The 55,802-nt window shown below is 64.6% G+C and carries 53 protein-coding genes (1 of these 53 running past the window's edge); 19 read left to right on the forward strand and 34 right to left on the reverse strand.

The window, feature by feature from the left end; translation table 11 throughout:
* A protein-coding gene (locus JCM7686_RS16690) for a DUF6280 family protein (RefSeq protein WP_020951971.1) crosses the window boundary here: on the reverse strand, window positions 1–260 show its 5' portion. Its footprint begins 61 nt before the window's first position; 260 of the gene's 321 nt are visible here — the first part of the coding sequence; it begins with the start codon at window positions 258–260; its stop codon lies off the left edge, out of view.
* A gap of 352 nt (window positions 261–612) precedes the next feature.
* Between JCM7686_RS16690 and efp the strand changes: the two genes are divergently transcribed.
* Both efp and JCM7686_RS16700 read left to right on the forward strand, forming a co-directional pair.
* Window positions 613–1,176: an elongation factor P gene (gene efp / locus JCM7686_RS16695; RefSeq protein WP_020951972.1), complete on the forward strand. Its 564-nt coding sequence runs from the start codon at window positions 613–615 to the stop codon at window positions 1,174–1,176.
* A gap of 101 nt (window positions 1,177–1,277) precedes the next feature.
* Complete coding sequence (locus JCM7686_RS16700; RefSeq protein ID WP_020951973.1) at window positions 1,278–1,595, forward strand: GNAT family N-acetyltransferase; 318 nt, start codon at window positions 1,278–1,280, stop codon at window positions 1,593–1,595.
* Window positions 1,596–1,599: 4 nt separating this feature from the next.
* Here the strand turns inward: JCM7686_RS16700 and JCM7686_RS16705 are convergent, their stop codons facing one another.
* Window positions 1,600–2,550: a LysR family transcriptional regulator gene (locus JCM7686_RS16705; RefSeq protein WP_020951974.1), complete on the reverse strand. Its 951-nt coding sequence runs from the start codon at window positions 2,548–2,550 to the stop codon at window positions 1,600–1,602.
* Window positions 2,551–2,787: 237 nt separating this feature from the next.
* On the opposite strand from JCM7686_RS16705, the gene chvE reads away from it, so the two are divergent.
* The 7 genes from chvE (at window position 2,788) to otnK (ending at window position 10,937) form a co-directional block, all read left to right on the forward strand.
* On the forward strand, window positions 2,788–3,852 hold the full coding sequence (chvE, locus tag JCM7686_RS16710; RefSeq protein WP_020951975.1) for a multiple monosaccharide ABC transporter substrate-binding protein: 1,065 nt from the start codon (window positions 2,788–2,790) through the stop codon (window positions 3,850–3,852).
* A gap of 63 nt (window positions 3,853–3,915) precedes the next feature.
* Window positions 3,916–5,490 (forward strand): multiple monosaccharide ABC transporter ATP-binding protein, encoded by a 1,575-nt coding sequence (mmsA, locus tag JCM7686_RS16715; protein WP_020951976.1) that lies wholly within the window; start codon window positions 3,916–3,918, stop codon window positions 5,488–5,490.
* Window positions 5,483–6,682 carry a multiple monosaccharide ABC transporter permease gene (mmsB, locus tag JCM7686_RS16720; protein ID WP_020951977.1) on the forward strand — a complete coding sequence of 400 codons (1,200 nt, stop codon included), beginning with the start codon at window positions 5,483–5,485 and terminating at the stop codon, window positions 6,680–6,682. Before mmsA ends, mmsB begins: the two co-directional genes overlap by 8 nt.
* A 6-nt stretch (window positions 6,683–6,688) precedes the next feature.
* Complete coding sequence (locus tag JCM7686_RS16725; RefSeq protein WP_020951978.1) at window positions 6,689–7,621, forward strand: Gfo/Idh/MocA family protein; 933 nt, start codon at window positions 6,689–6,691, stop codon at window positions 7,619–7,621.
* 125 nt (window positions 7,622–7,746) lie between these two features.
* A complete protein-coding gene (locus tag JCM7686_RS16730; RefSeq protein ID WP_041527430.1) occupies window positions 7,747–8,598 on the forward strand; it encodes an SMP-30/gluconolactonase/LRE family protein in 852 nt (283 codons plus the stop codon).
* Complete coding sequence (locus JCM7686_RS16735; RefSeq protein WP_020951980.1) at window positions 8,595–9,596, forward strand: aldose epimerase family protein; 1,002 nt, start codon at window positions 8,595–8,597, stop codon at window positions 9,594–9,596. The genes JCM7686_RS16730 and JCM7686_RS16735 overlap by 4 nt, the downstream gene beginning before the upstream one ends.
* Window positions 9,597–9,665: 69 nt before the next feature.
* Window positions 9,666–10,937 carry a 3-oxo-tetronate kinase gene (gene otnK / locus JCM7686_RS16740; protein ID WP_020951981.1) on the forward strand — a complete coding sequence of 424 codons (1,272 nt, stop codon included), beginning with the start codon at window positions 9,666–9,668 and terminating at the stop codon, window positions 10,935–10,937.
* A gap of 58 nt (window positions 10,938–10,995) precedes the next feature.
* Here otnK and JCM7686_RS16745 read toward each other — a convergent pair whose 3' ends face one another.
* The 5 genes from JCM7686_RS16745 to JCM7686_RS16765 all read right to left on the reverse strand — a co-directional run bounded on the left by JCM7686_RS16745 (window position 10,996) and on the right by JCM7686_RS16765 (window position 16,130).
* Complete coding sequence (locus JCM7686_RS16745; protein ID WP_020951982.1) at window positions 10,996–11,838, reverse strand: ureidoglycolate lyase; 843 nt, start codon at window positions 11,836–11,838, stop codon at window positions 10,996–10,998.
* Between the two features lie 103 nt (window positions 11,839–11,941).
* The gene (locus JCM7686_RS16750) at window positions 11,942–12,631 is read right to left on the reverse strand and encodes a GntR family transcriptional regulator (RefSeq protein ID WP_020951983.1); all 690 of its coding nucleotides are present in this window, start codon (window positions 12,629–12,631) and stop codon (window positions 11,942–11,944) included.
* A gap of 2 nt (window positions 12,632–12,633) precedes the next feature.
* Window positions 12,634–13,575, reverse strand: a complete 942-nt coding sequence (locus JCM7686_RS16755) for a 2-hydroxyacid dehydrogenase (protein ID WP_041527431.1) — start codon at window positions 13,573–13,575, stop codon at window positions 12,634–12,636.
* Between the two features lie 13 nt (window positions 13,576–13,588).
* Complete coding sequence (locus JCM7686_RS16760; RefSeq protein ID WP_020951985.1) at window positions 13,589–14,326, reverse strand: SDR family oxidoreductase; 738 nt, start codon at window positions 14,324–14,326, stop codon at window positions 13,589–13,591.
* 22 nt (window positions 14,327–14,348) lie between these two features.
* Entirely contained in the window at window positions 14,349–16,130 is a 1,782-nt protein-coding gene (locus tag JCM7686_RS16765; RefSeq protein ID WP_020951986.1) for an IlvD/Edd family dehydratase, read from the reverse strand.
* A 194-nt stretch (window positions 16,131–16,324) separates the two neighbouring features.
* On the opposite strand from JCM7686_RS16765, the gene JCM7686_RS16770 reads away from it, so the two are divergent.
* From JCM7686_RS16770 to JCM7686_RS16780, 3 genes are all read left to right on the forward strand, one after another.
* Window positions 16,325–17,236 (forward strand): dihydrodipicolinate synthase family protein, encoded by a 912-nt coding sequence (locus JCM7686_RS16770; protein ID WP_020951987.1) that lies wholly within the window; start codon window positions 16,325–16,327, stop codon window positions 17,234–17,236.
* Between the two features lie 61 nt (window positions 17,237–17,297).
* Window positions 17,298–18,260: a D-erythronate dehydrogenase gene (gene denD / locus JCM7686_RS16775; protein ID WP_020951988.1), complete on the forward strand. Its 963-nt coding sequence runs from the start codon at window positions 17,298–17,300 to the stop codon at window positions 18,258–18,260.
* 69 nt (window positions 18,261–18,329) lie between these two features.
* Window positions 18,330–18,992, forward strand: coding sequence for an HAD family hydrolase (locus tag JCM7686_RS16780; protein ID WP_020951989.1), 663 nt, complete (start codon window positions 18,330–18,332; stop codon window positions 18,990–18,992).
* 61 nt (window positions 18,993–19,053) lie between these two features.
* Here JCM7686_RS16780 and JCM7686_RS16785 read toward each other — a convergent pair whose 3' ends face one another.
* Window positions 19,054–20,505, reverse strand: a complete 1,452-nt coding sequence (locus JCM7686_RS16785) for an aldehyde dehydrogenase family protein (protein WP_020951990.1) — start codon at window positions 20,503–20,505, stop codon at window positions 19,054–19,056.
* 155 nt (window positions 20,506–20,660) lie between these two features.
* Here JCM7686_RS16785 and JCM7686_RS16790 point away from each other — a divergent pair, with 155 nt between their 5' ends.
* A complete protein-coding gene (locus JCM7686_RS16790; RefSeq protein WP_020951991.1) occupies window positions 20,661–21,326 on the forward strand; it encodes a peroxiredoxin in 666 nt (221 codons plus the stop codon).
* 60 nt (window positions 21,327–21,386) lie between these two features.
* Here JCM7686_RS16790 and JCM7686_RS16795 read toward each other — a convergent pair whose 3' ends face one another.
* From JCM7686_RS16795 to pnp, 3 genes are all read right to left on the reverse strand, one after another.
* A complete protein-coding gene (locus JCM7686_RS16795) occupies window positions 21,387–21,731 on the reverse strand; it encodes a DMT family transporter (protein ID WP_020951992.1) in 345 nt (114 codons plus the stop codon).
* Between the two features lie 7 nt (window positions 21,732–21,738).
* The gene (locus JCM7686_RS16800; RefSeq protein WP_041527432.1) at window positions 21,739–22,287 is read right to left on the reverse strand and encodes a TetR/AcrR family transcriptional regulator; all 549 of its coding nucleotides are present in this window, start codon (window positions 22,285–22,287) and stop codon (window positions 21,739–21,741) included.
* Between the two features lie 111 nt (window positions 22,288–22,398).
* Entirely contained in the window at window positions 22,399–24,552 is a 2,154-nt protein-coding gene (pnp, locus tag JCM7686_RS16805; protein WP_020951994.1) for a polyribonucleotide nucleotidyltransferase, read from the reverse strand.
* 260 nt (window positions 24,553–24,812) lie between these two features.
* Between pnp and JCM7686_RS16810 the strand changes: the two genes are divergently transcribed.
* Window positions 24,813–25,385 carry a YdeI/OmpD-associated family protein gene (locus JCM7686_RS16810; RefSeq protein ID WP_020951995.1) on the forward strand — a complete coding sequence of 191 codons (573 nt, stop codon included), beginning with the start codon at window positions 24,813–24,815 and terminating at the stop codon, window positions 25,383–25,385.
* Between the two features lie 66 nt (window positions 25,386–25,451).
* Here the strand turns inward: JCM7686_RS16810 and rpsO are convergent, their stop codons facing one another.
* Together rpsO and JCM7686_RS16820 are read right to left on the reverse strand one after the other, a co-directional pair.
* Entirely contained in the window at window positions 25,452–25,721 is a 270-nt protein-coding gene (rpsO, locus tag JCM7686_RS16815) for a 30S ribosomal protein S15 (RefSeq protein WP_020951996.1), read from the reverse strand.
* Between the two features lie 191 nt (window positions 25,722–25,912).
* Window positions 25,913–26,869: a calcium-binding protein gene (locus JCM7686_RS16820; RefSeq protein ID WP_020951997.1), complete on the reverse strand. Its 957-nt coding sequence runs from the start codon at window positions 26,867–26,869 to the stop codon at window positions 25,913–25,915.
* A 311-nt stretch (window positions 26,870–27,180) separates the two neighbouring features.
* Between JCM7686_RS16820 and JCM7686_RS16825 the strand changes: the two genes are divergently transcribed.
* A complete protein-coding gene (locus JCM7686_RS16825) occupies window positions 27,181–28,491 on the forward strand; it encodes an SAM-dependent methyltransferase (protein ID WP_020951998.1) in 1,311 nt (436 codons plus the stop codon).
* A 59-nt stretch (window positions 28,492–28,550) separates the two neighbouring features.
* Here JCM7686_RS16825 and JCM7686_RS16830 read toward each other — a convergent pair whose 3' ends face one another.
* Window positions 28,551–29,834 carry an alpha/beta fold hydrolase gene (locus tag JCM7686_RS16830; RefSeq protein WP_020951999.1) on the reverse strand — a complete coding sequence of 428 codons (1,284 nt, stop codon included), beginning with the start codon at window positions 29,832–29,834 and terminating at the stop codon, window positions 28,551–28,553.
* A 60-nt stretch (window positions 29,835–29,894) separates the two neighbouring features.
* Window positions 29,895–30,641 carry a glucose 1-dehydrogenase gene (locus tag JCM7686_RS16835; protein WP_020952000.1) on the reverse strand — a complete coding sequence of 249 codons (747 nt, stop codon included), beginning with the start codon at window positions 30,639–30,641 and terminating at the stop codon, window positions 29,895–29,897.
* Between the two features lie 108 nt (window positions 30,642–30,749).
* Between JCM7686_RS16835 and JCM7686_RS16840 the strand changes: the two genes are divergently transcribed.
* On the forward strand, window positions 30,750–32,237 hold the full coding sequence (locus JCM7686_RS16840) for an aldehyde dehydrogenase family protein (RefSeq protein ID WP_020952001.1): 1,488 nt from the start codon (window positions 30,750–30,752) through the stop codon (window positions 32,235–32,237).
* 7 nt (window positions 32,238–32,244) lie between these two features.
* On the opposite strand, the gene lpdA is transcribed toward JCM7686_RS16840, so the two are convergent.
* The 4 genes from lpdA to JCM7686_RS16860 are packed head-to-tail and all read right to left on the reverse strand — an operon-like array spanning window position 32,245 to window position 37,280.
* Entirely contained in the window at window positions 32,245–33,633 is a 1,389-nt protein-coding gene (lpdA, locus tag JCM7686_RS16845; RefSeq protein ID WP_020952002.1) for a dihydrolipoyl dehydrogenase, read from the reverse strand.
* Between the two features lies 1 nt (window position 33,634).
* Window positions 33,635–35,005 carry a dihydrolipoamide acetyltransferase family protein gene (locus tag JCM7686_RS16850; protein WP_020952003.1) on the reverse strand — a complete coding sequence of 457 codons (1,371 nt, stop codon included), beginning with the start codon at window positions 35,003–35,005 and terminating at the stop codon, window positions 33,635–33,637.
* A gap of 1 nt (window position 35,006) precedes the next feature.
* On the reverse strand, window positions 35,007–36,023 hold the full coding sequence (locus tag JCM7686_RS16855; RefSeq protein WP_020952004.1) for an alpha-ketoacid dehydrogenase subunit beta: 1,017 nt from the start codon (window positions 36,021–36,023) through the stop codon (window positions 35,007–35,009).
* Between the two features lie 3 nt (window positions 36,024–36,026).
* Window positions 36,027–37,280 carry a 3-methyl-2-oxobutanoate dehydrogenase (2-methylpropanoyl-transferring) subunit alpha gene (locus JCM7686_RS16860; RefSeq protein WP_020952005.1) on the reverse strand — a complete coding sequence of 418 codons (1,254 nt, stop codon included), beginning with the start codon at window positions 37,278–37,280 and terminating at the stop codon, window positions 36,027–36,029.
* 240 nt (window positions 37,281–37,520) lie between these two features.
* On the opposite strand from JCM7686_RS16860, the gene JCM7686_RS16865 reads away from it, so the two are divergent.
* Window positions 37,521–37,997: an Lrp/AsnC family transcriptional regulator gene (locus JCM7686_RS16865; protein WP_020952006.1), complete on the forward strand. Its 477-nt coding sequence runs from the start codon at window positions 37,521–37,523 to the stop codon at window positions 37,995–37,997.
* Window positions 37,998–38,022: 25 nt separating this feature from the next.
* Here the strand turns inward: JCM7686_RS16865 and pdxY are convergent, their stop codons facing one another.
* From pdxY to JCM7686_RS16920, 11 genes are all read right to left on the reverse strand, one after another.
* Entirely contained in the window at window positions 38,023–38,862 is an 840-nt protein-coding gene (gene pdxY, locus JCM7686_RS16870; RefSeq protein ID WP_020952007.1) for a pyridoxal kinase, read from the reverse strand.
* Between the two features lie 73 nt (window positions 38,863–38,935).
* Window positions 38,936–40,135 carry a BatD family protein gene (locus JCM7686_RS16875; RefSeq protein WP_020952008.1) on the reverse strand — a complete coding sequence of 400 codons (1,200 nt, stop codon included), beginning with the start codon at window positions 40,133–40,135 and terminating at the stop codon, window positions 38,936–38,938.
* Window positions 40,129–40,740, reverse strand: coding sequence for a hypothetical protein (locus JCM7686_RS16880; RefSeq protein WP_020952009.1), 612 nt, complete (start codon window positions 40,738–40,740; stop codon window positions 40,129–40,131). The genes JCM7686_RS16875 and JCM7686_RS16880 overlap by 7 nt, the downstream gene beginning before the upstream one ends.
* Window positions 40,737–41,606 carry a vWA domain-containing protein gene (locus JCM7686_RS16885; protein WP_020952010.1) on the reverse strand — a complete coding sequence of 290 codons (870 nt, stop codon included), beginning with the start codon at window positions 41,604–41,606 and terminating at the stop codon, window positions 40,737–40,739. Before JCM7686_RS16885 ends, JCM7686_RS16880 begins: the two co-directional genes overlap by 4 nt.
* Window positions 41,603–42,529 carry a VWA domain-containing protein gene (locus JCM7686_RS16890; protein WP_020952011.1) on the reverse strand — a complete coding sequence of 309 codons (927 nt, stop codon included), beginning with the start codon at window positions 42,527–42,529 and terminating at the stop codon, window positions 41,603–41,605. Before JCM7686_RS16890 ends, JCM7686_RS16885 begins: the two co-directional genes overlap by 4 nt.
* Window positions 42,526–42,855, reverse strand: coding sequence for a hypothetical protein (locus JCM7686_RS16895; RefSeq protein ID WP_020952012.1), 330 nt, complete (start codon window positions 42,853–42,855; stop codon window positions 42,526–42,528). Before JCM7686_RS16895 ends, JCM7686_RS16890 begins: the two co-directional genes overlap by 4 nt.
* Window positions 42,842–43,678, reverse strand: coding sequence for a DUF58 domain-containing protein (locus JCM7686_RS16900; protein WP_020952013.1), 837 nt, complete (start codon window positions 43,676–43,678; stop codon window positions 42,842–42,844). The genes JCM7686_RS16895 and JCM7686_RS16900 overlap by 14 nt, the downstream gene beginning before the upstream one ends.
* The gene (locus JCM7686_RS16905; protein ID WP_020952014.1) at window positions 43,672–44,634 is read right to left on the reverse strand and encodes an AAA family ATPase; all 963 of its coding nucleotides are present in this window, start codon (window positions 44,632–44,634) and stop codon (window positions 43,672–43,674) included. Before JCM7686_RS16905 ends, JCM7686_RS16900 begins: the two co-directional genes overlap by 7 nt.
* An 87-nt stretch (window positions 44,635–44,721) precedes the next feature.
* Entirely contained in the window at window positions 44,722–45,447 is a 726-nt protein-coding gene (eutC, locus tag JCM7686_RS16910; RefSeq protein WP_020952015.1) for an ethanolamine ammonia-lyase subunit EutC, read from the reverse strand.
* Entirely contained in the window at window positions 45,444–46,826 is a 1,383-nt protein-coding gene (locus JCM7686_RS16915) for an ethanolamine ammonia-lyase subunit EutB (RefSeq protein ID WP_020952016.1), read from the reverse strand. The genes eutC and JCM7686_RS16915 overlap by 4 nt, the downstream gene beginning before the upstream one ends.
* Window positions 46,827–46,932: 106 nt before the next feature.
* Window positions 46,933–47,817 carry a LysR family transcriptional regulator gene (locus JCM7686_RS16920; protein WP_020952017.1) on the reverse strand — a complete coding sequence of 295 codons (885 nt, stop codon included), beginning with the start codon at window positions 47,815–47,817 and terminating at the stop codon, window positions 46,933–46,935.
* A 123-nt stretch (window positions 47,818–47,940) separates the two neighbouring features.
* Between JCM7686_RS16920 and JCM7686_RS16925 the strand changes: the two genes are divergently transcribed.
* Window positions 47,941–48,234: a hypothetical protein gene (locus JCM7686_RS16925; protein ID WP_020952018.1), complete on the forward strand. Its 294-nt coding sequence runs from the start codon at window positions 47,941–47,943 to the stop codon at window positions 48,232–48,234.
* Window positions 48,235–48,346: 112 nt separating this feature from the next.
* On the opposite strand, the gene ilvD is transcribed toward JCM7686_RS16925, so the two are convergent.
* The 3 genes from ilvD to JCM7686_RS16940 all read right to left on the reverse strand — a co-directional run bounded on the left by ilvD (window position 48,347) and on the right by JCM7686_RS16940 (window position 53,891).
* On the reverse strand, window positions 48,347–50,185 hold the full coding sequence (ilvD, locus tag JCM7686_RS16930; protein ID WP_020952019.1) for a dihydroxy-acid dehydratase: 1,839 nt from the start codon (window positions 50,183–50,185) through the stop codon (window positions 48,347–48,349).
* A 187-nt stretch (window positions 50,186–50,372) separates the two neighbouring features.
* Entirely contained in the window at window positions 50,373–51,725 is a 1,353-nt protein-coding gene (locus JCM7686_RS16935) for an NtaA/DmoA family FMN-dependent monooxygenase (RefSeq protein WP_020952020.1), read from the reverse strand.
* A gap of 84 nt (window positions 51,726–51,809) precedes the next feature.
* A complete protein-coding gene (locus JCM7686_RS16940; RefSeq protein WP_020952021.1) occupies window positions 51,810–53,891 on the reverse strand; it encodes a TonB-dependent receptor in 2,082 nt (693 codons plus the stop codon).
* 219 nt (window positions 53,892–54,110) lie between these two features.
* On the opposite strand from JCM7686_RS16940, the gene JCM7686_RS16945 reads away from it, so the two are divergent.
* Window positions 54,111–54,911: an IclR family transcriptional regulator gene (locus tag JCM7686_RS16945; protein WP_020952022.1), complete on the forward strand. Its 801-nt coding sequence runs from the start codon at window positions 54,111–54,113 to the stop codon at window positions 54,909–54,911.
* A 9-nt stretch (window positions 54,912–54,920) separates the two neighbouring features.
* Here the strand turns inward: JCM7686_RS16945 and JCM7686_RS16950 are convergent, their stop codons facing one another.
* Window positions 54,921–55,745: an ABC transporter ATP-binding protein gene (locus tag JCM7686_RS16950; RefSeq protein ID WP_020952023.1), complete on the reverse strand. Its 825-nt coding sequence runs from the start codon at window positions 55,743–55,745 to the stop codon at window positions 54,921–54,923.
* Window positions 55,746–55,802: the final 57 nt, after the last annotated feature.

Consider the following 55,802-nt stretch of genomic DNA (forward strand, 5'->3'; position numbering starts at 1 on the left):
ACCGAGGTGCGCACGCCCTTGGCCACGAATTCCATCAGGCCCTTCACCACGCGCTCGTTCGGGTCGATGCCCGCGCAAGACAGCACTTCACGGCCGTCGCGCGACCGCGCCCAACGGGCGATCTGGTCGGGACCATTGCCATATTTCTTGTCATCGGCGATAGCGTCGTCGAGCGCGGCAAGAACCACTGCGGCAAAAAGCTTGCGGGCGCGCTGGCCCTGTTCGAAGTTGAAAGCCGAACCATCAACGAAGTCGCGCATCTCGATCATCCTTGTTCATTGCCGGCAAAGTAAGCCGGATGTGGGCAAATGAGTTTGCCCAGAATTTTTTCCTAGCCTTTGGGGCGGTACCGGGGGGAATATCCCTAACCGAAGTGATTCGGTATGTCCCTGCCCGCATGACCGCCATGCACCCCACGCAACCCCGGCCAATTTAGGGCATTAGCGCCCTATTACTACGGAATTGTGACGGAGTTTTTGCCGCGGCGACCCTTGACAACGCCTGAATTGCGATTCGGTTGCCTGCGGTCCAGACAAAAGTTATAGCTGCGGGCGATACGGCCGGATTCGCCTGTGCCGTCAAAAAATATCACATCTTTTCAAGGCTCTCCAAATGCCCAAGATCAATGGCAATGAAATCAAGCCTGGTGCGGTTCTGGAACATGACGGCGGCCTTTGGGCTGCGGTCAAGGTTAACCACGTCAAACCGGGTAAAGGCGGCGCCTTCGCTCAGGTCGAGCTGAAGAACCTGCGCGACGGCCGCAAGCTCAATGAGCGCTTCCGCTCGGAAGACAAAGTCGAGAACGTCACGCTGGAAACCAAAGACCAGCAGTTTCTTTATGAAACCGACGGCAAGCTCGTGTTCATGGACAATGAAACCTTCGAGCAGGTCGAGCTCGATTCCGAGCTGCTCGGCGACCGTCGTCCCTTCCTGCAAGACGGCATGACCGCGACCGTGCAATATTACGGCGATGAGGCCCTGATGGTCCGCATCCCGCAAAAGGTCATCTGCACCATCGTCGAGACCGAGCCGGTCCTGAACGGCCAGACCGCCGCGAAAAGCTTCAAACCGGCGATCCTCGACAATGGCGTGCGCATCATGATCCCGCCTTTCGTCGGCACCGATGAAAAGGTCGTCGTGAACACCGAGCTCTTCGAATATTCCGAGCGCGCCTGAGCCTCGGCCCTTCTGGAAAGGCCCGGCGCGCTGCCGGGCCTTTTCCTTTTGCCGCAAGCACCTATCTCATGCGGAATCCCGCATCGTTTCAGGAGCAGGCCATGACCGAATCTCCCACCCCGACCGATCTTCCGATCCACAAGGAAAAGCTGACCGGAGGCGGACGCTACGTTCTGCGCCTGCCCGATCTGGCCGATGAGGCCGAGCTGAGCTGGCATGATGCCGCGCCCGGTGTGATCGTGGCCGACCATACATTCGTGCCGACCTCGATGCGCGGCCGCAATATCGCCTCGGCTCTGGTCGCACGGCTGATCGCCGATGCCCGCGCCCATGGGCTCAAGATCGTCCCGCAATGCCCCTATGTGCGCGCGCAATTCGACCGCCATGCCGATTGGGCGGATCTGCGCGCCGTGTTGTAAGGCCTCAGCTGCGCGCCAAAGCGGCGCGCAATTGGTTCAGCATCACGGTGGCCGCCGGGGTCGGCGCGCGGTCCTTCAGCGTAATGATCCCATAGGACGAGACCGCAAGATCGGGCGCCACCGGCAACAGCCGGATCGGCGCCCGCACCCCCTCGGCCTCGGCAAAAAAGCCCGCCGCTGCCGTCGACATCGTGCCGACCGCATCCGAGCGCGTGACGAAGGCCAGCGTCAGCATCAGCGAGCTGGTCCCGATCACCCGCGCGGGCATTGGCAGGCCATGGGCCAGCAGGAACTGCTCGACCGTGGTGCGCAAAAGCCCGCCCGGCGGCTGCATGATCCAGTCATAGCCCAGACAATCGGCCAGCCCCTTGGGCGGCGTCAGTGCCAGCGGATGGCCCTCGCGCACGATCAGCGCCAAAGGCTCGGAGCCGATGGGCGTGACCTCGAAAAGCGCCGGATCGACGGTTTCGGGCACGCGACCGATGCAGAAATCCAGCCGCCCCGACAGCAACTCAGCCACCAGCCGGTCGCTTGAATCGACGGTGACATTGATGCCGAGATCGGGCTCGCTGCTGCGCAGGCTTTGCACGATCGGCAGCACCAGATCCAGCGACGGTCCCGAGACCGAACCGAGATGGACCGAGCCGATATGGCCGCGGTCGATGTCGCGCACCTCGCGCGCGGCAATATCGAGGTTGCGCATGAGGTGGCGCGCCCGCTCGGCCAGCCGCTCTCCGGCCGGGGTCAGGGTGATGCCGCGGGGATGACGCTGCGTCAGACGCGCCGCCACGATGCTTTCAAGATCCGCCATCATCCGCGACGCGCCGGGCTGAGTCATATTGAGAATCGCTGCCGCGCGGCTCATCTGGCCGGTGTCCTCGACCGCCAAAAGCAGAGAGAGCTGCTTCAATTTGATCCCGCGAGAGACCAGTTCCTCGCCGAGTTCACGCTTCATTTTTCAGCCTCCGCTGGGGTTCTGTTAGCGTATGACAGTCGATATACCAAAAACAGTATACCATCCCGCGAAAACTGCAATTGACGGTCATATCTCCTCCCCTCTAGCCTTTCTGCAAGCGGCTGGGACCGCTTGCGCGGCACGGCTGCGCAATCAGGGGGAGAGGCATCTGCACGTCAAAGACCGATCCGCGCTGCGGACGGCGCGTGCAGAGCCGCGCATCGACAGGGAGAGAACATGCAGAACCTCAAGACAGTGGCGGTAACGCTGGCCTCGGTGGCCACGCTTTCGTTCCCGGCTTTTGCCTGGGCCGAGGGCACGGTCGGGATTTCGATGCCGACCAAGACCTCGCAGCGCTGGATCGACGACGGCGGCAATATGGTCAAGCAGTTCGAGGCGGCGGGCTACAAGACCGATCTGCAATATGCCGATGACGACATTCCGAACCAGCTTTCGCAAATCGAGAACATGATCACCAAGGGCGTGGATGTTCTGGTGATCGCGGCGATCGACGGCACGACGCTGTCGAATGCGCTGGCCAATGCCAAGGCCGCCAATATCAAGGTCATCGCCTATGACCGCCTGATCCGCGACACGCCGGATATCGACTATTACGCGACCTTCGACAACTTCAAGGTCGGGGTGGAGCAAGCGACCACGCTGGTTGACGGGCTCAAGGCCAATTTCCCGGATGTGAAGCCGTGGAATGTCGAGCTGTTCGGCGGCTCGCCCGACGACAACAACGCCTTCTTCTTCTACGATGGCGCCATGTCGGTGATCCAGCCGCTGATCGACGATGGCTCGATTGCGGTGCCCTCGGGCCAGATGGGCATGGACAAGGTCGGCACCCTGCGTTGGGACCCGGCAGTGGCACAGTCGCGCATGGATAACCTGCTCTCGGCCAATTACACCGACAAGCATGTGAACGCGGTCCTGTCGCCCTATGACGGGCTGTCGATCGGGATTCTCTCGTCGCTCAAGGGCGTGGGCTATGGCTCGGGCGATCTCAAGATGCCGATCGTCACCGGACAAGACGCCGAGGTCCAGTCGGTGAAATCCATCGAGGCGGGCGAGCAATATTCGACGATCTTCAAGGACACCCGCGAGCTGGCGAAAGTCACGGTCAACATGGTTAACGCCATGCTGGAAGGCAAAGATCCGGAAGTGAACGACACCAAGACCTATAACAATGGCGTCAAGGTCGTGCCGTCCTACCTGCTGCAGCCGGTGCCGGTGACGAAGGAAAATATCCAGAAGGTTCTGATCGATTCGGGTTACTATTCGGCCGATAAGCTGAAGTAACTCCCCCGCCACCCCGGCCGGGGCGCGCGCTGTGTCTGCGCCCCGGTCCCTCATGAGGCCGCGATGGACACCATCCTGGAAATGCGGGGAATCACCAAGGAATTCCCCGGCGTGAAGGCGCTCAACAACGTCAATATGGCCGTGCGCCGCGGCGAGATCCGCGCGCTGGTCGGCGAAAACGGCGCTGGCAAATCGACCCTGATGAAAGTGCTGTCCGGGGTCTATCCCCACGGCAGCTACGAGGGTGAAATTCTCTATAACGGCAAGCCCATGGCCTTTCGCGGCATCCATGACAGCGAGGCGCAGGGCATCGTCATCATCCACCAAGAGCTTGCTCTGGTGCCGCAGATGTCGATTGCCGAGAATATCTTTCTGGGCAACGAGATCGCGACAAACGGCATCATCGACCGGCGCGAGACCAACCGGCGCACCGCCGAGCTTCTGGCTCAGGTCGGGCTGCGCGAGAATCCGGCGACCAAGGTCGGCGAGCTCGGCATGGGCAAGCAGCAGCTTGTCGAGATCGCCAAGGCGCTGTCGAAAAAGGTCGAGCTTCTGATCCTCGACGAGCCGACCTCGTCGCTCAATGAAAACGACAGCGCGGCGCTGCTGCAACTGCTGCATGGGTTTCGCGATCAGGGCATCACCGCGATTCTGATCTCTCACAAGCTCAATGAAATCTCACAGGTCGCCGACAGCATCACAGTGTTGCGCGACGGCGCGACGGTTGCCCATCATGACCAGATGGTCAGCGAAGAGCAGATCATCCGCGACATGGTCGGCCGCTCGATGGACGACCGCTATCCGCCGCGCGATCCGCGCATCGGCGGCGTCGTGATGTCGGTGCGCGACTGGACGGTCGAGGATCCCGGCAATGCACAGCGTCTGCTCGTCAAAGGCGCGGGCTTCGATCTGCGTCAGGGCGAGGTTCTGGGCATCGCCGGGCTGATGGGCGCGGGCCGGACCGAGCTCGCCATGAGCCTTTTCGGGCGCTCGGTCGGCAAGTTCCGCGCGGGCGAGGTGACGATCCACGGCAAGGCCGCCGATCTCTCGACCGTGCCGCGTGCGATCCAAGCGGGGCTCGCTTATGTGACCGAAGACCGCAAATCTTTGGGCCTCGTTCTGATCGACACGATCCGGCGCAATATTCCCTTGGCCAATCTGGCCGGGGTCGCGACCAAGGGCGTCGTCGACCGCCACCGCGAGGGCGAAATCGGGCGCGACTTCCGCAAGCGCATGAACATCCGCTCCTCCTCGATCGAGCAGGCGACGGTGAACCTGTCAGGCGGCAACCAGCAAAAGGTCGTGCTGTCGAAATGGCTGTTCACCGAGCCCGAGATCCTCATTCTCGACGAGCCGACGCGCGGCATTGATGTCGGCGCGAAATATGAAATCTACACGATGATCCGGGATCTGGCCGAAAGCGGGAAATCGGTCATCGTGATCTCGTCGGAAATGCCCGAGCTTCTGGGCATCACCGACCGCATTCTGGTCATGAACGAGGGCCGCATCGTCGGAGAACTGCCGACCGCCGAAGCCTCTCAGGAAAAAATCATGGCGATGATCATCCGGTCCGGCAGCAATGCCAGCGATCCGACCGTCACCGTCGCAGAAATCGAGGCGGAGGCCGCTCATGTCTGACACCACCACCCCAGCCGCTCCGGCAACGCCAGCGGGCGGCACCTTCGGCTTCATCCGCCGCAATATCCGCGAATATGGCATCTTGTTCGCGCTGGTCGTGATCATGCTCTTCTTCCAGATCGTGACCGGCGGCATCCTGTTCCGGCCAGTGAACCTCACGAACCTGTTCTTGCAAAACAGCCATATCGTCATCATGGCAGTGGGGATGCTGCTGGTCATCGTCGCGGGCCATATCGACCTCTCGGTCGGCTCGGTCGCGGCTTTCGTCGGCGCGGTTGCCGCCTATATGATCGTGAAAATGGGCCTGCCTTTGCCCGTCGTCATTCTGGGCAGCCTGATCACCGGCGCGATCATCGGCGGCTTGCAGGGCTATTGGATCGCCTATTGGAAGATCCCGTCCTTCATCGTGACCTTGGCCGGGATGCTGGTCTTTCGCGGGCTGACGATGACGCTTTTGCAGGGCACCAACATCGGCCCCTTCCCGCAAGAGTTCCAGAAAATCGCCTCGGGCTTCATTCCCGACATCTTCGGCGTCGGCAAGCCGAACGTGCTCTCGCTGGTTCTGGGCTGGGGTGCGGCGATTGCGATCCTGTGGCTGCAAATCCGCAGCCGCAAACGCGAAGAAGCCACCGGCACCGCCGACGAGCCTTTCGCCTTTTTTGCGGTGAAGAACGGGCTGATCTTTCTGGCGCTGGTCTGGATGACCTGGACGCTGGCGAATTTCCGCGGTCTGCCCAATGTCTTCATCGTCATGGCGGTGCTGGTCGCGCTTTACGCCTTCATCTCCGAGCGCATGACCGTCGGGCGGCGCATCTATGCGATCGGCGGCAATGCCAAGGCGGCGAAGCTCTCGGGCATCAACTCCGAGCGCGTGGTCTTCCTGACCTTCGTCAATATGGGGATGCTGGCTGCCTTGGCGGGCGTCGTCGTCGCCGCACGCCTGAACTCGGCCACGCCCAAGGCGGGCGTCGGTTTCGAGCTTGATGTGATTGCCGCCGTCTTCATCGGAGGCGCCTCGATGGCGGGCGGTGTCGGCACGGTGATCGGTGCGGTCGTCGGCGCCTTTATCATGGGCGTGATGAACAACGGCATGTCGATCCTCGGGATCGGCATCGACACCCAGCAGATCATCAAGGGCCTCGTGCTTCTGGCCGCCGTGATCTTTGACGTCGCCAACAAGCAAAAGAGCTAAGACCGCATGACCCAGACAGAACTCGCCATCATCGGGCTTGGCAAGATTGCGCGCGACCAGCATGTGCCCGCGCTGGCCGCGAGCCCCGCGTTCACCCTTGCCGCGACCGTCGATCCGGTCTCGCGGCGCGAGGATGTGCCGGCCTTCACCAATATCTCAACCTTTCTGGCCCAGATGCCAGAGGTCGGCGCGGTCTCGCTCTGCACCCCGCCGCAGGTGCGCTTTGCCGTCGCGCGCGAGGCGCTTTTGGCGGGCCGCCATGTGCTTTTGGAAAAGCCGCCCGGCACCACGGTCAGCGAGGTGATGACGCTTGAACGCATCGCCCGCGATCAGGGTCGGACGCTCTTCACCGCATGGCACAGCCAGTTCGCGCCGGGCATTCCCGCCGCGCGCGACTGGCTCGCGCCGCGCCGCATCACCGCGATCACCGTGACCTGGCGCGAGGATGTGCGGCGCTGGCATCCCGGTCAGGACTGGATTTTCGAGCCCGGCGGCACCGGGGTTTTCGACCCCGGCATCAATGCCTATTCGGTGCTGACCGCGATCTTGCCGGTCGCGCTTTACACCACTGGCGGCACGCTCGAAGTGCCCGCGAACCGCGAAACCCCGATTGCCGCGCAGCTCACCATGCGCACGGAAGAGGGCGCGCCGGTCGATCTCGATTTCGACTTCCGCGAGACCGGCACCCAGACCTGGGACATGCTGATCCGCACCGATCAGGGCGATCTCGCGCTGTCTCAGGGCGGCGCGCGCATTGTCGCGGATGGCGCGCTCATTTCGGATGAGGGCGCGCTCGCGGGCGAATATGACCGTATCTATGCCCGCTTTGCCGAGCTGATCGCCAAGGGCGAAAGCGATGTCGATCTGACGCCCTTCCGCCATGTCGCCGATGCGATGATGCTGGGCCGTCACAAACAGACCGACGCTTTCGCATGGTAAGTGACGCTTCGGCAGAGGCCGCGCCGGACCTTGCGGGCGGCCCGAAAACCATGGCCAATGGCGGCGCGAGCCGGCCCGCCTCCGGTGCGGGCACGGCATCTTCTGACAGCGCAGACAGGGCACGCATGACCGTTTCTCTTTTCGACCCCCGCTCTTGCGAGCTTGGCGAAGGTGCCTTCTGGCATCCCGAGCGCGAGCAGGCCTTCTGGTTCGACATCCTGAACCGCCGCCTGCTCAGCCTCGAGAAGGGCGAGCCGAAAAGCTGGCAATTCGACGAGCATGTCTCGGCGGCGGGCTGGATCGACCACGACCGACTGCTGATCGCCTCGGCCTCTGCGCTCTTCACCTTCGATCTGCGCAATGGCCTGCGCCGCGAACTGGCCGAGTTGGAGACCCATCTGCCCGGCAACCGCTCGAATGACGGGCGTGCCGATCCGCAGGGCGGTTTCTGGATCGGGACGATGGCGCTGGACGAAGAGCCCGGCGCGGGGGCGATCTACCGCTATTACCACGGCGTGCTGCGCCCGCTTTACACCGGCATCAGCATCCCCAACGCGATCTGCTTTTCGCCGGACGGCCGCACCGCTTATTTCGCCGATACCGGGGCGCAAAAACTCTGGCGGCAAAGCCTCGATGCCGAGGGCTGGCCGCAAGAGCGCCGCGAGGTTCTCATCGATTTCGCGCCGACCGGGCTTTATCCCGATGGCGCGGTCACCGATGCGGCGGGCAATCTGTGGATCGCGCAATGGGGTGCCGGGCGGCTCGCCTGCCACGGCGCCGATGGCAGCTTTGTCGAGGCCGTGGCCCTGCCTGCAAAACAGGTGACCTGCCCGGCCTTCATCGGCGCAGCACTCGACCGGCTGATCGTGACCAGCGCCGCCGTTGGTCTGGGCGAGGCGCCGCAGGGCCAGACCTTCGCGATCGACCGCCCGGGGCTCAAGGGCCTGCCCGCCCCCCGCGTCAGCGTGCCCGCATGACCGCCTTTGGCGTGCTCCCGGACGGCCAGCCGGTCGAGCAGATCACGATTTCCGGCCATGGCCTCACGGCCTCGGTCCTGACCTTTGGCGCGCGTTTGCAGGATCTGCGGCTCAAGGGCATTCGTCATCCGCTGGTTCTGGGTTTCCCGGATCTTGAGCCCTATTTCGAGGAAGGCCTCTATTTCGGTGCCATCGTCGGGCGCTTTGCCAATCGCATCGGCGAGGGCCGTGCCCGGATTGGCGAGACCGAGTATCAGCTCGACCGCAATTTTCTCGGCAAGCATCTGCTGCATGGCGGCAGTGCCGGAACGGCCGCGCGCAACTGGCGCATCCACGCGGTCTCGGACGACAGCGTGACGCTTTCGGACCGCCTGCCGCAAGGCGATATGGGCTTTCCCGGCAATCTCGACATCCGCGTGACCTATACGGTCGTGGCCGGGCCGAGCCTGCAGATCACCATTGCGGCGATGTCGGATGCCGAGACTTTGTGCAATTTCGCCCAGCACAGCTATTTCAACCTTGATGGCACGGCGGATGTGACCGGCCATTACCTGCAGATCCTCGCGCCCGATTACACCCCGGTCGATGCCGAGCTGATCCCGACCGGCGCCGTCGCACCGCTGGCCGGGACCGCGTTCGATTTCTGGCACCCGCGTCTGCTGGACGAGGTCGATGTGCTGGCCGAACTGGACCACAATTTCTGCATCGCCAGCGCCCGCCTGCCCCAGCCCGTGCCCGCCGCGCGGCTGTCCGCCGGGGTGCTGACGATGGAAATCACCTCGACCGAGCCTGGGATTCAGGCCTATGCCGGGGCCTATCAGCGCCCCGGCGCGCCGGGTCTCGCCGGTTTGCCCTATGGCCCGAATGCCGGGATCGCGCTGGAATCGCAGCTCTGGCCGGATGCGCCCAACCATCCGCATTTCCCCGATGCGTTGCTGCGTCCGGGCGAGACCTATCTGCAAGAGACCTGCCTGACCTTCTCGCGGCGCGACCTCTAGCCCACCAGATCGCCGCTTGCCCCGCGCTCCGAAGCCGCTAACGTCGCGCCAAAGGCGAAAGGGGCAGGCATGACGATCCTTGGGGCGATTGCGGATGATTTCACCGGGGCGACCGATCTCGCCGGGCTGTTGGCGCGCAGCGGGGTCTCGGTCTCGCTGCGTCTGGGCCTGCCGTCAGAGCCCGCCGACGGGTTGGCCGATGTCGAGGTGATCGCGCTCAAATGCCGGACGATCCCCGCCGCCGAGGCCGTCGCGCAAAGCAGGCGGGCCTTGGACTGGCTGCGCCACAGCGGCGCGCGGCAGTTCTACTGGAAATATTGCTCGACTTTCGACAGCACGCCTGCGGGCAATATCGGCCCGGTTGCCGAGGCTTTGGCGGCGGCCCTTGGCGCCGATCAGGTGATCTATTGCCCGGCCTTTCCCGAGAATGGGCGGCGGGTTTTCATGGGCAATCTCTTCGTCGGGCATCAGCCTTTGGCCGAAAGCCCGATGAAGGACCATCCGCTGACGCCGATGACGGACAGCGACCTGACCCGGCTGCTCGCGCCCCAGCTCGACGGCGCGCCGGTCGGGCTGATCGACTGGCCGACACTGGCGCGCGGGCCTGCCTCGGTGCGTACCGAGCTCGAGATTCTGGCCGCGAGAGAGATCCGCCATATCGTGAGTGATGCGGTCTCGGATCATGATCTGGAAACTCTGGCGCGCGCTTGCCGCGACATGGTGCTCCTGTCCGGCGGAAGCGCCTTTGCCGCCACCCTGCCGCCCCTGTGGCGCGAGGCGGGTCTGACCGGCGCGGCCCTGCCCCCGGCGGTGCCGCAGGATCTGGGCAGCGGCGCGATTGTGCTGTCGGGAAGCTGCTCGGCGATGACGCGGGCACAGGTGGCGGCGCTGCGGCCCCATATCGCGCATCTCAAGCTTGATCCGCTGACGCTCGCACGTGACGGCACCGGCGCGGCGCGCGACTGGCTGGCCAATCATCCCGCGAACCAGCCGGTGATGATCTATGCCACCGCCGAGCCTGCCGAGGTACGCCATGCCCAGTCCGCACTTGGCACCGCGCACGCGGGCGAGATCGTCGAGGCCTGTCTGGCGCAGCTTGCGCAAGATGCCCGGGCCGAGGGGCGCGCGCGTTTCGTCGTCGCGGGCGGCGAGACCTCGGGCGCGGTCGCCCATGCGCTTGGCGTGCGGCGCTTGATGATCGGCCCCGAAATCGCGCCGGGCGTGCCTTGGACCTTTGCCGAAGACGCGCAGGGGCCGCTGGCGCTGGCGCTCAAATCGGGGAATTTCGGCGCGGAGAGCTTCTTTAGCGATGCTTTCGCGGCGCTCGATCGCATCGCCTGACACAACCCGGCAGCGGATGACGGCCCCCTTCGGGGCCGCCCCACGGATCAGGCTACGCTCAGGCGCGGGTGACCTGCTGGCGCTGCTCGCCCAGCCCGGTGATGCCAAGGTGCATGACCTCGCCGCCTTTTAGATAGACCGGCGGCTTTTGCCCCATGCCGACGCCCGGCGGCGTGCCCGTGGTGATGACATCGCCTGGGAGCAGCGTCATCAGCTTCGAGCAATAAGCGACCAGCGCCGCGACATTGAAGACCATCGTCCGGGTCGAGCCGGTCTGGAAGCGCTTGCCGTCGATGTCGAGCCACATGTCGAGATTGCCCGGATCGCTGATTTCATCGGTCGTGACCAGCCAGGGGCCGATCGGGCCGAAAGTGTCGAAGCCCTTGCCCTTGTCCCAAGTGCCGCCGCGCTCGATCTGCCATTCGCGCTCTGACACGTCATTGACCACGCAATAGCCTGCCACCGCCGCCATTGCCTCGGCTTCGGACAGGTTGCTGGCGCGGCTGCCGATGACGACGCCCAGCTCGACCTCCCAATCGGTCTTGGTCGAGCCCTGCGGGATCTTCACATCGTCATTCGGCCCGACGATGCAGCTCGTCCATTTGTTGAAGACGACCGGCTCGGCGGGCACGGCCATGCCGCTTTCGGCGGCGTGATCGGCATAGTTCAGCCCGATGGCGACGAATTTGCGGACATGGCCGACGCAGGCCCCGATCCGGGGCGTGCCCGGGACCGCAGGCAGGCTGGCCGGGTCAAGCGCGGCGATCCGGGCCAGACTCTCCGGCGTCAGCGCGTCATCCGCGATATCGGCAATATGGCCCGACAGATCGCGGATCGTGCCATTGGCGTCCAGCAGACCCGGCTTTTCCTGGCCTTCAGGGCCATAGCGCAGAAGTTTCATCCCGTCCTCCTTTGATTCGACGGTCAAAATGTCAAAATCTGGAGGCCCTGTCCCGGTGAAACTTCTCTCTGCGCGTTAATGCTGACCTGCCGCGCGCGAGGGGTCAGACGGCGGCGGCGTCGGAATCGCCGGGCTCGCCGGTTTCGCTGATCTCGCGGAAATGGTTTTCGATATTGAGCACCATATCAGCAAGATGGGCAGCGACCTCGGCCTTGACCGCCCCGACATCGCGGGCGCAAAGCGCGGTCAGGATGGCGTTGTGCTGGCGGATCACGCGCTCGCGCGATTTCTTGCGCCGGGCCGACAGATAGCGCGCGCGCCAGAGCCGGGCCATATAGGCGCCATGGGTTTCGGCCAAAGCGGCATTATGTGAGGCCGCGACAATGGCCGCGTGAAAGCGCATGTCGATCTCGAAGACATCTAGCGTATCGGCCGTGTCATAGATCGCCTCGAGCTCTTCCTTCAGCGCGGTGATCTGCGCCAGATCGGCCTCGGTCGCCTCAAGACAGGCGAGCTCGGCCGAAAGCGTTTCCAGCGCATGAAGCACGCGGACCTGATCAATGATTTCCTTGAGCGAGGGATCCGCGACCACCGGGCTGCGCAGAGGCCGCAGCTGCACCAGCCCCTCTTTCGCAAGGATCCGGATCGCCTCGCGCATCGGCGTGCGGCTGACGCCCTGCTTTTCGGCATTGTCGCGCTCTTTGATCGGCGCGCCGGGCGGCAGCGTGCCGCGCAGGATCTCGCGGCGCAGCTCATAGGCGATCGAATTGGCGAGCGTGTCCTCGGTCGCCATGGTCAGACCCGGTTGACCGGGGTCAGCGCGGGCTGACCGTCCAGAACCGCGCGCAGGTTCTGGCGTTGCAGCGCGCCCATCTCGGCCCGCGTCTCGGTGGTGGCCGAGCCGATATGGGGCAGCAAAAGGACATTGTCCAAGGCAAGGAAGCGGCGGTCGATATTCGGCTCGTCGCGGAACACATCAAGTGCCGCGCCCCGGATCAGCCGATTGCCAAGGGCTTGCAGCAAGGCCTCTTCATCGACGACCGAGCCGCGCGCGATATTGATCAGCGTGCCATCGGCGCCCAAGGCCAGAATGACCTCGGCCGAGACCGCGCCCTCGGTGTCCGGCCCGCCGACCAGCGCAACGAAGAGGTCATCGACCGCCGCGGCAAGGCTGGTCGCATCGGCATGATAGGTCCAACCGGGCGTTTCTTTTTCCTGACGCGAGACATAATGGATCTCGCATTTGAAGGCGGCGAGACGGTTCGCGATCTCGCGCCCGATCCGACCAAGCCCGAGGATCCCGACACGCCTTCCCGATGCCTTGCGCGCCAAGGCCAAGGGGCGGCCCTGATGCCACGCGCCCTCGCGCAGCCAGTTTTCCGCCGGATACATCTGCCGCGCCAAGGCGATCCACATGGCAACGGCCAGATCGGCAACGTCATCGTTCAGCACATCGGGCGTGTTCGTGACCTGAATGCCGCGCGCGGTTGCGGCCGGAATGTCGATTGCATCGTAACCGACGCCGAAATTCGCGATCACCTTCAACCCGGGCAGCCGATCCATGACCGCCCCGTCGAGCGCCGCGCCGCTTTTATAGGCCAAAGCCGCGACGGCCTCGCGCCCCGAAAGCCCGGCCAGATCGTCGAGCCCGGGCAGGATCTCGGCCCCAAAGTCCTGCCGCAAGGCCTCGGCGTCGAGATCGCTATACGTCCCGATTGCAAGCACGCGCATCGGCATTCCTTCTCTTGCTTCAGCCGCGTCCGATGAACGGCATATTCGTCGCCATCACGGTCACGAACTGGACATTGGCGCCCTCGGGCAGGGTCGCCATGAACCAGACGGTTTCGGCGATCTGCTGGGCATCCATGACCGGCTCGGGCTTGATCGAGCCATCGGCCTGCGGCACGCCCTTTGTCATCGCCGCCGCCATCTCGGTCAAGGCATTGCCGATGTCGATCTGACCGCAGGCGATGTTGAAGGGCCGCCCGTCGAGACTGAGCGTCTTCGTGAGCCCCGTCACCGCATGTTTCGAGACGGTATAGGGCACCGAGCCCGGTCGCGGCACATGGGCCGAAATCGAGCCGTTGTTGATGATCCGCCCGCCCTGAGGGCTTTGCGCCCGCATCTGGCGGAAGGCCGCGCGGGCGCACAGGAACATGCCGGTGATGTTCACATCGGTAACGCGCTTCCAATCGGCGACCGCGATCTCGTCGATGAGCTGGGAAAAGAGCGCAGCACCGGCGTTGTTGAACAGCGCGTCGATCCGACCCCAGCGGTCGATGACGCGGGCGAAAGCGGCCTCGACTGCCGCCTCGTCGGTGACATCGCAGGGCAGGATCAGGGCATTGGCATGGCCCTCGGCGGTTTCGGCCAAAGCCGCCTCGCGCCGCCCGATCAGGCCGACGCGCCAGCCCTCGGCCAGAAAGCGCCGGGCGGTGACGCGGCCCAGACCGCTGCCGCCGCCAGTGATCACAATCGTTCCCGCCATGCCCTCTCCCTTCGCTGCCGCGTTAGTGGTTGTCGCGCGGCAGCTTGTTGGCAACCCGCTGATATTTCGTCGCAAGCTCGATGCAACCGCCCTGCGCGAGCTGGCCGACGGTCATGCGGTAAATCTCTTCCCACGGCGTCTGGTTTTCAAGGACCGGCGCGACCCATGCCGCTTTGCGCGCGGCCCATTCCTCATCGGGGACCAGCGCATTCAGCGTGCCCTCGTTCAGATCGAGCCGCACCATATCGCCGGTTTGCAGATAGGCGAGCCCGCCGCCAACCACCGATTCGGGGCTCGCATTGAGGATCGAGGGGCTTTCGGAGGTGCCCGATTGCCGCCCGTCGCCCACCGTCGGCAGGTGCTTGATGCCTTGCTTGAGGATCGAATCCGGCGGCTGCATGTTCACCACCTCGGCGCTGCCCGGATAGCCGACGCAACCGACACCGCGGATGAAGAGCATGCAGCGCTCGTCGATCTGCAACTCGCCGTCATTGATGCGCGAATGGTAATCCTCGGGCCCCTCGAAGACGATGGCGCGGGCGGTGTGGATGCCTTCATGGCCCTTGTCCGACAGGAAACGGTCGTGGAAATCCTGCGAGATCACCGAGGTCTTCATCAGCGCCGAATCGAAGAGATTGCCGTGCAACACGAGGAAGCCCGAATTCGGCCGCAGCGGGTTGTCATAGGGCCGGATCACATCCTGATCGACGCTGAGCCAGCCTTCCAGATTGTCGCCCATGCTTTTCCCGGTCGCGGTCATCGCGCCCTTGCGGATCTTGCCGGCCTTCATCAGCTCGCCCATGACCGCAGGCACGCCACCCGCGCGGAAGAAGCCCTCGCCCAGATATTCGCCCGCGGGCTGCATATTGACCAGAAGCGGGATCTCGAAACCGATCTCCTGCCAATCGGTCACATCCAGCTCGATCCCGGCATGGCGCGCAATCGCCTGCAAATGCGGCGGCGCATTGGTCGAGCCGCCGATGGCCGCATTGACGACAATCGCATTCTCAAAGCTCTCGCGCGTCAGAATGTCCGAGGGTTTGAGGTCTTCGTAAACCATCTCGACGATGCGCTTGCCGGTCTCATAGGCCATGGCCATACGCTCGCGGAAGGGTGCGGGAATGGCCGAGTTCCCGGTCAGTGTCATGCCCAAAGCCTCGGCCATGGCGTTCATCGTCGAGGCGGTGCCCATGGTGTTGCAATGGCCAAGCGAGGGCGCCGAGGCGCAGACGCGGGACATGAATTCATCATAATCGATCTTGCCTTCCGACAAGAGGCGGCGGCTTTCCCAGACAATCGTGCCCGAACCCGCGCGCTTGCCCTGCCACCAGCCGTCGAGCATCGGCCCGCCGTTGAGCGCCAGCGCCGGAATATCGACCGTGGCCGCGCCCATCAGCATCGCGGGCGTGGTCTTGTCGCAGCCTGTGGTCAGCACCACCCCATCGAGCGGATAGCCATGCAGCACCTCGACGAGGCCGAGATAGGCGAGGTTGCGATCGAGCGCCGCCGTCGGGCGCTTGCCGGTTTCCTGAATGGGATGAACCGGGAATTCCATCGGGATCCCGCCCGCCGCCCGGATGCCCGCCTTGATCCGGTCCATCAGGAAAACGTGGATCTTGTTACATGGCGAGAGATCGCTGCCGGTCTGGGCGATGCCGATGATCGGGCGCTCGGATTGCAGCTCTTCGCGGGTGAATTCCTGATTCTGGTAACGCTCGATATAGAGCGCGGTCATCCCCGGATTGTTCGGATTGTCGAACCATTCCTGCGAGCGGAAACGCTTGTTCGCACGGGTATCTGACATGTGATCTCTCCCAATTCGGCCTGGCGAGTGGCGCGGCCCAGAAAGTGGTATACCAAACAAATCCGCCCTGCAAAGAGAGAAGATCGCGCGTGGAGGGAGGTTGAAACCAAAGCCGCAGATCGCCGCTCATGGGGCTTGATCGACCGTAAAAATGGTATACCAAATCAGAGATCACATCATCCGGGGGGAGCATTATGGCAAAATACAGCGGAATCTGGCCCGTCGCGCCGGTGGCTTTTCACGAGGACGGCCGTCTCGATGAGGACGGCACGCGGCGCATTCTTGATTGCATGGTCGATCAGGGCGTCGACGGAATCTGCATTCTCGCGAATTACTCCGAGCAGTTCCTGCTCTCGGATGCCGAACGCGAACAGCTGACGCGGCTCTCACTGGAACAGGTCGCGGGCCGGGTGCCGGTGATTGTCACGATCAGCCATTTCGCCACGCCCATCGTGATCGAGCGTGCGCGGCTGGCGCGTGATCTCGGCGCGGCCATGGTGATGATGATGGCCCCCTATCACGGCGCGACGCTGCGCGCGACGCCCGACCAGATCCTCCAGCAATTCGCGCAGGTGGGCGAGATCGGCCTGCCGATCATGGTGCAGGATGCGCCGATGTCGGGGACCGATCTGTCGGTGCCGCTGCTGGTGCAAATGGCGCGCGAGATCGAGATGGTGAAGCTCTTCAAGATCGAATGCGTGGGTGCCGCCGCCAAGCTGCGCGCGCTGATCGCCGAGGGCGGCACCGATATCGAGGGCCCGTTCGACGGCGAGGAAGGGATCACGCTTCTGGCCGATCTTGACGCCGGGGCGACCGGCTCGATGACCTCGGCCATGATCCCCGATCAGATCAAGCCGATCCTGACCGATTGGGCCAAGGGCGACCGCGCCGCTGCCACGGCGGGCTATGCGCGCATTCTGCCTGCGGTGAACCACGAAAACCGCCAATGCGGCTTTCGCGCCGCCAAGGCGGTGCTGAAAGAGGGCGGCGTGATCGCGTCAGACTTCTGCCGCCATCCGATTGCCCCGCTCGCGCCGCAAACCCGCGCCATGCTGCTGGATCTGGTCCGCCCGCTGGACCCGGTGGCGCTGCGTTGGGGCAAATAGCCCCCTTGCCTCGCCCGCGCGGACCCGAGAGGGTGCGGGCGGGATGCGAGAAGGAGCGACAATGCATATTCTGATTCTGGGCGCGGCGGGCATGATCGGCCGCCGCCTGACCAAGCGGCTGATTGCCGAGGGCAAGCTGGGCGAAACGCCCATCGACAAGATCACCACCTTCGACGTCTTCCCTTCGCAGATCCATTCCGACGAGATCCGGATCGAGGATATCGCGGGCGATGTCGCCGACCGCTCCACCATCGAAAGCCTGATCCTCGACCGCCCCGATGTGATCATTCACCTCGCGGCGGTCGTCTCGGGCGAGGCCGAGGCCGATTTCGACAAGGGCTATCACGTCAATCTCGACGGCACGCGCCAGCTTTTCGAGATGATCCGCGCGCAAGAGGATTACCACCCGCGCGTCGTCTTCACCTCGTCGATCGCGGTCTATGGCGCGCCTTTCTCGGGGGCGATCTCGGACGAGTTCCTGCTCGCGCCGATGTCGAGCTATGGCACGCAGAAAGCGATCTGCGAGCTTTTGCTCAACGATTACTCGCGGCGCGGCATCTTCGACGGCATCGGCATCCGCCTGCCCACGATCGTCGTGCGCCCGGGCAAGCCCAACAAAGCCGCCTCGAGCTTCTTTTCGGGCATCATCCGCGAGCCGCTGGCCGGGCTCGAGGCCGTGCTGCCGGTCGATGACAGCGTGAAAAGCTGGCTCGCCTCGCCCGATGCGGCGGCGGGGTTCCTGATCCATGCGGCGACGCTCGACACCGCCCCCCTTGGCGCGCGGCGTTGCCTCAATATGCCTGGGGTCGCGGTCACCGTCGCGGGCATGATCGAGGCGCTGCGCGAGGTCGCGGGCGACGCGCCGGTTGCGCGCATCCGCCGCGAGCCCGATCCAGCGGTGCGCGCCATCGTCGACAACTGGCCCGAGGAATTCGACCCGGCCCGCGCGCTGGCGCTTGGCTTTACCGCCGATCCCGATTTCGCCAGCATCATCCGCGCCCATCTGCGCGACCAGCAGAAATAAGCGCGACGGGCGGCGCGGCCCCTGGTCGCCCGCCTCCCTTTTCCATCCGGCGAAAGTTGAGCCAGATCCATGTTTGACGCCATTTTCTTCGATCTCGACGGCACGCTGATCGACACCGAAAGCATTGCCCTGCGCACCGGGCTCGAGGTTTTTGCCCGGCTCGGCCATCCGGCGGATGAAACCTTCATGCATGAGCTGATCGGCAAGGACATCCCAAGCGCGACCGCGCTGATCGGTGCCCGGTTTCCCGGGATTGATCTGGACCGTCTCGGTCACGAACAACGCGCGGCCTTCGACGCGGCGCTGACCACTGATTTGCGGCTGAAGCCCGGCGCGCGCGAATTGCTGGCCGCCCTGCCGGTCGCCTCGGCCATCGTGACCTCCTCGGGCCATGCCGAGGCGCATCACAAGATCGGCCTGACTGGGCTGGGTCCGGCCTTTTGCCAGATCATCACCCGCGCCGATGTCTTGGCCCCGAAACCCGATCCCGAGCCCTATCTGCTCGCCGCGCGCCGCCTTGGCGTCGATCCGGCGCGCTGTCTGGTTTTCGAGGACAGCGAAATCGGCGCGCAATCGGCCTATCGCGCAGGCTGCACCGTGGTTCAGGTGCCCGATATCGTGCCCGCCTCGGGCAAATGGGCGCATCACATCGCCCCGGATCTTTTGACCGGCGCGGCGATGGCCGGTCTGATCCCGACCGGGGTCAAGGCTGAGATCACAGAAAAAGACTGAGGCCAAAGCAAAAGGCGCCGGAAAACCGGCGCCTTTTTCATCATCTCAACAAGTCATCTGATCAGGCTTTATCGTCCCAGCCCGAGATATGCTTGGAATCCATGAATTCCTCGAGCCCATAGACGCCGCCTTCGCGCGCACGGCCCGAGGCCTTGATGCCGCCGAACGCCGAGCCGCGACCGCGAGCTTCGCCGTTCATCTCGATCATGCCTGCGCGCAATTTGCGGGCCAGCCGGTTGCGGCGGGCGCCGTCCTGGCTTTGGACATAGTTGGTCAGGCCATAGATCGTGTCATTGGCGATCGCGACGGCCTCTTCTTCACTGTCGAAGGGGATGATTGCCAGAACCGGGCCAAAGATTTCCTGACGCGCGATGGTCATGTCGTTGTTCACATCGGCAAAGACCGTCGGACGCACGAAATAGCCACGATTGACGCCTTCCGGCAGGCCGGTGCCGCCCGCAACCAGACGCGCGCCTTCGTCGATCCCGGCTTGGATGAGGTCCTGGATCTTTTCCCATTGCTGCTTCGAGACGACCGGGCCGATGTGACGGCCGGGCTGATGCGCGGTCGCGACCTCGGTCTGTTCGGCGACTTTCTTCGCCGTCTCGACCGCTTTGTCGTAGAAGCTGCGCTCGACCAGCATCCGGGTCGGGGCGTTGCAGGACTGGCCCGAGTTGTAGAAGACATGGCGGGTGCCGCGCACCACGGCCTTTTCATCGGCATCGGCAAAGATCAGGTTCGCGCCCTTGCCACCGAGTTCGAGCACCACTTTCTTGACCGTATCCGCCGCCGCTTTGGTGATCGCAATCCCGGCGCGGGTCGAGCCGGTGAACGAGATCATATCGACATCGGGATGGACCGAAAGCTGGCTGCCGACGCCGAAACCGTCGCCGTTCACCATGTTATAGACGCCTGCGGGCAGACCGGCCTCGTCGATGATCTCGGTCCAGACGATCGAGGACAGCGGCGCGATTTCCGAGGGTTTCAGGATCACGGTATCCCCGGCGAGCAGCGCCGGAACCACCTTGAGCGTCACCTGGTTCATCGGCCAGTTCCAGGGCGTGATCGCAGCAACGACGCCGACCGGCTCCCACGAGACCATCGCGCCCGGCTCGCCAGTGCGCAGCGGGTGGATGAATTCGAAGCTTTTGAAGGCCTCGATGAAGTTCTCGATATGGTAGGTGCCAGCCTCGACCTGATCGTTCAGAGACATATCGGCGGGCGCGCCCATCTCGACGCTGGTCGCCTCGGCCATATCGGCGGCGCGGCGTTTGTAGATCTCGAGAATCTTCTCGACATAGGCCAGACGCTCTGCGGGCGGGGTCTCGGACCAGGCCGGGAAGGCGGCCTTGGCGGCGGCAACGGCCGCGTCGGTATCGGCTTGATCGCCAATCGAAATCACGGCAACCGCTTCTTCGGTCGAGGGGTCAATCACGTCGAGATCATGCGGCTTGACCGGATCAACCCACTGGCCGTTGATGTAGAATTTCCGCTTGTCAGCAAGTCCGGACATGGGTCGCTCCCTTGATTCATTTGCGGCGAAAGTTGGCATTCCGCGCGCCATAACGCAAGCCGCAGGAAGTTTCTTCTCTGCTGCGACACGAGGACAGACTGGCAATTGGCCGCGCGATCACTATGTTGGCGTCAGACTTTTACTGGAGGGACCAGATGGGCCTGCGCATCAACGATATCGCACCTGACTTCACCGCGGACTCGACCGAAGGCGAGATCCGGTTCCACGATTGGATCGGCGACAGCTACGCGATCCTGTTCTCGCATCCGCGCGATTTCACCCCGGTTTGCACCACCGAATTCAGCGCCGTCGCTCAGCTCGTGCCCGAGTTCGAGAAGCGCAACACCAAGGTTCTCGGCGTCTCGGTTGACAGCGTCGAAGACCACGGCAAATGGAAGCACGACATCGCCCAGGTTGCGGGCGTGCCGGCGAATTTCTCGATCATCGACGACACCTCGCTGAACGTCGCGAAAGCCTTCGACATGCTGCCGGCAGAGTTCTACCTGCCGACCGAAGGCCGCACCCCGGCCCATTCGGCGACCGTGCGCACCGTCTTCATCATCGGGCCGGACAAGAAAGTCCGCCTGACCATGACCTATCCGATGTCGGTCGGCCGCAACTTCGCGGAAATCGTCCGCGCGCTTGACGCGGTTCAGGCAACCGACGGCGTGCCGCTGGCGACCCCGGCCAACTGGATCCCGGGTCAGGACGTGATCGTGGCTTTGTCGCTCGACGACGCGGCGGCGGAAGCGAAATACGGCACGCTCGACAAGAAGCTGCCCTATCTGCGCTTTGCCAAAGACCCCAAAGCCAAAGCCTGAAGCTGACGGCTTGAGACGCGAAAGGCCCGCCACATTGGCGGGCCTTTTTCATGGGTGAGCCTAGTGCCCGACCGAGCGTGAGAACAGGTTGATGACCATCACGCCGATCAGAATAAGCCCGATGCCCGACAATGCGGCGAGGTCGAGCTTCTGGCCAAAGCGGAAATAGCCCACCGCCGAGATCAGGACGATGCCGAGCCCGCTCCAGATCGCATAGGCGATGCCGACCGGCATGTGACGCAGGGCCTGCGACAGGAAGAAGAAGGCCGAGAGGTAAAACAGCCCCATCAGCACGGTTGGCCCGATCAGGGTGAACTGTTGCGAGCGTTGCAGATAGGTCGTGCCGATCACTTCCGAGACGATGGCGATCAGCAAGGCGCCATAGCTGAAAACAAGAGGATGCATGGCGGGGTTACTCCGTTCGGGTTGCGGCGAGCAGATGGTCACGCAGGGCGGCGCGGTCTTCGATCCAACAGGTGTCCTCGTCCCAAAGATCCCAAAGCCAGACCCCATCCGCCGCCATCCGCACCGCGGTCAGCGCGACGCTGCCATCGGTCTCGCGGTGGCGTTCGAGGCGCTGGTTGACCCAATCGGTCCAGATCCGGCGGTGGCTCGGCTCGGCGAAAAGCGCGATCGAGACCGGCGCGGCGGTGTCGCAAACGGCAAAGATCGCCAGCACATAGGCCCGGGTGAAGCAACCGTAGCTCGCGCCGTCCTGCGCCAAAGCCTCTTCGACGATCGCATCGACCTGTTCGAGCTGCTGGCGCACGACCTCGTGGATCAGATCGTCCTTGCTGGCGAAATGATGAAAGAGCCCGCCTTTGGTCACGCCCGCCGCCGCAGCGACGGATTGGACGGTGACCGCGTGCAGGCCCTGCCCCACGGCAATCTCTGCCGTGGCATCGAGCAGGCGCTGACGCACCAGCTCGGGTTGTCGTTTTCTGGGGGATGAGCTGTTCATGCAAGAAACATACCTACCGTCCGGTATGCTTGCAAGAGATCTGTTCGCAAAGGGCCCAAAAGGAAAAGCCCCGGCCGGGCCGGGGCTTTCCATGTCTCAAACCTGAGGCAATCAGCCTTCGGTCTTTTCCGATTTCTCGGCGGCTTCCGGAGCGATTTCCGCGCCGGTTTCCTGATCGACCATCTTCATGCCAAGGCGAACCTTGCCGCGATCGTCGAAGCCCAAGAGCTTCACCTTCACTTCTTGACCCTCTTTCAGGATCTCGTTCGGGTGGGTCAGGCGCTTGTTCGCGATTTGCGAGACATGGACCAGACCATCGCGCTTGCCGAAGAAGTTCACGAAGGCGCCGAAATCGACGAGCTTCACGACTTTACCGGTGTAGATCTTGCCTTCCTCGGGCTCGGCCACGATCGAATAGATCATGTCGTAAGCCTTTTTGATCGAATCGGCATTGGCCGAAGCGATCTTGATGGTGCCGTCGTCGCTGATGTCGACTTTTGCACCCGAGGTTTCCACGATCTCGCGGATGACCTTGCCGCCCGAGCCGATCACTTCACGGATCTTGTCGGTCGGGATGGTCATGGTCTCGATGCGCGGAGCATGAGCCGAGAATTCGCGGCGGCCTTCGGTCAACGCATTCGCCATTTCGCCGAGGATGTGCATCCGGCCGTCTTTGGCTTGCGCCAGAGCCTGCTCCATGATCGCGGGCGTGATGCCAGCAACCTTGATGTCCATCTGCAGCGAGGTGATGCCGTTCGAGGTGCCTGCGACTTTGAAGTCCATGTCGCCGAGGTGATCTTCGTCGCCGAGAATGTCGGTCAGAACCGCCCATTTCTCGCCTTCAAGGATCAGGCCCATGGCAACACCAGCCACCGGAGCTTTCAGCGGAACGCCCGCATCCATCATCGCCAGCGAGCCGCCGCAAACCGACGCCATCGAGGACGAGCCGTTCGATTCGGTGATCTCAGAGACAACGCGGATCGTGTAGGGGAAGTCCGTCGCAGCCGGCAGAACCGCTTGCAGCGCACGCCATGCCAGTTTGCCGTGACCGATTTCACGACGGCCCGGCGAACCCACGCGGCCCACTTCGCCAACCGAATAGGGCGGGAAGTTGTAGTGCAGCAGGAAGTTCGAACGCGAATTGCCGTGCAGCGCGTCGATGATCTGCTCATCGTCGCCGGTGCCAAGCGTGGTCACGACTAGCGCCTGAGTTTCGCCGCGGGTGAAGAGCGACGAACCATGGGTGCGCGGCAGGATGCCGACTTCGCTGTCGATGGCGCGGACGGTCTTGTTGTCACGGCCGTCGATGCGTGCGCCACCATTGATGATGTCGCCGCGCAGAATGCCCGATTCCAGCTTTTTCAGCGCCGAACCGAGGTTCGAATCGGCCAGTTCCTCTTCCGAGAGACCGGCTTTGACCTTGGCTTTGGCAGCTTCGATCGCGTCGTGACGCTCGCCTTTGTCGCGCAGCGCATAGGCGGCGCGCATATCGGCCTCACCCAGCGACTTCACCTTGCCATAAAGCGCCGAATAATCGGGCGATTGGAAGTTGAAGGGCTCTTTCGCAGCGACTTCGGCCAGATCGATGATCAGGTCGATGACCGGCTGCATCGCTTCATGGCCGAATTTGACGGCGCCGAGCATCTCTTCTTCGGTCAGCTCATAGGCTTCCGATTCGACCATCATCACGGCGTCTTTGGTGCCGGCGACGACGAGGTCCAGACGCTGCTCGGGGTTCGAGCGCAGGTGGTCCATATCCGAAACTTCGGGGTTCAGGACATATTCGCCATCGACGAAACCGACGCGCGCAGCGCCGATCGGGCCCATGAACGGAACGCCCGAAATGGTCAGCGCGGCCGAAGCGGCGATCATGGCGACGATATCGGGATCGTTGACCAGATCATGCGACAGCACGGTGCACATCACCAGAACTTCGTTCTTGAAGCCCGAAGCGAACAGCGGACGGCAGGGACGGTCGATCAGGCGGGCGGTCAGCGTCTCTTTTTCGGACGGACGCGCCTCACGCTTGAAGAAACCACCCGGAATCTTACCGGCGGCGTAGTATTTCTCTTGATAGTGAACGGTCAGCGGGAAGAAGTCCTGACCGGGCTTGGGTTCCTTGGCGAAGGTGACGTTCGCCATGACACTGGTTTCGCCCAGAGTGGCGATAACCGAACCGTCAGCCTGACGAGCAACTTTGCCCGTCTCCAGCGTCAGGGTTTCTTGGCCCCACTGGATCGATTTCTTCACTTCATCAAAATGCATCTATGTTCCTCTGGGCGCCACCGGACCCTCCGGCTGCCCTGCATATGGCGGCCCCATTGCCGCCGTCCCCCAATCCTTACGCATGTGCCCCGGAGGATAGAGCGTCACGTCACAGATGGGCGGCGCATACAACAAAACAAGTGTTTTGGGAAGCGGAGAGTGCTGGGGGCGGCCCGCGCATCCTCGCAGAACTGTGGCTTTCCGTCATTTGCGCAAACAGATTAGTCTGACCGGCAACCATCCCTTGCGGCGGAGCGGACGTGAGCCAGACCCTCGACACCCATTTCGCCACCCTCAGCCAGTGGCGCGAAGAGCTGCTCGCGCTGCGCGCAATCCTGCTGGCTGCGGGGCTGCGCGAGGAATGGAAATGGTCCTCGCCGGTTTATACCCATGAGGGCCAGAATGTCGCGATCGTCTGGGGGTTCAAGGATCGCGCGACGCTGGGGTTCTTCAAGGGCGTGCTGCTCGACGACCCAGAGCGGATCCTCGAGGTGCCGGGAGAGAATTCGCGCAGCTCCCGGATCGTGAATTTCACGGATCCCGCAAAGATCGCGCAGCTCAAGCCGGTGCTCCTCGCCTATCTTGCCGAGGCGAAGGAGAAGGCCGCCGTCAAGATCGCGCTCGCGAAGGACGATCTCGCCTATCCCGACGAATTAAGCGAAGCGCTCGCTACAGACCCCGAGCTTGCCGCAGCCTTCGAGGCGCTGACACCGGGGCGGCGGCGGAGCTGGGTGCTGCATGTCTCGCAAGCCAAGCAGGCCGCGACCCGTCAGGCGCGGATCGCCAAGGCGGCGCCCGCGATCCGCGCGGGTAAGGGCTTCAACGACCGCTAGTCGCGACGCAAAGAAAAACGCCCGCGGTTTTCACCACGGGCGCTGCATCTGAAATCTGGGACCGGATTAGCGGCGCAGACCCAGTTTGCCGATGAGAGCGGTGTAACGCGCTTCATCTTTGCGCTTGAGGTAGTCAAGCAGCTTACGACGGGTCGCAACCAGCTTCAGAAGGCCACGACGCGAGTGGTTGTCCTTCTTGTGGGTCTTGAAGTGCTCGGTCAGGGTCGCGATGCGGTTGGACAGGACTGCAACCTGAACTTCCGGGGAGCCGGTATCGCCTTTTTTGGTGGCGAATTCGGTCATCACGCGGTTCTTTTCCTCAACAGTGATCGACATCGGGATCTCCTTTCAGGATAGAGGGAAATCAGGCACCGGCCGGGATGTCGTCCAGCACGGGTCCGTAAAGCGCCCCCGGATTCGCATCCGAAGGATCGGGCCATATAGAAGGATCGCGCCAAAAAGGAAAGCGATTCTTGCCGGTGTTCAGGCTTCGCTTAAACCGCTCCCAGCTCGATCTCAGACCGGTCTCAGGCTGCACGGCGGATGCGGGTGACAAAGAGATCGCGCGGATCGATCACCGGCCCGCCCTGCAACCGCGCCACGGCCACACCATCGACATGGATCACGGTCATGCCGTCGTCATCCTGCTCGAAATGCAGCTTCGGCACGGGACCGCGCGGATCGCCCTCAACGCGGATTTCGATGCGATCGACGCCGGGCGTGTAATCCCCGACCACCGGCGGATTGTGGTGGCTGTCGGGCATCAGGACGAAAAGGTCCTCATCCTCGCCGCCTTCGGCAAAATCCCCGGCATGGGCGACCAGCGTATCGCGACCGGGGCCGCCATGCAGCCAAGCCCGCTCTGGCCCGCGATTGCCGATCAAGAGGTCATTGCCCTCGCCGCCGTTGAGATCGCTTTCGCCCGGGCCTGCGACCAGCGTGTCATTGCCGTCGCCGCCATAAATCGTGTCCCGCCCGCGCCCGCCAAAGATCTTGTCATCGCCCGCGCCGCCAAAAAGCGTGTCATTCCCCGGCCCGCCATAGATCGTGTCATTGCCACCATCCCCGGCCAGCATGTCATTCCCGGCCCCGCCATAGATGAGATCATGGCCGCCCGGACCATAGGCCCCATCGCCGTGGACCCAATCATCTCCGCGACCGCCATAGATCGTGTCATTGCCGAGATTGCCGAAAATATCGTCGCGCCCCCCGCCGCCGTAGATCAGATCATCACCGGTGGTTCCTGCCAGCCAATCCCCGTCCGAGCTGCCCTGAAGATGAGCGCCCGCCTGAGAGGGCCGCCCCTCTTCGCCCTCCGGCGTTTCGCCGGAAGGGCCGCCATCGGGATGTTCCCCGGCGGGATGCTCTTCGTCCGGCGTGCTGTCGTCAGAGCTTTTGTCATCATCCCCATGCCCCGCATGAAAGGCGGATTCCAAGGCAAGGCCTGCCAAAAGCAGACAGATGATCCCGCCGATTGTAAACATGGCGACTCTCCGGACTCAGGTGTTGAACAGTTCTCTTTATAACCCCGGTGCGCTCTGCTCGCAGACGAATGTTAAGAGAAGGTTAACCGCCAGAGATGCACCCGCCGGGCCGCCAGAGCGCAGTTCTGCCGGTCTCGGCGCAGCGCCCTCAGACTGACGTCGCGAAATTTTTCCCTGACCCTATTGCACCTTATGTTGACCGGGTGAATTCTGGGCGGGTTAACTTTGACCAAGCCTCCGCCCCCTGAGCCTTGTGCAGCTGCTCCGGACGCGAGGCTGCCAAGGACTTCGGGACAAGGTTGGGAGAAGGAATGAACACGTTACTGCGCGCCTTTCTCAGCAAGGCGATCACCACGGGACATCTCACCATCGCGGGCCATACCGGAGACGAGATGACCGTCGGGGACGGCACCGGCCCCGCAATCCGACTGCGCTTCAACACCGCCTCTGCCGAACGGGCCGTCGCCCTCGATCCGGCGCTGAAACTCGGCGAGTGCTATATGGAGGGCGAGATCGATTTCGAAGAGGGCACGGTCTACGACCTCATCATGCTGGCCTATCGCAACGCCGGCCGCGATCTGGTCAGCACGCCCTGGGCCAAGCTGATGGAGCAGTTCCGCGTCGCCTGGCGGCGCTTCCATCAGCTCAACACCCGCAACAAATCGCGTGGCAATGTCCATCGCCATTATGATCTGTCGGCGGATCTCTATCGCATGTTCCTTGACCCGGACATGCAATATTCCTGCGCCTATTTCTCCGATCCCCAAATGGATCTGACCGAGGCGCAGCTGATCAAGAAGCGCCATATCGCCGCCAAGATGCTGATGGCCGACGGGATGGAAACGCTCGACATCGGCTGCGGCTGGGGCGGCATGGGGCTTTATCTCGCGCGGGTTGCCGGGGCGAAGGTGACCGGGGTCACGCTCTCGGACGAACAACTTGCGGTCGCCAAGCGCCGGGTCGAAGCCGAGCATCTGGCGGGCCGGGTCGAGTTCCGCCTGCAAGATTATCGCGACATTTCCGAAAGCTTCGACCGCATCGTTTCGGTCGGCATGTTCGAACATGTCGGCATCAACCATTACGACACCTTCTTTCGCAAAAGCGCGCAGCTTTTGAAGAAAGACGGCGTTATGCTGTTGCACACAATCGGCCGTGCCGATCCGCCCGGTGCGACCAACCCCTTCATCCACAAGTATATTTTCCCGGGGGGCTATATTCCGGCCTTGTCCGAAGTCATGCATTCGATCGAAAAATCCGGGCTGATCGCCACCGATATCGAGATCCTGCGCCTACATTACGCCGAGACGCTGAAAGCCTGGCGCGAGACCTTCATGGCGCGGCGCGACGAGGCCAAGGCGATCTATGACGAGGCCTTTTGCCGGATGTGGGAATTCTACCTCGCGGGCAGCGAGGCCACCTTTCGCGAGGGCGGCATGGTCGTGTTCCAGATCCAGCTCGCCCACCGGGTCGAGAATGTACCGATCACTCGCGACTATATCGCCGAGGGCGAAAGCCGACTCGCCCGGCTTGAGGACAGCAGGGGTATTCCGGCCCCCGCCTGGCCCGAGGACTGGCCAGAGCTTGCGCAAAAGGCCAATCGCATCCGCTCGGTTTGCGGTTAGGGGCTGCGGTTAGGGGCTGCGGTTAGAGTCTGCGGCTAGGGCATAGGGTCGCGTGGGGTTCAGCGCGAAAAGGCGTTGAACCCTGCAAGCTGCTCATCCATCGCCAGCAAATGCTCGAAGACGCGGGGCGAGGCGCGCAAGCCGTTGTGCTCGAATTCATTGGTCAGCCACAGCCGGACATTGCCCAGCCCGCGCGCCGTGCGCAGGGAAAGGTCTTGGTCGACATACATGTCATCGGTATAGACCGCCGCCGTCACCGGCACCTCATTGGTCGCAAGCCGCGCCGGATCGTAAAGCTGTGCGTCCAAGGGCATCTGCGCCAAGGCGCGCGCCGCCGGGCCAAAGGGGCGCAGGGCGCGGATCTCGTCAAACATCCACGGATAGATCATCTCGCCCGTGAGCATCAGCGGGCGACGAGCCGCGTCGAATTCTGGAAATTCAGCCAGCAGGCTCTCGGCGGCCCAGTCTGTCGCCTGCCCATGCTGGGCGTAGATCGCCTCATGGATGACCGCGAAGAGCGGATTATGGTCAAACGACGTCGTGTCGCGGACCGTGCCAAGGAAGCTCTCGGAAAGCTGGCCATCCGCCGCAAAAGCCTCGTCGAGCAGCCAATGCAGCGTCTCGAAAGCGTCGCTCATGCCGAGGCTCAGGCCCAGATATTGCAGCCGCCGCACAGTAAGGCGGTCGCCATCGGGCAGGCGCACATCCTGCGTCGCGCAAAGAACGGCGATGCGGTCCAGAACCGCCTGATCCTGCGGGTAGCGCGCGAAATACTGGAGATTCTTGTCGGCAACGCGCGGATAGGTGTGGCGATAGATCTCGCGCGCATCGGATGAAATCCCGGCCAAACCGCCGGTGATATAGCAGCCCGCCAGACCCTCGGGGGCCAGCGAGAGATAGCTCAGCGTCAGAAAGCCGCCGTAGCTTTGGCCAAGCGTGAACCACTTCTGCCCGTCGAAACGCGCTTTGCGCAGATGCTCGGCGTCGCGGATGATGCTGTCGGCGCGCAGGCAAGAGAGGTAATGCGCGCCCTCCTCGGCGCTCATCGCGGCAAAGGCACGGCCCTGCACCGGGGTCGAGCGCCCGGTGCCGCGCTGATCCAGAAAGAGCACGCGGAAGCGTTTGAGCGCGACCCCAAGCCAGCCCGGCGCGCCGCCGATCGGACGCGGCGATTTCCCGCCCGGCCCGCCTTGCAGATAGACCAGAACCGGCAGCGCCTCGCCGCCCGGCGCCACGACCTCGCGCGCAAAGACCGAGATCTGCGCGCCTTCGGGTCTGGCCCAATCCAGCGGAACGGAGAGCTGATGATCGCGGATGGTTGCGCCGGGGATGCGGTAGGTCATGGCGGGCCTTGCTGGGGTTTTCTCCCTCCTACCCCAGCACGGCGCGATTGTCGAAGCCGCTTAAAGGCAGCGCCCGCCGTCGATCTCCATCGCGACGCCGGTGATCATCGAGGCCTCGTCCGAGCACAGAAAACAGGCGGCATTGCCCAGATCCTCTGGGGTGGAAAAGCGCCCGAGCGGGATGGTCGAGAGGATTCTCGCGCGGATTTCCGGCGTATCGCCGCCCATGAAGGTGGACATCAGGGCGGTCTCGCCCATCACCGGATTGACCGCATTGACGCGGATGCCGAAGGGCGCAAGCTCGACCGCCATGCCCTTGGTCGCAGAGATCATCCAGCCTTTGGACGCGTTATACCACGTCAGATTCGGGCGCGGCGAGACGCCTCCGGTCGAGGCGACATTCAGCACGACGCCTGATTTCTGCGACTTGAAATAGGGCACGACCAACTGTGCGGAATTATAGACCGAGCGCATGTTCGTCTCGGCAATCCGGTCGTAGGTCGCGTCATCGATCTGGTCGAGCGGCGTCGGCACATGCCCAACCCCGGCGTTGTTGACCAGAATATGGAGCCCGCCAAAGGCCTCCAGCGCCAGGGCGCGCGCCTCTTCGAACGCGGCCCGCAGCGTGACATCCCCGACCAGCGCCCGGCCCTGTTTGCCCAGCTCTTCGGCGACGCGCAACGCGTTCGCGCCGTCGCGGTCCATGACCACGACCTTCGCCCCCTCTGCCGCGAATTTCCGCGCGATCCCCTCGCCGAAACCGGACGCCGCGCCGGTCACGATCGCCACTTTTCCCGAAAGCCGCATCTTCTCCTCCTGTCCTTTGCCCAAGCTTGCGCCGATCCCACCGCTCTCGACAACTGCGATCTTGGGGGCGCATGATCGGCACGGGACGACGGGTTGGGGAGGACGGTCATGACCGATTGGCAGGCGCGCGCCGCGGCGCTTTACACCGGCGATTTCCGCCCGATGTTCATCGGCGGCGCTTGGGTCCCCGCGCAATCGGGCGAGGTGATCGAGGCGCGCAACCCCGCCACCGGCGCGCTTCTGGCGACGATCCCCAAGGGCAGCCCGGCGGATATCGACGCTGCCGTCCGCGCCGCCCGCCGCGCCCTCGAGGGCCCATGGGCGCGCTTCACCCCTTTCGAGCGGCAGGCGCTTTTGCTGCGCATCGCCGAGCGCATGGACGCCGAATGGGAGACGCTGTGCCTGTCCGATACGCTCGATATGGGGATGCCGATCTCGCGCACGCTGCTGAACCACCGCCGCATCATCGGGATGCTGCGCTGGTATGCGGGGCAAGCGGTGGCGATCCACGGCGCGACCATCCCGAATTCTTTCCCGGGCGAAATCCTGTCGATGACCGTCAAAGAGCCGGTCGGCGTCGTCGGCGCGATCATCCCGTGGAATGGGCCCATGGCCAGCGCGATCTGGAAGATCGGCCCGGCGCTCGCCACCGGCTGCACGGTGGTGCTGAAACCCTCGGAGGAGGCCTCGCTGACCGTGCTGATGATCGCGCGGATCATGCAAGATGCCGGGCTGCCCGAGGGCGTCTTGAACATCGTCACCGGCATGGGGCTTGAGGCCGGGGCGGCGCTCGCCGCGCATCCCGAGGTCGACAAGATCGTCTTCACCGGCTCGACCGCGACCGGGCAGGCGATTGCACGCGCGGCGACCGGCACGCTGAAACGGGTGACGCTGGAGCTCGGCGGGAAGTCTCCGGTCATCATCTGCAAGGACGCCGATCTCGACAAAGCCGTGCCGGTCGCGGCGATGTCGGTCTTTGCCAATTCCGGGCAGGTCTGCATCGCGGGCTCGCGGCTCTTTGTCGAGCGAGGGGTTCAGGACGAAGTCCTCGCCCGGCTTGCCGATTTCGCGCAAAAGCTGCGGGTGGGTGATGGGCTTGACCCCGGCGTCGATCTCGGGCCGCTGATTTCGGCGCGGCAGGCCGAGCGCGTCGCGGGTTATCTCGAGGCCGGACGCGCGGAAGGGGCCGCGCTGATCACCGGCGGCACGCGGCTGAGCGGTGCGGATTACGGCAGCGCGCAGTTCTTTGCGCCGACCGTCTTCGGCAATGTCACCGACGAGATGCGCATCGCGCGCGAGGAAATCTTCGGTCCGGTGATTTCGGCCCTGCCCTTCGACACACTGGACGAGGTCGTCGCGCGCGCCAATGCCACGCCCTATGGTCTCGCCGCCGGGATCTTTACCCGCGACCTCGGCACCGCGCATAAGCTGGCGCGGCGCACTCGGGCGGGCTCGGTCTGGGTGAATATGTATCACGCCATCGACCCCGCCGTGCCCTTTGGCGGTATGAAACAGTCGGGCTATGGCCGCGAAGGCGGTGTCGAGCAGATCGAGGCCTATCTGGAAACCAAGGCGATCTGGATCAACACCGACTAGTGCGGCCCTAGATGTGCAAGGCGCGGCCAAGGGCTTTCAGGCAGGCCTCGTGCAAAGCCTCGCCCCGGGTGGGATGGGCGTGGATCGTGCCGATGAGATCGCCCAGCCGCGCGCCCATTTCCAAGGCAAGCGCGAAACCCGCCGCGAGTTCGGAAATCCCCGCGCCGACGGCCTGAATGCCTAAGATCTCCTCGCTGTCCTTGCGCGCAGTGACGCGGATGAACCCATCCTCGCGCCCCGCCGTCATGGCGCGGCCATTGGCGGCAAAGGGGAAAAGCCCTGTCACGACCTCATGGCCCGCCGCCTGCGCCTCATCGGGCGAAAGCCCGACCGAGACGATCTCGGGATCGGTGAAGCAAACCGCCGGAATGGCGCGGTGATCCCAGTCGCGGCGGTGGCCTGCGACGATCTCTGCGACCATCTCGCCCTGTGCCATCGCGCGATGGGCGAGCATCGGCTCTCCGGTGACATCGCCAATCGCAAAGACCCCGCGCATCGAGGTCCGGCATTGCCCGTCCACCGCGAGATAAGGCCCGCTCATCGCCAGACGCAGCCCCTCGATCCCGGCCTCGCGGGACCGGGGACGGCGGCCGACGGTGACGAGGATCTTCTCGGCGGCAATCTCGATCGCGGCATCGGTGACCGCGACGCGCAGCGCGCCCTGATCGGAGAGGCCGCCCGCCCGCGCGCCCGTCATCACCTTGACGCCCAACGCGAGCAGGCGCTGCGAGACCGGCCGGGTCAGCTCGGCGTCATATTGCGGCAGGATGCGCGGCCCGGCTTCCAGCACCGTGACCTCGCTGCCAAGCTTGGCGAAGGCCGTGCCGAGTTCGAGCCCGATATAGCCGCCCCCGACCACGGCGAGCGTTTTCGGCACCTCACGCAGCGCCAGAGCCTCGGTCGAGGACATCACCCTCCCGCCAAAGGGCAGCGCGGGCAGCTCTACCGGGGCCGATCCCGTCGCGATCACCACCGCCTCGGCGCGAATCAGAACCGGGCCCTCAGGGGTCTCGACCAGCGCGGTCTTGCCGTCGCGCAGGGTCGCTTCGCCCGCGATCAGGCGAACGTTCGCTTTGCGCAAAAGCGTCGAGACGCCATTGTTCAGCCGCTCGACGATGCCGTCCTTCCACGCCACCGTCGCGCCCAGATCGACCTGCGCGCCGCTGGCGGAAATCCCCATTTCGGGCGCTTTCGACAGGCTGGCAATGCGGTGGAATTCATCGGCTGCGTGGATCAGTGCCTTCGAGGGAATACAGCCCATATTCAGGCAGGTCCCCCCCGGCGGCAGCGGATCAACCACGACCGTATCAACGCCCAACTGACCCGCGCGGATGGCGCAGACGTAACCCCCGGGACCGGCGCCGATCACCAGAAGGCGACAGGAAATCTCGCGCATCTTAAGCCTCCACGAAGATCAAAGCGGGGGTTTCGAGCAGCTCTTTCAGCCGCTGGACGAAAACGGCGGCATCCCAGCCGTCGATGATGCGGTGATCGAAACTGCAGGAAATGTTCATCATCTTGCGGGGTTCAAAGGCGGTGCCGTTCCAGAACGGCCGCACCGCCAGCCGGTTGATGCCGATGATCGCGACCTCGGGAACGTTGAGGATCGGCGTCGTCGCAATCGCGCCCAAAGGCCCCAGCGAGGTCACGGTGATGGTCGAACCCGACAGCTCCTCGCGCTTGGCCGAGCCGTCACGCGCGGCCTGAGCCAGCCGCAAAAGCTCGGCCGCCGTGTCGCGCAGCGACATCGCCTCGGCATGGCGCAGAACCGGCACCATCAGCCCGTTCGGCGTCTGGGTCGCGATGCCAAGATGAACCGCACCAAAGCGGCGCGCGATGCCCTCCTCGGGCAGATAATGCTGGTTGATGACCGGATGGTCTTTCAACGCGCGGATCAGGGCGCGGGCGATGAAGGGCAGCAGCGTCAGCTTGGCCGCCTTTCCCTCGGCATTCATCCGGGCGCGCAAGTCTTCGAGCGCGGTCGCGTCGACCTCTTCGACGATGGTGATCGCCGGGACGCGGTTGGCCTCTTCCATCCGCTCGGCGATGCGGCGGCGCAGGCCGATGATCTTGATGTCCTCGACCCGCGGATCGCTGCGCGGACCGCTGACCTGCGGCAGACCGCCGGTGGCAATGAAGGCGTCGAGATCCTCATGGGTAATGCGCCCACCCGGACCCGAGCCGCGCACTAGTCGCAGGTCGATCCCGGCATCCCGCGCTCGGCCCCGCACAGAAGGCGCGGCGATGGGCTTTTCCCCTTCAGCGCGCAAAGGCGCGGTCGCGCGCGGCGCCTTGGCGGCGGGGACCGGGTCCGCTGGCGGTTTTGGCGTGGAAGTGGGCTCGGCTTGGGCCGTAGATTGCGCGTCAGAATGCGCCTCGGCATGAGCTTCGGAACTTGCGCCAGACCGCGCCTCTGCCTGAGCGGAGGCCTTTGCGTCAGCTCCAGCCCCCGCGTCAGCCCTCGCCCCCGCGTCAGCTCCAGCCCCCGCGTCAGCCTTTGCCCCGCCCTGCGCGACATTGCCCGCACCATCGACCTCCAGCCGGATCAGCTCCGCGCCGACTGCGATCTTGTCGCCCGTCGCACCGGCCAGCCACAGCACGGTCCCGGTGACAGGAGCCGGGATTTCCACGGTCGCCTTGTCGGTCATCACCGCGACCATCGGATCATCCTCGCGGATGGTCTGGCCGACCGAGACCATCCATTCGGCGATCTCGGTTTCGGCAATGCCTTCGCCGATATCGGGCATACGGATCGAATGGATACCCATGTCAGACCTCCTCGACCAATTCGCGCAAAGCCTCGGCCACGCGGGCCGGACCGGGGAAATAGCTCCACTCATGGACATGGGGATAGGGCGTGTCCCAGCCAGCGACCCGGCGCACCGGCGCTTCGAGCTGGAAGAAGCACTCCGCCTGCACCTGCGCCGCAAGCTCGGCGCCAAAGCCCGAGGTCAGCGTCGCCTCATGCAGCACCAGACAGCGCCCGGTTTTCTTGACCGAGGCGGTGATCGTCTCGAGATCCAGAGGCATCAACGAGCGCAGATCAATCACCTCGGCGTCGATGCCGCTTTCCTCGGCAGCGGCCAAAGCGACATGGACCATCGTGCCATAGGTGAGCACGGTCGCCGCCTTGCCGAAGCGGCGAATGACCGCGCGGCCAAGCGGCACCTGATAGGCACCCTCGGGCACCTCGGCCAGATCATGGCCCTTCCACGAGGCGACGGGCCGGTCGTGATGGCCGTCAAACGGGCCGTTATAAAGCCGCTTCGGCTCGAAAAAGATCACCGGATCGGGATCGGCAATCGCCGCCAGCAACAGCCCCTTGGCGTCATAGGGGTTCGAGGGAACGACGGTTTTCAGCCCCGTGACATGGGTGAACAAAGCCTCGGGAGACTGGCTATGCGTCTGCCCGCCGAAAATCCCCCCACCCGAGGGCATGCGGATCACCATCGGACAGGTGAACTCTCCGGCGGTGCGATAGCGGATGCGCGCGGCCTCAGAGACGATCTGGTCGTAACCCGGATAGACGTAATCGGCGAACTGGATCTCGACCACGGGACGCAGGCCGTAAACCGCCATCCCGATCCCCGCGCCGACAATGCCGCTTTCATTGATCGGCGCGTCGAAACAGCGGGTCTTGCCATATTTGCGCTGCAGCCCCGCCGTCACCCGGAAAACGCCGCCGAAATAGCCGACATCCTCGCCAAAGACGACGACGCGCTCGTCCGCCCCCATAGCAACGTCCAAAGCGTCGCGAATGGCCTCGATCATGGACATGTTGGGCATGGCTCAGAACCCCGCTTCGTGACGCTGGCGCAAAAGATGCGGCGGCATCTCGGCATAGACATCCTCGAACATGTCGCGCGGGCTGGGGTGATGGCCTTGATGGAGCGTGCCGATCGCCTCCGCCTCTTTCTGGGTCTGCGTGACCTCGGCCATGATCTGCGCCTCGGCCTGGGCATGACGATCCTCGGACCAGATCCCGCGCCCGATCAGGTAATTCTTGAAGCGCAGGATCGGATCGCCCAAAGGCCAGGCCGCGCTTTCTTCGGCCGGGCGGTAGGCCGAGGGATCGTCCGAGGTCGAATGCCCGCCCGCGCGATAGGTCACATATTCGATCAGGGTCGGGCCAAGATTGCGCCGCGCCCGCTCGGCCGCCCAGCGCGCGACCGCGCAAACCGCCAGATAATCATTGCCGTCCACGCGCAAAGCCGGAATGCCAAAGCCAAGCCCGCGCGCGGCAAAGGTCCCGGCACCGCCCCGGGCAATCCCCTGAAAGGTCGAGATCGCCCATTGATTGTTCACGATATTCAGGATCACCGGCGCCTTATAGGTCGAGGCAAAGACCAGAGCCGCGTGAAAATCGCTCTCCGCCGTCGAGCCGTCCCCGATCCAGGCCGCCGAGATCTTGCGATCACGCGAAATCGCCGAGGCCATCGCCCAGCCCACCGCCTGAATATATTGGGTCGCCAGATTGCCCGAGATCGAGAAGAACCCGAATTCCTTGGTCGAATAGAGCACCGGCATCTGGCGCCCCTTCAGCGGATCTTTCTCGTTCGAATAAACCTGATTCATCATCGTCGACAAAGGATAGCCCGCCGCGATCAAAAGCCCGGCCTGCCGGTAGGTCGGGAAATTCATGTCGCCTTGACGCAGCGCCAAAGGAAAGGCGCAGGAAATTGCCTCTTCGCCCAGATGCTGCATGTAAAACGAGGTCTTTTGCTGGCGCTGCGCCATCAGCATCCGGGCATCATAGGCGCGCAGCGTCATCATATCGCGCAGCCCTTTGAGCAGCTCCTCATCCTCCAGCGCCAAACCCTCGGCCCAGGGCCCGACCGCCTGACCGTCGCGGTTCAAGACGCGGATGATGGTGAAAGCGAGATCGCGGATTTCCTCCGGATCAACCTCGACCGGCGGGCGGCGCACCGAGCCCGCCTTCGGGATCTGGACCTTGGAGAAATCCGGCTGCCCGCCCGGGCGCACCTCGGGCTCGGGCACATTCAGACCGAGCGGCGGAAACTCCTCTTGCCTCGTCTCTCCCATTCGACCTCTCCTCCCTGCCGCGCCCAAGCCCGACATGCCGGCGAACCGACGCGCCAAACCGGGCCTCCCAACCCCTCAAGACAGAACGAACATCCGTCAGAAGCCGTTCCCCGCGCCCCCTCCCACCGGGGCGCTTAGACAGATCCTGCCGCAGTTTTCGCAGAATTTTCTTTCTATCTTCTGAAATTTTGCTCAATCTCAGAAAGATTGTTCCAGCTTTCTTCATCAAACAAATACCCAATGCCGACCGAAGCCAAAAAGCTCGATGCCATTGACCGTCGGATCCTGCGCGCTTTGCGCCGGGACGGAAGGTTGACGAATGCGCAGCTTGCCGAAGAAATCGGCCTCTCGCCCTCGCCGTGTTGGCAGCGCACGCGCAGGCTGGAAACCTTGGGCATCATCCGCGGCTATACGGCGGTGCTCGATCAGGAAAAACTCGGCGCGGCGGAAACCGTGATCGTCGACATCATGCTGGAACGCCATGATGAAACCGTGCTCGCCAATGTCGGGCGCGCATTGGCCGAGATGCCCGAGGTGCTCGAAATCTACCTTACCACCGGCGAATATGATTACTTCGTCAAAGTCGCCGTCGATGGCACCCGCGGCTATGAGGAGTTTCTGCGCAACAAGCTTTCGCGGGTGCCGGGCATCCGGCAGACGCGGTCAAGCTTCACCTTGCGCTGCCTCAAGGAAAGCGGGCTGAGCATTCCCGAATAGGGCGCCAACCAGCCCCAACCCGGGTTCAGTCCAAAAGCAAGGCCCGGCGGAAATCGGCGTCGCTCAGCAGCACTTCCTTGGTCTCGTGTCGCGTCGCATCGCCAATCGCGCGTGCGGTCAGTCGCTGCGCGAAGTCGACCGCCTCGGGCAGGCTTTTTCCGCGCCCGAGCCCCGAGATCACCAGCCCGGCGAAGAGATCGCCCGTCCCTGATTTCGCCACCGGCAGCTTCTCGCAGGGGTGGCGGCTGATCGCCCCGCCCGAGACCAGAAGGCTCTCGATCTGACCTTCGGGGGTTTCTTCAAGCACGCAGCCCGTGCAGATGATCTGCGCCTGCGGCGACAGCCCCAGCCGCGCGCCGATCCCCTCGAGATCGGCCAGCCGCGTGACGGCAGTCCCACCCAGATAGCCGAGCTCGAATTGATTGGGCGTCGCCAGATCGGCCATCGGCATCAGCCGGTCACGAAAGATCGCAGCAATCGCTTCGGGCACATAAAGCCCCGGCCCGGTATCGCCCATCACCGGATCGCACAGATAGGTCAGGTCGGGATTGCGCGCCTTGGCGCGGGCGATGAAATCCGCCGCCAGCCCCGCCACCTCGGCCGAGCCGAAATAGCCGGTCACGATGAAATCGGCGGCCTCCATCAGCCCGCGCTCTTCGATGCCCAAAAGCAGATCGGCGAAAAGCTCGGGCGGCAGCGAGCGGCCCCGGATGGTCGGATGGTTCGGCGTGTTCGACAAAAGCACGGTCGGCACCGGCGCGACCTCGAGCCCAACCGCCTGCATCGGAAAGACGGCGGCGGAATTGCCGACATGGCCAAAAACCACCTGGCTCTGGATCGAGATCACCAGTTTCGCGTGCTTCATCCCATCCTCTCAGACCTGTCCGCCGCTTCGGGCGCTGTGCCGCATTAAGACAGGCCCGCCGCCGGGCGCAACGTCAATCGCCCAAGGCCGGGCGGCGCGCGCGCAAGCGGCGCAGAAAGGCGCCACGATCAAAGCTTTCTTGCGACGTGGCTGAGGATGGTGCCGCGAAAATCGCGCGGTCGAGCGTGGCCAGCGCTGCCTCATCGACCCCGCGACCGAAGGCGCGCTCATGCGCCGCGTAATCCCGCGCCACCTGCCGCAGCGCCATCAGATCGGCGCCCTCTGCCGCCCGGCGCAGGCCCTGCCGGTGCGGGTTGGGCAGCGCACCACGCAACCGCGCCCAAGCCCGTCGCGGCCCGGCAAAGCCCTGCCCCGGGATCAGCACCACCAGCGCCAGCACCAGCCCGGCCAGACCGATGCCACCCGCGCTCCAGAAAAACCGTTCCGAAGGCCGCGCCGCCCCGGCGAGATTGCCCGCCGTCCCCCCCAGCCCGATCTCGATCGGCAAAGTGAAGGCACCGCGCAATTCGCGGATCAGCGGGTTATAGAAAAAGATCTGGATCGGGGTGAGCTCGCCGGTCTCGCCGGTCTTGGGGCGCATCGTCCATTCCCAGACCACCACCGCGACCGGGCCCTCGGCGGTCAGGCGGGTCTCGCGGATCTCGGGGGCGGCGAAGCTGATCAGCCAAGGCTCGTGCAGATCGGGGCGCGGCGGCAGGAAATGCGCCATGGTGCCCTGCGCGATCACGGTGATGCGGCGGGTAAAGGATTGCTCGGGACCGAGCTTCGAGGGATCAGCCGAGAATTCATCCTTGACCTCAACCTCGCGCGCAACCAAGGGCCGCCCCGCGCCGGGATAGGCCATGACCGGCACCGAGACCCCCGCCGCCGTCACCGGCTCTTCCTGCCATTGCCCGGTTTCGGATTTCGTCAAAAGATGCGTCACCGGCCCGATTGCCAGCGTGCCCGCCTGACGGGGAAAGACCGCGAGATGGCGCTCGAAGGTGCGAAACGGCTTGCCCTCGATCATCTCATCGGCCCATTTGTCCCGCGCAACCTGAATCCAGTCGTAAGCCTCGGAATCCGGGAAGATCATCTTTTCCAGCGCGATCCGCCCGGTATATTCGCCCCGCACCGTGACCGGGATCATCTCGCCCACCACCGGACGCAGCCCCTCGGGCACGATCAGCCGCAGGCTGTCCGCCGCCGCAGGGAGCGCCATCATCCCCGGCAAAGCCATCGCAAGCAGGAACAGCAAAGCGCGGATCACCATGGTTCGGCCTCCCGCGGGCGCACCAGCCCCTGTTCGGCGCGGCGCTCATATTCGGCGCGCAGCCGCAGCTTCAGAAACTCGCCGGGATCGTCGGGCAGGGTCGCGAGCCAGTCGTCACTTGCGACAATGCCCTTGGCGTCAATCGGGCGCTGGGTTTCGGGGTCTTGAATGCCGGGCGTGCTTTGTGCGGTCTTGTCGCCCTCGCCCAAGCCGCCCGCGCCTTGAATGCGCCCGGGCGCGATGCTCACGCCCTGATCGGGGGGATACATGGTCGCGACCAGCTCGCGGTTGCGGCGGGCATCGGCATCCGCCGGATTGACGAAAAGCACGGCATCGAAATAGGCGACCGACAGCGGATATTGTCCGGTCGCGGCAAGGCTGAGGCCGCGATTATAGGTCTGGCTGCGCCCGGCCTTGGCGAAAGCGGCATCGGCCCCGGCGTAATCGCCCGCGCGGTAGAGCGCCACGCCCTTCGCGACCGGATCAGCCAAAAGCGGCGCGGCAAGGCCGGGCGCACCACCCAGCAGCAACAGCCGCCCGATCGCCCCCGGCCCCGCCAGAGCCAAAGCGCCAAGCGCCAGAAGGACCAGCGCGAGCCGCCTCATGCCTGCCTCCGAAACAGCGGCACCAGCCCGCAGAGCGCGAGCAGCCCGAACCACGGCCCAAGATCGCGGTAGCGCAGCGCGACCAGCGCCGGATCATCGCCAAGCCCCGAGCGCGCCAAGGCCCGCACCACCGGGCCGGGCTGGGCAAAGGGCGCGACCGGGCCATTGGCGATCTCGCGCAGCCCGGCCAGATCGGCGGGCGGATCTCCGGTCACCGTCAAGGCCGAGATGCGCACCCCCGCGCCGGTCAGCCGCGCGGCCTCGGCGCGGGCGGCGGGATCGACGCCGCCGCCATCGCTGATCAGCACCAGATCGGCGCGCGCGACCCCGGCCAGCAACTGCCCGGCCAAGGCGATCGCCGCCGCCGGGCGCGTGCCCTCATCGGGCATGGTCGCCTCGTCCAGAACCGCGATCTGGGTTTCCAGCGTCGTCGGATCATCGGTAGGGGCGGCGACCGCATAGGCCTCGCCCGCGTAAAGGATCAGCCCGACCGGACGGCCCGCAAGCTCGGACAGAAGCCCGGCGGCTGCGGCCTGCGCATCGGCGAGCGCGGGGCTGCGCGCGACCGAGGGCGACATGTCGATGGCGAGGATCACCGCATCATTCTGGGCAAAGACCGGCGCATCCTTGCGCGGGATCGCGGGGCCCGCGAGGCCTAGCACCAGCGCCGCGGCACCGCCAAGCGGCAGATAGCGCATCCAACCCGAGCCGGTCACGATCTGGCCAAGCGCCGCCATCGCCGCGAGCATCGGCGCGGGCATCACCGCTTGCCAGCCGCCCGCCTCGGGGCCGCGCCGCCACAGGGCGAGCGCCAGCGCCGCAAGCCCCAGCAGGGCCAAAAGCCACCATGGCCGCAAAAGCATCATCGCCGCCTCCAGCCCAAAAGCGCGATCAAAGCCAGCGCGGCTGCGCCCGGCCAAATCCAAAGCGACTGCCAATAGCGCAGCGGCGGGCGGTCGGTCGGATTGGGCTCGAGCTTGTCGAGGCTGGCCGCCATCGCCTCGAGATCGCTCATCCCGCGCACGCGAAAGGCGGTGCCACCGCTTTTCTCGGCGACCTCGCGCAGCGTCTTGGTATCGACCGCGTCGCGGGATTTCGGCTGGTTTTCAAGATCCTCCGGGCCAAGCGCGATCGTGTGGATGCGGATGCCATGCTGCGCGGCGAGCGCGGCCGCATCGCTCGCCTGCACCTTGCCCGAGGTATCGACCCCATCCGACAGGAGCACCACGACCCGTGTCGGCGCCTCGCTGGCGGCAAGTCGCTTCATCGCAAGGCCAAGCCCGTCCGAAATCGCGGTGGCGCGACCGGAAATCCCAACCTGCGCTTCGTCGATGGCGCGCGCGACTGCGCCGACATCGAAGGTCAGGCTTTGCGCGAAATAGGCGCGGTCGCCAAAGATCACCAGCCCGATCCGGTCGCCCTTGCGCGCCGCGACAAAGCGCGCCGCCACCCGCTTGACCGCATCGAGCCGCGAGATCGGCTCGCCGTCGAGGCTGAAATCCTTCTTGAGCATCGAGCCCGACAGATCGAGCGCCAGCACGATGTCGCGGCCCGAGGCGGGCAGCAGCGCGCTGACCCGGCTGACCTGCGGCCCGGCCAGCGCCACGACCAGAAGCACCCAGGCCAGCGCCGCCAGCAACGGCCCGCGCGCCGCGCCTTTTTCCGGGACCACGCCCGCGAACAGCGCCTCGTGCACGCGCAGACCGCCACGCACCGTCGCGGGCGGCAGCAGGCGCAGCAGCAAGGGCAGCGGCAAGAGCAGGAAGGCCAGCGGCAGGGCAAAGCTCATTCGCGGTCCCTCGCAAGCCGCTCGATCTGGGCGTCGGGCGGGACCGGCGCCGCGCCATAGGCTGCCGGGCGCAGGCTTTTCGGCAAGCGGCCCAGAATGCGGGCGATTGCCAGAAGCCGCTCTTCGCCCTCAAGCCCGCGCGTGGCCCGGATCTGCGCCCGCCGCGAGGGCCGCCGCGCGAGCAGAGGCGAGATCAGCGCATGGATCGCCAGCCCGGCCAGCAGGCCCAGACCGAAAAGCGCCAAAGCCTCGCCGCGGTCGAGACCGAGCAAAGCAGGCGGCAGGCGGCTTGGCGCGAGGGCGGCGATCAGCTCATCCGGTGTCATCGGCCAGGACCAGTTGCGGGATTGTGCCAAGGCCGCGCAGATGGCTCAGAAGCGGCTGCGGATCATAGTCGCGCAACCGCCCGTGCCGGCTGCTTTTGCCATCGGTGACCGAAAGCGCCAGAGGCGGCGGCGCGATCTCGGCGGGGTCGAGGATGAGATGGACCTGCACCTTCCGCCCGCGCGCCAGCCGCGAAAGCGCGCCATCGCTGCCCGCAAGCCCCTCGGGCCCGGTCGCGAGATGGACCTGTCCGCCCGAAGGCACAAGACGTATGGCCTCGATCAGCGCGGGCGCCAGCGCCGCCGGGCGGGCGCGGCGCATCAGCGCGGCGTCATGGCTTTGCGCCAGCGCGGTCGCCACCGCCGTCATCTGCGGCGCGCCGGTCCCCGCGCCCAGCACCAGAGGCCCGTCGTCACCCAAAGCCAGCAGTGCGACAGAGCCGCCGCGCGTCACCGCTTGCCAGCCCAACTGCGCCAGCCAGCGCGCCGCGCGCACCGAGCGCAGGGCCGTGCCCGTGCCCCACAGCATCGCATGGCGGAAATCGGCGATGAGCAAGGTGCTGTCGTCGCGGTCTTCGTGAAAGCTGCGGACGTGAAGCTGCCCGGTGCGCGCGGTTGCCGCCGGGTCGATGCGGCGCAGGTCATCGCCTTCGGCAAAGGCGCGGATCTCGCGCAGATCCATGCCCTGCCCCGCCACCCGCGCGGCAAGCGCACCGGGGCGACGGCTGGCCGGGCGCTGCCGGCTAGTCTGAGGCGGAGGACGGCGCGCGATCAGCTCGGCTGTGGTCAGGCGCAGGCCGGGATGATCCAGCGCGGCAGCTACCACGGACGCACCTCGCGCAGGACCTCGGCGACGAGGCTGCGCGCGGTGCGGCCCTCGCTGACCGCCTGCCAGTTCGGGATCAGACGATGGGCGAGCGCATCCTCGGCGAGCTCTTCGACATCCTCGGGCAGCGCGTGATCGCGGCCATGCAGCCAGGCCCGCGCCCGCGCCGCCGAGGCCAGCGACAGCGTCCCGCGCGGCGACACCGGATGCTCGACCCAATCGGCGACAACGCCTCCGGCGCGCGTCGCCATCACCAGCCGCACGATGAAATCCTTGAGCGCCGGGGCAAGATGCACCGCCGCCACCGCATGGCGCGCGGCGTGAAGATCGGCCTCGGCAATCACCGCGCCGCCGGTCGTGGGCGGGGCCAACGCCTCGGCCTCAACCAGATCAAGGATCGCGCGCTCCGACGTGGCATCCGGCAGTTCAAGGAAAAGATGCAGCAAAAAGCGGTCCATCTGCGCCTCGGGCAGCGGAAAGGTGCCCTCATGCTCGATCGGGTTCTGGGTCGCGACCACCATGAAAGGATCGGGCAAGGGCCGCGTCACGCCGCCGGTCGTGACCTGATGTTCTGCCATGGCCTCGAGCAGCGCCGACTGGACCTTCGGCGGCGCGCGGTTGATCTCATCGACCAGCACCAGCGAATGGAAAAGCGGGCCGGGCACGAAATCGAATGCGCCACTGTCGGCGCGAAAGACCTGCGTCCCGGTCAGATCCGAGGGCAGCAGATCGGGCGTGCATTGGATGCGCGCATGTTTGCCCGGCAGATGGGCGGCAAGGCGCTTGACCGCCCGCGTCTTGGCGATGCCCGGCGGGCCTTCGAGCAGCACATGCCCCCCCGCGAGAAGCGCAATCACCAGCCGCTCGGCCATACGCTGATGGCCAACCAACCCCGCCGCGACATCGCGCGTCAGCCGCTGAACGGCATGGTCCTCGATCCTGTCATGATGTGTCATCCGCGTCCCCCCGAGTTCAGTTTCACGGCCTGCCGGGCAGAGAACCTAATGAAAAAGCGGGGTTATCAGACTTATGTCGCAGGATATTTATCCTAGACGCGGCGTTTGCGTGCTTTCATCCTTCAAGCCCACGCCGGTCACGCCGATCTTTTGCGCGGTCTCGATCAGCCAGAGCAACCGATCCGCCGCCTGATCGTAAGAAAGCCCGCCGTGGTCGTGGATGTTCGAGACGCAATTGCGCGCGGAATCACGCAGCCCCACGCGCGGGGACAGCGTAAGATAAGCGCCAAGGCTGTCGGCGACGGTCAGGCCGGGCCGCTCTCCGATCAGCATCAAGACCATGCTCGCGCCAAGCGCCGCGCCGATCTCGTCGCCCAAAGCCACGCGCGCGCCTTGCGCCAGGACGACTGGCACCGTCGACAATTCGGGCAGCCGCGCGCGAAGTGCATGGATCAGCGGCGCGGCATGGCGATCGACCGCCTGCGCCGAAAGCCCATCGCCCACGATCACCACCAGCGGGCAATCGAGCCGGGGCAGATCGGCGCCCTCGGCCAGCCTCCGGCCCAGATCGGGGCGGCGCAGATATTCGGCGCGATCGGTCGCACGGCTGGCCACGCGCAGGCTGGTCAGCGGCGCGAGATCCGTCGCGATCGCCTCCCAATTGGCGGCGCTGAAGATCGCGTCGCGCGCGCCCGCGTGATCTTCCTGAAAGCGCAGGAGATCGCCCATCGGCGTCGGGCTCGCGCTCGCGTCCAGCCGCACGCGGGCGGGGGTCAGACGGCTTAGGTCCTGAAACCGCAGCCCGCCGCTCATGCCGACAACCCCAGACGGCGCGCCAGATCGGCGGGATCGGGCAGCGCGCGCGTGCCGGGGCGCGCCAGACCGAAGGCATCAAGCCAAGTCTCGAACTCCGGTGCGGCCTTCTTGCCCGAGATCTCGCGCAGATAGGCGAGATCCTCGAAGGCGAGGCTTTGATAGCCCAGCATGACATCATCCGCGCCCGGGACGGTGATCAGGAAGTTCACCCCCGCCTCGACCAAAAGCGTGGACAGCACATCCATATCGTCCTGATCGGCCTGCACATGGTTGGTGTAGCAGACATCCACCCCCATCGGCAGGCCCAGCAGCTTGCCGCAGAAATGATCCTCGAGCCCGGCGCGGATGATCTGCTTGCCGTCATAAAGATATTCCGGCCCGATGAAGCCCACGACCGTATTGACCAGCAGCGGATCAAAGGCGCGGGCGACGGCATAGGCGCGCACCTCCAGCGTTTGCTGATCGACGCCGTGATGGGCATCGGCGGAGAGCGCCGAGCCCTGCCCGGTCTCGAAATACATCACATTCTGGCCGATCGAGCCGCGCGCGGCAGCAAGGCCCGCCTCATGCGCCTCGCCGAGCATCGACAGCGAGACGCCAAAGCCCTCATTCGCGGCCTCGGTTCCGGCGACGGATTGAAAGATCAGATCGACCGGCGCGCCCTGTTCGAGCAGCGCCATCGAATTCGTCACATGGGTCAGCACGCAATTCTGGGTCGGAATCTCAAATTTCGCGCGCAGATCGTCCAGAGCCAGCAAAAGCTCGCGGCAATTGGCAAGATTGTCCGAGGCCGGATTGATGCCGATCACCGCATCGCCCGCGCCATGCAAAAGCCCGTCAAGGATCGCCACCGCAATGCCCTTGAGATCATCGGCGGGATGGTTCGGTTGCAACCGCGTGGCAAGTCGCCCCATCAGCCCGATGCGGTTGCGAAAGGCGGTCACGACCTCGGCCTTTTTCGCGACCCGGATCAGATCCTGATTGCGCATCAGCTTCGAGACCGCCGCGACCATTTCCGGCGTCAGCCCCGGCGCGGCGGCGGCCATGGTCGTGGCCTGCGCCGCAGGCGAGAGCAGCCAGTCGCGCAGATCGCCGACCGTCATGGCGCGGAAGGGCGCGAAGGCCGTGGCATCGTGGCGATCAAGGATCAGCCGCGTGACGTCGTCGGTCTCATAGGGGATCAGCGCCTCGTTCAGAAAGGTCGTCAGCGGCAGATCGGCCAGCACCCGCCGCGCCGCGACCCGTTCGAGCGCACTGTCAGCGGCCAGCCCCGCCAGCTGATCGCCCGAGCGTTCCGAGGTGGCCGCAGCCATCACATGGGCCAGATTGCGGAAGCGGAACCGCTGCCCTTTCGCCGTGGCAAGATATTCGGGCAAGGGCCTCTCCTTCGATCAGATCCCGGCGATGATCCAGCGGAACGCAAGCGGCGTCCAGCCCCTCATGCCGCAGTGCCGCATGACGCCCGCGGCCAAGGCAGCGCCCCTAACGCGCCCAGCCTTTCGCCGCCTCTTGCGCCAGCCGCGTGAAGTTGCGCACCTTGATCGAGCGATGCAGATCGACATGGGTCACCAGCCAGATCTTGGTCGCCCATTCGGGAATGTCCTGATCGGGGAACAGCTCGACCATGCCCTCGGGCGCGGTCGCCGGATGCAAAAAGCCAATGCCAAGCCCGGTAAAGACCGCAAAATAAGCGGAATAGCTTTGCGAGGTCCGCAGCGTGATCCGGTCCTCTGGCACGCGCTCGAGCAGCCAGCGATGGAAGGGGGCGCGAACCTCGCCAAGCTCGGAGATCACGAAGCGATGCTGGGCCAGATCCGCGAGCGTCTCGGGGCGGCCATGCTGGCGGATGTAGGATTGCGAGGCGTAAAGACCGAGCCGGTAATCCAGCAGCGGCGTCACCACATTGTCGGGATGGTCGGGCTCTGCCCCGGCGCGAAAGGCGACATGAGCCTCGCCGTAAGCCAGATGAAAGGTGCGCACATCGGCATGATAGAGCACCTGCACTGCGGTGTGCTCGGCCTGATAATCCTTGATGATCGGCAAAACCAGCTGATCCATGATCGGGATCGCCGTCACGATCAGCTGGCCCGTCACCTCCTCGCGCGAGCTCTCGATGCGGTCGAGCATCTGCGACAGCTGGTCGATCACCATATTCGAGGTGCGCAACAGCTCTTCGCCCGCCTCGGTCGGGGTATAGCCGCGGGCATGGCGCTGGAAGAGCTTGGTCTTCAGCGCATCCTCAAGCGCGTCGATATGGCGGATCGCGGTCGAGTGATGCATCCCCAAAGCCTCGGCCGCCGCACTGACCCGACCCAGCCGCGCGACCTGCGCCGCCGTCCTGATTTCCGTCCAAAGGTTCAGGCGCATTGGTTCACCTCAGTTTCGCACAGTCACTGTGTTTTTGCGCAAGTTTAACGAACAAATCCAGAGCACATATTGGTCTCACAGAAACCAAGACGGGACGTGCTCCCGTTCATCCGGAGAAAGACCATGATCACCAAATCCATCCTTGCCGCTGTTGCCGCCCTTGTCGCCGTTCCGGCTTTTGCCGCTGACACGAACCCCGGCAAAGCCATGATGGCCCAGCTTCTGAACGTTGATAACTCGGCCTATACGCTGAGCGAGCTTGGCCGGATCAGCGCAGAAAAAGGCAACGTGAACCAGCAAGAGCGTGCCCGTTTCATCACCGAGCAAAAAGCCCAAGGCACGATGCGCGCCGTCGCAGATGACAGCTCGACCAACTACTTCGGCCTTGCCCATGTCGAGCATATCGGTCGCGATTGATCGCTGCCGGAATTGAAAATGGCGCGCCGCTTTTGGCCGCGCGCCTTTACCTCTCCGGGAATGATCCCGGCGCGCGGGCCCCTTTCGGGGCCCTTGCCATATCGCGCGGTCTTTACTCCGGCAGAACCCGCACCGCGCCCTTGTCGGCGGACGAGGCGAATTGCGCATAGACCTTGAGCGCGGTCGAGACCTGACGCTGACGCTTCTGCTCGGGCTTCCAACCTTTCGCATCCTGCTCGGCCCGGCGCGTGGCCATCTCGGCCTCGGACACGGCGAGATGGATGGTGCGGGCGGGAATGTCGATCTCGATCCGGTCGCCGTCGCGCACCAGACCGATGGCACCGCCTGCCGCCGCTTCCGGCGAGACATGGCCGATCGAGAGGCCCGAAGTGCCGCCCGAGAAACGCCCGTCGGTCAGCAGCGCACAGGCTTTGCCCAGACCTTTCGATTTCAGATAGGAGGTCGGGTAGAGCATTTCCTGCATCCCCGGCCCACCCTTCGGCCCTTCATAGCGGATGACGACCACGTCGCCCGCCTCGACCTTGCCGGTCAGAATGGCCGACACCGCCGCATCCTGGCTTTCATAGACCTTGGCGCGCCCCGAGAAGACCAGGATCGACTCGTCCACGCCCGCGGTTTTCACCACGCAACCGTCGAGCGCGATATTGCCTTTCAGCACCGCCAGACCGCCGTCTTTGGTAAAGGCGTGCTCGACCGAGCGGATCACGCCATTTTCGCGGTCGGTGTCGAGGCTCGGCCAGAGCGAGCTCTGGCTGAAAGCGACCTGCGTCGGCACGCCACCGGGCGCGGCAAGGAAGAGGTCGCGCGCGGTGGTGTCATTCGAGCGGCCGATGTCCCATTGGTCGATCGCCGCGCCAAGGGTCGGCGCGTGAACGGTCGTGCAGCTGCGGTCCAAAAGCCCGCCGCGATCCAGCTCGCCCAGAATCGACATGATGCCGCCGGCGCGATGCACATCTTCCATATGCACATCGGCCTTGTTCGGCGCGACCTTGCACAGGCACGGCACCTTGCGCGACAGCGCGTCGATGTCGTCCATATCGAAGGAAATCCCGCCCTCTTGTGCGGCGGCAAGGATGTGCAGAACCGTATTGGTCGAGCCGCCCATCGCGATATCCAGCGCCATCGCATTGTTGAAGGCGGCCTTGTTCATCACATTGCGCGGCAGAACCGAGGCGTCTTCGCCTTCGTAATAGCGTTTGGCCAACTCGACCGAGCGGCGGCCTGCCTCGAGGAACAGGGCCTTGCGCGCGGAATGGGTGGCGAGCGTCGAGCCGTTGCCCGGCAGCGACATGCCAAGCGCTTCGGTCAGGCAGTTCATCGAGTTCGCGGTGAACATGCCCGAGCAGGAACCGCAGGTCGGGCAAGCCGCCTGTTCGATCGCCAGAACATCCTCGTCCGAGATCTTGTCATCGGCGGCGGCAACCATCGCGTCCACAAGGTCCATCGCCACGGTGCGGCCGTCGCCAAGCGTGACCTTGCCCGCTTCCATCGGCCCGCCCGAGACGAAAATCGACGGGATGTTCAGGCGCATGGCGGCCATCAGCATGCCGGGGGTGATCTTGTCGCAGTTCGAGATGCAGACCATCGCATCGGCGCAATGGGCATTGACCATATATTCGACCGAATCCGCGATCAGCTCGCGCGAGGGCAGCGAATAGAGCATCCCGTCATGGCCCATCGCAATCCCGTCATCGACGGCGATGGTGTTGAATTCCTTGGCGATCCCGCCCGCAGCCTCGACCTCGCGCGCGACGAGCTGGCCCAGATCCTTGAGGTGGACGTGGCCGGGCACGAATTGCGTGAAGCTGTTGACGATGGCGATGATCGGCTTGCCGAAATCCTCATCCTTGACCCCGGTCGCGCGCCAGAGCCCCCGAGCGCCTGCCATATTGCGGCCGTGGGTGGTTGTGCGGGAACGATAAGCGGGCATGGGCTGAACCTCTCGGAATGGCGTGCGCAACAGGTTCTGGGGAGTCGCGCGGGGAATTGCAACACCGCATGACCACGAGAATACGTGATCTTCGGCGATTCTTGAAACATTCAATCCAAAAGGATGACCGCGACGTAAGAATCCGTCGCAAAAGCCGAAGGGAAAGCCCCTTGGGCCGATTTACGGCCTAGGGGGCGGCCTCGGTTCCGGACTCGGCGCTGGGATCGCCCTTGGGTTCGGTCAGGCCAAGATGATCGGCAAAGGTCGCGCCGTCATAGGCCTTGCGGAACAGCCCCTCTTCGGCAAGCCGCGGGATCAGCGCATCGAGCGCGAGATGCATCGACTGGACCGAGCCGCCCGAGGCGATGACAAAGCCGTCGATCGCGCCCGCCTCGGACCAGCGTCGGATTTCGGCCACCGCATCCTCGACCGTGCCGATCACATGCCAATGCGCCGCCGAAAGCACCTCGGGGCGCTCAAGCAGCGCGGCAAGGCTGAGCTCCTGACGCGAGATCACGCGACGCAACAGCTCGGCATGGGTGCGGCTTTTCGGATTGGCCTGTTCGGGCAGATCGGCCAGCGTCACCACGCGCTCATCGGGCCATGCCGAGAAATCGACCCCGAGCCAGTCGCGCAATTGCGCGATCCGGCTGGCGCGGTCGACGCGCAGATGAACGGCGCGGAAGAGCTCTTCGGCCTCGGCGCGGGTCGGCGCGAGGTAAAGCCCCAGCCCGGGCAGCAACCGGATCGCATCGGGGTCGCGGCCATGGGCCTCGGCCCGGGCGCGCAGATCCCGACGCAAAGCCTGCGCCGCCTCGATATCCGGAGTGGGCGCAAAGACCATATCGACCGCACCGGCGGCGAAATCGCGCCCCGAGCTCGAGGCTCCGGCCTGCATCAGCGGAATGCGCGGCCCCGGACGGGCGGGCAGGTTGAGCGGGCCCTTCACGCGGAAATGCGGGCCTTCATGGTCGATCGGGCGGATCAGCGCGGTATCGGCATAGCGCCCGGCCTCGCGGTCCATCAGCACCGCCTCGGCGGGGAAACTGTCCCAAAGCTTCAGCACGACCTCGGTGAATTCGGCAGCGCGGGCATAGCGGTCCTCGGATTTCGGCAGATCCTCCATGCCGAAATTCTCTTGGCCCTGCATCGCGGTCACCACGTTCCAGCCCGCGCGGCCATTGCTGAGCCAATGCAGCGACATCATCTGACGCGCGACGATATAGGGCTGCTGCAACATCGTCGAAATCGTCGTGACCAGCCCGATATGCGAGGTTTCACGCGCGATCGAGGCCATGAGCAGCGTGCTGTCGAGACTGGTGAAGCCGAAGGATTGCTCGAGCATCCCCAGAGGCAGTGACAAGGTGTCCGGGCGGAAGACGAAATCGAGATGCACCGCCTCGGCCCGGCGCGCGATGTCGAGCGCGAAATCGCTGGAAAACAGCCCTTCGATATTGCTGTCGGGGCGCCGCCAGCCCTCGCCGCGCAACCATGTGGGGGCGAGGGCCATACCGATGCAAAGCGTCCTGCGGGGGGCCATATGTCTGTCCTTGTCTGGCAATGGACCGGCACGCCATCGCGCCGGTCCGGCTGGGGTCTTTTCGCGCTTCTTGCGGGTCTGATCTTAGAACGTGCCGCGCAGCCCAAGGCCGATCATCCGGGGCGAGGTCATCGAGGCCTCGATCCCGCCGATCCCGCGGTTGTTCTGCTTCGAGACCGCCGCGCGCTCGTTGAAGAGGTTGTTCACATAGCCATAAAGCTCGACGCCGTTGCGGACCTTGTAGCTCGCATGAACATCCGCAATCGTATAGCCGTCAACCGCATAGATCGCGGTATTGGCGGTGTCCGAATAATAGCCATCGACATGGCGGACCTGACCGCCGAGCTGGAAGCGGTCATTCACATCCCAATTCGCGCCAAGCGCCAGCGTAAAGCCGGGCGAGCGGGCGAATTCATTGCCCTGAAGCGCGGCATTCGAGCTGATTTCGGAAATCCGCGTCTTGAGCGCCCCGGCACTGGCGCGCAGCATCAAAGCCTCGGTCACCTGATAATCCGCCGAGACCTCGAACCCATAGGATTTCGCCTTTTCGGCGTTGATCGTATAGGATTGGTAATTGCCCGGAGAGATCTCGACCGGAATGTTATACTGGGCGTTGCGGAAATCCATGTAGAAGAGGTTTCCGGTCAAAAACAGCCGGTCCTCCATCAGGCTCGCGCGGGTAAAAAGCTCGTAGTTCCAGATCGATTCTTCCTTGAACTCGCCCCATTGCCCGGTGGTGAAGTTCAGCGAGACCCCGCCCGGGTTATAGCCCCGGCTGACCATCGCGCCCAAGGTCCAGTCCGGCGTCGCATCATAGGCGAGCGACAGTTTCGGCAGCAGCTTGCTGTAGGTCGTGTCGAAATCAACCGAGACCGCGCTCATCGACGAGGTGCCCTTGCGGCGGATCTGATCCTCTTGATAGCGCAGCCCGCCGCTCAGCGTCCATTGCTCGGCCAGCCGCCAATTCGCCTCGGCAAAGATGCCAAGATTGGTCTTGCGGTCATCGAAATTCGAGCGATTGCCGAAACGGCCCGCCAGTTGCAGCTCTTCATCCTGATGGGTGCGGGCGTAATAGATCCCGGCGACAGCGCTGAATTGGTCCTCGGGCAGGCCATAGGTCAGCCGCGTCTCGTTCGAGGCATTGCGCGTATCGACATAGGCGTCGCCGCCATCGACGATCCCGGTGTGACGGGCAACCGCGCTTTTCGAATATTGGCTCTGGCTGGTGATCTTGAAGCCATTCCCCATGTCATAGCCGATATCGAGAATGCCGGTATTGGTGCGCTGATCCCAGCTCGGCATGGTGTTCGAGCGATGCTCAAGCTTGTCGAAAGGCTCGGCCGCCGCCTCATAGGTCGGGCGGTTCGACGCGTTATGCGCATAGGTCAGCTTGACCTCGAGCCCGGTGATTTCCTTGGGCGTCCACAGCAGTTTCAGCCGCGCATTCTTGGACAGGAAATCCTGATCCGTGCCGTTTTGCAGGAAGGCGGGATGGGTGTATTTGATGAAGGTGTCGCGCGCCGAATAATCCAGCGCCACCCGCGCCGCGAGATCTTCGGCAATCGGCCCCGACCACATCAGCGAGGCGCGGCGCTGGTTGTAGCTGCCCGCCTCGAGCTGATAGCCCGCCTCGGGCGTGAAGCTCGGATCCTTGGTGCGCACCATGATCGCGCCCGCGATTGCATTGGCCCCTTGCGAGGTGGTTTGCGGCCCGCGAAACACCTCGACGCTTTCGACATCCCAAGTCGTGGTGCCGCTGAAAAACGCCTCGTTATAGCTGAGATAATGGCCGTCGAGGTTGATCGTCGCGCGCGGCACGGTGCCGCCGAAAAACGCGGTCGCGCCGTTATGCGGCCCCTGCGCGTCGATGCCGCGAATGATCGGCAGGCTGACGTTGTCGGGATAGATCACATTGGCCGTGCCCTGAACGACCTCGGTGATGCTGCCCTTGCCCTGCTTTTCCTGCTCGATCTCGCCCGCACCGATGACGGTGACCGAGGTCGGCGTCTCCTTGAGATCGCGGGTCAGGTTCTCGCCGGTGATGACGACGGTCTCAAGCGTGATCGTATCGGCATCCTGCGCCAAGGCAGGCCCGGCCGCCAGAGCGGTGCAAAGGGCCAGAAGACTGACCCCGGTGATCGGCGCAATTTGGTGATGTGATGGCATGATGTCCCCGGAAGCTTTCTGTCGAGCGGCGCTGGCTGGGGAGAGTTCCGGGCTGGCGGTTGATCTGTCATTCCGAATTGCATGACGCATTCCGCATGTCAACATGACTCGCCATCGCAACACTCGAGACCACGCTCTGGCTTTTCACGCCGGGCGAGCTATGAAGGACATCCGCCAGGCGCCCACCCTCAGACGGCCGCCCAGATTGAGGAGCCCCAGATGGACGAATTCGAACTCTTCCCCGATGAGGGCGCCGATGCAGGCGGCGCGCGGCGCTCGAGCACGATCCAGTCGGTCTCGGTTGCGGCGGGTTTTCTCAATATCCTTGCGCGCGCAGGCACCGATCTGCCGCTGGCCGAGCTGGCGCGGCGCTCCGGCGCGGGCCGCTCGACCGCGCATCGCTATATGCAAAGCCTCGTGAAAGAGGGGCTGGCACGGCAGGACCCCGAAACCGGCCATTACGATCTGGGTGCGGCGGCGCTGAGCATCGGGCTGAGCGCGCTCAAGCGGATCGAGCCGGTCGAAATCGCCGCCCGCGCCATGAAAGAGCTGACGCGCAGCCACCCCATGGGCGGCGGCGTCGCGGTCTGGACCGAACGCGGCCCGGTGCTGGTGCGCTGGTATAAAAGTCCGTATTTCGCGCTCAATCCGGTCTCGCTCGGCGATATCCTCCCGGTCGACAACAGCGCCTGCGGGTTGGTGTTTCAGGCCTTCCTGCCACAGCCCGCCATCGACATGGCGCGCGGCTTTCAGCCCGCCGCCTTTCGCGGCAGCATCGCCCAGGCGGCAAGGCTGGACGAGATCCGGCGCGATCACTGGATCGAGCTGACCAGCCATCTGCTGGCCGGCGTGACCGGGCAGGCCGCGCCGGTTTTTGACGCGCAGGGCGAACTTGCCTGCGTCATCACCACCATCGCCGACTTCACCCGCCCGCATGAGCCGGAGGAGCGACGCGCGCTTTATGATATCGCGCTGCGCCTGCGCGCCGAGATCGCGCGACCTGCGGAAAACCCGGCCTAAACCGACCACTTAACCCGCCTGCGCCAGCCCGGCCTGCTGCCCCGCGCGCGTCCGGTCGCGCCCCCGCGGCACGACCATCGGCGTGCCCGCCACCGGATCGGGCAGGACCAGCGCCGCAAGGCCGAAGACCTCTTCGACCAGCGCAGGCGTCATCACCGCCTCGGGCGCGCCTTCGGCCAGAATTCGACCCTCTTTCATCGCCACCAGCCGCGTCGCATAGCGGCAGGCCTGATTGAGATCATGCAGCACCGCGACCACGGTCCGGCCCTCGGCATGAAGATCGGCAAGCAGCTCCATCAGCTCGATCTGATGGGCGATGTCGAGAAAAGTGGTCGGCTCGTCGAGCAGCAGGATCGGCGTGTCCTGCGCCAGAACCATCGCGATCCAGACCCGCTGGCGCTGCCCGCCCGAGAGCTCGGAAACCGGACGCTCGGCGAAATCCGCAACCCCGGTCGCCGCCATGGCGGAGGCAACCGCTGCGGCATCCTCGGGCGACCATTGCCGCAAAAACCGCTGATGAGGGAAGCGCCCACGCGCCACCAGATCGGCGACGGTGATGCCGTCGGGCGCGGTCGCGCTTTGCGGCAAAAGCCCCAGACGACGCGCCACCTCACGCGCCGGAAAGGTGTGAATGTCGCACCCATCCAGCACCACGCGCCCCGCGACCGGCGGCAAAAGTCGCGCCAAGGCGCGCAGCAGGGTCGACTTGCCGCAGGCATTCGGCCCGACGATCACGGTGAAGCCGCCATCGGCGATCGCCAGACGCAGCCCGCGCGAAATCTCACGCGATTCGTAGCTGAGGGTAACGTCTTCGGCGCAAAGTCGGTCGGTCATGGCGATCTCCGGTATTGGCTCTTTGTATTGCATCGCGGGATGTGTTCTGCAATATGG

Source organism: Paracoccus aminophilus JCM 7686, assembly GCF_000444995.1.
Lineage (GTDB): Bacteria > Pseudomonadota > Alphaproteobacteria > Rhodobacterales > Rhodobacteraceae > Paracoccus > Paracoccus aminophilus.

Bases quoted from the DNA above. Each gene is read 5' to 3' on its own strand.
- efp (WP_020951972.1), top strand. From the start codon at position 613: ATGCCCAAGATCAATGGCAATGAAATCAAGCCTGGTGCGGTTCTGGAA.
- JCM7686_RS16700 (WP_020951973.1), top strand. From the start codon at position 1,278: ATGACCGAATCTCCCACCCCGACCGATCTTCCGATCCACAAGGAAAAG.
- JCM7686_RS16705 (WP_020951974.1), bottom strand. From the start codon at position 2,550: ATGAAGCGTGAACTCGGCGAGGAACTGGTCTCTCGCGGGATCAAATTG.
- chvE (WP_020951975.1), top strand. From the start codon at position 2,788: ATGCAGAACCTCAAGACAGTGGCGGTAACGCTGGCCTCGGTGGCCACG.
- mmsA (WP_020951976.1), top strand. From the start codon at position 3,916: ATGGACACCATCCTGGAAATGCGGGGAATCACCAAGGAATTCCCCGGC.
- mmsB (WP_020951977.1), top strand. From the start codon at position 5,483: ATGTCTGACACCACCACCCCAGCCGCTCCGGCAACGCCAGCGGGCGGC.
- JCM7686_RS16725 (WP_020951978.1), top strand. From the start codon at position 6,689: ATGACCCAGACAGAACTCGCCATCATCGGGCTTGGCAAGATTGCGCGC.
- JCM7686_RS16730 (WP_041527430.1), top strand. From the start codon at position 7,747: ATGACCGTTTCTCTTTTCGACCCCCGCTCTTGCGAGCTTGGCGAAGGT.
- JCM7686_RS16735 (WP_020951980.1), top strand. From the start codon at position 8,595: ATGACCGCCTTTGGCGTGCTCCCGGACGGCCAGCCGGTCGAGCAGATC.
- otnK (WP_020951981.1), top strand. From the start codon at position 9,666: ATGACGATCCTTGGGGCGATTGCGGATGATTTCACCGGGGCGACCGAT.
- JCM7686_RS16745 (WP_020951982.1), bottom strand. From the start codon at position 11,838: ATGAAACTTCTGCGCTATGGCCCTGAAGGCCAGGAAAAGCCGGGTCTG.
- JCM7686_RS16750 (WP_020951983.1), bottom strand. From the start codon at position 12,631: ATGGCGACCGAGGACACGCTCGCCAATTCGATCGCCTATGAGCTGCGC.
- JCM7686_RS16755 (WP_041527431.1), bottom strand. From the start codon at position 13,575: ATGCCGATGCGCGTGCTTGCAATCGGGACGTATAGCGATCTCGACGCC.
- JCM7686_RS16760 (WP_020951985.1), bottom strand. From the start codon at position 14,326: ATGGCGGGAACGATTGTGATCACTGGCGGCGGCAGCGGTCTGGGCCGC.
- JCM7686_RS16765 (WP_020951986.1), bottom strand. From the start codon at position 16,130: ATGTCAGATACCCGTGCGAACAAGCGTTTCCGCTCGCAGGAATGGTTC.
- JCM7686_RS16770 (WP_020951987.1), top strand. From the start codon at position 16,325: ATGGCAAAATACAGCGGAATCTGGCCCGTCGCGCCGGTGGCTTTTCAC.
- denD (WP_020951988.1), top strand. From the start codon at position 17,298: ATGCATATTCTGATTCTGGGCGCGGCGGGCATGATCGGCCGCCGCCTG.
- JCM7686_RS16780 (WP_020951989.1), top strand. From the start codon at position 18,330: ATGTTTGACGCCATTTTCTTCGATCTCGACGGCACGCTGATCGACACC.
- JCM7686_RS16785 (WP_020951990.1), bottom strand. From the start codon at position 20,505: ATGTCCGGACTTGCTGACAAGCGGAAATTCTACATCAACGGCCAGTGG.
- JCM7686_RS16790 (WP_020951991.1), top strand. From the start codon at position 20,661: ATGGGCCTGCGCATCAACGATATCGCACCTGACTTCACCGCGGACTCG.
- JCM7686_RS16795 (WP_020951992.1), bottom strand. From the start codon at position 21,731: ATGCATCCTCTTGTTTTCAGCTATGGCGCCTTGCTGATCGCCATCGTC.
- JCM7686_RS16800 (WP_041527432.1), bottom strand. From the start codon at position 22,287: ATGAACAGCTCATCCCCCAGAAAACGACAACCCGAGCTGGTGCGTCAG.
- pnp (WP_020951994.1), bottom strand. From the start codon at position 24,552: ATGCATTTTGATGAAGTGAAGAAATCGATCCAGTGGGGCCAAGAAACC.
- rpsO (WP_020951996.1), bottom strand. From the start codon at position 25,721: ATGTCGATCACTGTTGAGGAAAAGAACCGCGTGATGACCGAATTCGCC.
- JCM7686_RS16820 (WP_020951997.1), bottom strand. From the start codon at position 26,869: ATGTTTACAATCGGCGGGATCATCTGTCTGCTTTTGGCAGGCCTTGCC.
- JCM7686_RS16825 (WP_020951998.1), top strand. From the start codon at position 27,181: ATGAACACGTTACTGCGCGCCTTTCTCAGCAAGGCGATCACCACGGGA.
- JCM7686_RS16830 (WP_020951999.1), bottom strand. From the start codon at position 29,834: ATGACCTACCGCATCCCCGGCGCAACCATCCGCGATCATCAGCTCTCC.
- JCM7686_RS16835 (WP_020952000.1), bottom strand. From the start codon at position 30,641: ATGCGGCTTTCGGGAAAAGTGGCGATCGTGACCGGCGCGGCGTCCGGT.
- JCM7686_RS16840 (WP_020952001.1), top strand. From the start codon at position 30,750: ATGACCGATTGGCAGGCGCGCGCCGCGGCGCTTTACACCGGCGATTTC.
- lpdA (WP_020952002.1), bottom strand. From the start codon at position 33,633: ATGCGCGAGATTTCCTGTCGCCTTCTGGTGATCGGCGCCGGTCCCGGG.
- JCM7686_RS16850 (WP_020952003.1), bottom strand. From the start codon at position 35,005: ATGGGTATCCATTCGATCCGTATGCCCGATATCGGCGAAGGCATTGCC.
- JCM7686_RS16855 (WP_020952004.1), bottom strand. From the start codon at position 36,023: ATGCCCAACATGTCCATGATCGAGGCCATTCGCGACGCTTTGGACGTT.
- JCM7686_RS16860 (WP_020952005.1), bottom strand. From the start codon at position 37,280: ATGGGAGAGACGAGGCAAGAGGAGTTTCCGCCGCTCGGTCTGAATGTG.
- JCM7686_RS16865 (WP_020952006.1), top strand. From the start codon at position 37,521: ATGCCGACCGAAGCCAAAAAGCTCGATGCCATTGACCGTCGGATCCTG.
- pdxY (WP_020952007.1), bottom strand. From the start codon at position 38,862: ATGAAGCACGCGAAACTGGTGATCTCGATCCAGAGCCAGGTGGTTTTT.
- JCM7686_RS16875 (WP_020952008.1), bottom strand. From the start codon at position 40,135: ATGGTGATCCGCGCTTTGCTGTTCCTGCTTGCGATGGCTTTGCCGGGG.
- JCM7686_RS16880 (WP_020952009.1), bottom strand. From the start codon at position 40,740: ATGAGGCGGCTCGCGCTGGTCCTTCTGGCGCTTGGCGCTTTGGCTCTG.
- JCM7686_RS16885 (WP_020952010.1), bottom strand. From the start codon at position 41,606: ATGATGCTTTTGCGGCCATGGTGGCTTTTGGCCCTGCTGGGGCTTGCG.
- JCM7686_RS16890 (WP_020952011.1), bottom strand. From the start codon at position 42,529: ATGAGCTTTGCCCTGCCGCTGGCCTTCCTGCTCTTGCCGCTGCCCTTG.
- JCM7686_RS16895 (WP_020952012.1), bottom strand. From the start codon at position 42,855: ATGACACCGGATGAGCTGATCGCCGCCCTCGCGCCAAGCCGCCTGCCG.
- JCM7686_RS16905 (WP_020952014.1), bottom strand. From the start codon at position 44,634: ATGACACATCATGACAGGATCGAGGACCATGCCGTTCAGCGGCTGACG.
- eutC (WP_020952015.1), bottom strand. From the start codon at position 45,447: ATGAGCGGCGGGCTGCGGTTTCAGGACCTAAGCCGTCTGACCCCCGCC.
- JCM7686_RS16920 (WP_020952017.1), bottom strand. From the start codon at position 47,817: ATGCGCCTGAACCTTTGGACGGAAATCAGGACGGCGGCGCAGGTCGCG.
- JCM7686_RS16925 (WP_020952018.1), top strand. From the start codon at position 47,941: ATGATCACCAAATCCATCCTTGCCGCTGTTGCCGCCCTTGTCGCCGTT.
- ilvD (WP_020952019.1), bottom strand. From the start codon at position 50,185: ATGCCCGCTTATCGTTCCCGCACAACCACCCACGGCCGCAATATGGCA.
- JCM7686_RS16935 (WP_020952020.1), bottom strand. From the start codon at position 51,725: ATGGCCCCCCGCAGGACGCTTTGCATCGGTATGGCCCTCGCCCCCACA.
- JCM7686_RS16940 (WP_020952021.1), bottom strand. From the start codon at position 53,891: ATGCCATCACATCACCAAATTGCGCCGATCACCGGGGTCAGTCTTCTG.
- JCM7686_RS16945 (WP_020952022.1), top strand. From the start codon at position 54,111: ATGGACGAATTCGAACTCTTCCCCGATGAGGGCGCCGATGCAGGCGGC.
- JCM7686_RS16950 (WP_020952023.1), bottom strand. From the start codon at position 55,745: ATGACCGACCGACTTTGCGCCGAAGACGTTACCCTCAGCTACGAATCG.